The 57,171-nt window shown below is 65.7% G+C and carries 50 protein-coding genes, 1 pseudogene and 1 CRISPR repeat array (2 of these 52 only partly in view); of the genes and pseudogenes, 32 read left to right on the forward strand and 19 right to left on the reverse strand.

Annotation, left to right across the window (positions count from 1 at the left end; genetic code table 11):
- Positions 1–977, forward strand: the 3' portion of a protein-coding gene (locus tag ACQR1B_RS12230; RefSeq protein ID WP_434831860.1) for a DUF2865 domain-containing protein. 190 nt of this gene lie to the left of the window's left edge; only the last 977 of its 1,167 coding nucleotides appear in the window; its start codon lies off the left edge, out of view; the stop codon is at positions 975–977.
- 23 nt (positions 978–1,000) lie between these two features.
- On the opposite strand, the gene ACQR1B_RS12235 is transcribed toward ACQR1B_RS12230, so the two are convergent.
- From ACQR1B_RS12235 to ACQR1B_RS12245, 3 genes are read right to left on the reverse strand one after another with little or no spacing between them, the layout of a single operon-like run.
- Complete coding sequence (locus tag ACQR1B_RS12235) at positions 1,001–2,416, reverse strand: nitrilase-related carbon-nitrogen hydrolase (protein WP_434831859.1); 1,416 nt, start codon at positions 2,414–2,416, stop codon at positions 1,001–1,003.
- 25 nt (positions 2,417–2,441) lie between these two features.
- A complete protein-coding gene (locus ACQR1B_RS12240) occupies positions 2,442–2,795 on the reverse strand; it encodes a diacylglycerol kinase (RefSeq protein WP_434831858.1) in 354 nt (117 codons plus the stop codon).
- Positions 2,795–4,183: a class II 3-deoxy-7-phosphoheptulonate synthase gene (locus ACQR1B_RS12245; RefSeq protein ID WP_434831857.1), complete on the reverse strand. Its 1,389-nt coding sequence runs from the start codon at positions 4,181–4,183 to the stop codon at positions 2,795–2,797. The genes ACQR1B_RS12240 and ACQR1B_RS12245 overlap by 1 nt, the downstream gene beginning before the upstream one ends.
- Before the next feature lie 1,369 nt (positions 4,184–5,552).
- On the opposite strand from ACQR1B_RS12245, the gene cas9 reads away from it, so the two are divergent.
- From cas9 to cas2, 3 genes are read left to right on the forward strand one after another with little or no spacing between them, the layout of a single operon-like run.
- Positions 5,553–8,783, forward strand: coding sequence for a type II CRISPR RNA-guided endonuclease Cas9 (cas9, locus tag ACQR1B_RS12250; RefSeq protein WP_434831856.1), 3,231 nt, complete (start codon positions 5,553–5,555; stop codon positions 8,781–8,783).
- Positions 8,783–9,706 carry a type II CRISPR-associated endonuclease Cas1 gene (cas1, locus tag ACQR1B_RS12255; RefSeq protein WP_434831855.1) on the forward strand — a complete coding sequence of 308 codons (924 nt, stop codon included), beginning with the start codon at positions 8,783–8,785 and terminating at the stop codon, positions 9,704–9,706. The genes cas9 and cas1 overlap by 1 nt, the downstream gene beginning before the upstream one ends.
- Positions 9,703–10,041: a CRISPR-associated endonuclease Cas2 gene (gene cas2 / locus ACQR1B_RS12260; RefSeq protein ID WP_434831854.1), complete on the forward strand. Its 339-nt coding sequence runs from the start codon at positions 9,703–9,705 to the stop codon at positions 10,039–10,041. The genes cas1 and cas2 overlap by 4 nt, the downstream gene beginning before the upstream one ends.
- 72 nt (positions 10,042–10,113) lie before the next feature.
- Positions 10,114–11,398: a CRISPR direct-repeat array (repeat unit 36 nt; unit sequence AGAATAGCGGTTCAGAGATCGTGGTCCAGCGGCAAC).
- Positions 11,399–11,567: 169 nt separating this feature from the next.
- Here cas2 and ACQR1B_RS12265 read toward each other — a convergent pair.
- The 7 genes from ACQR1B_RS12265 to rpiA all read right to left on the reverse strand — a co-directional run bounded on the left by ACQR1B_RS12265 (position 11,568) and on the right by rpiA (position 19,321).
- Positions 11,568–12,512 carry a hypothetical protein gene (locus tag ACQR1B_RS12265; RefSeq protein ID WP_434831853.1) on the reverse strand — a complete coding sequence of 315 codons (945 nt, stop codon included), beginning with the start codon at positions 12,510–12,512 and terminating at the stop codon, positions 11,568–11,570.
- Positions 12,513–12,688: 176 nt separating this feature from the next.
- The gene (locus tag ACQR1B_RS12270) at positions 12,689–13,417 is read right to left on the reverse strand and encodes a sulfite exporter TauE/SafE family protein (RefSeq protein WP_434831852.1); all 729 of its coding nucleotides are present in this window, start codon (positions 13,415–13,417) and stop codon (positions 12,689–12,691) included.
- A 39-nt stretch (positions 13,418–13,456) separates the two neighbouring features.
- Positions 13,457–13,639, reverse strand: coding sequence for a hypothetical protein (locus ACQR1B_RS12275; RefSeq protein WP_434831851.1), 183 nt, complete (start codon positions 13,637–13,639; stop codon positions 13,457–13,459).
- Positions 13,640–13,826: 187 nt separating this feature from the next.
- Entirely contained in the window at positions 13,827–16,298 is a 2,472-nt protein-coding gene (locus tag ACQR1B_RS12280; protein ID WP_434831850.1) for an EAL domain-containing protein, read from the reverse strand.
- Between the two features lie 322 nt (positions 16,299–16,620).
- Positions 16,621–18,006 (reverse strand): glutathione-disulfide reductase, encoded by a 1,386-nt coding sequence (gene gor, locus ACQR1B_RS12285; RefSeq protein ID WP_434831849.1) that lies wholly within the window; start codon positions 18,004–18,006, stop codon positions 16,621–16,623.
- Positions 18,007–18,040: 34 nt separating this feature from the next.
- On the reverse strand, positions 18,041–18,568 hold the full coding sequence (locus ACQR1B_RS12290) for a DUF2059 domain-containing protein (protein ID WP_434831848.1): 528 nt from the start codon (positions 18,566–18,568) through the stop codon (positions 18,041–18,043).
- A gap of 48 nt (positions 18,569–18,616) precedes the next feature.
- A complete protein-coding gene (gene rpiA, locus ACQR1B_RS12295; protein ID WP_434831847.1) occupies positions 18,617–19,321 on the reverse strand; it encodes a ribose-5-phosphate isomerase RpiA in 705 nt (234 codons plus the stop codon).
- Positions 19,322–19,489: 168 nt separating this feature from the next.
- On the opposite strand from rpiA, the gene ACQR1B_RS12300 reads away from it, so the two are divergent.
- From ACQR1B_RS12300 to moaA, 3 genes are all read left to right on the forward strand, one after another.
- Positions 19,490–20,179, forward strand: a complete 690-nt coding sequence (locus ACQR1B_RS12300) for an HAD family hydrolase (RefSeq protein WP_434831846.1) — start codon at positions 19,490–19,492, stop codon at positions 20,177–20,179.
- Between the two features lie 351 nt (positions 20,180–20,530).
- A complete protein-coding gene (locus ACQR1B_RS12305) occupies positions 20,531–20,932 on the forward strand; it encodes a hypothetical protein (protein WP_434831977.1) in 402 nt (133 codons plus the stop codon).
- A gap of 138 nt (positions 20,933–21,070) precedes the next feature.
- Positions 21,071–22,102 (forward strand): GTP 3',8-cyclase MoaA, encoded by a 1,032-nt coding sequence (moaA, locus tag ACQR1B_RS12310; protein WP_434831845.1) that lies wholly within the window; start codon positions 21,071–21,073, stop codon positions 22,100–22,102.
- 46 nt (positions 22,103–22,148) lie between these two features.
- On the opposite strand, the gene ACQR1B_RS12315 is transcribed toward moaA, so the two are convergent.
- Positions 22,149–22,376 (reverse strand): hypothetical protein, encoded by a 228-nt coding sequence (locus ACQR1B_RS12315; protein ID WP_434831844.1) that lies wholly within the window; start codon positions 22,374–22,376, stop codon positions 22,149–22,151.
- 136 nt (positions 22,377–22,512) lie between these two features.
- Here ACQR1B_RS12315 and ACQR1B_RS12320 point away from each other — a divergent pair, with 136 nt between their 5' ends.
- The 3 genes from ACQR1B_RS12320 to ACQR1B_RS12330 are packed head-to-tail and all read left to right on the forward strand — an operon-like array spanning position 22,513 to position 24,954.
- On the forward strand, positions 22,513–23,637 hold the full coding sequence (locus ACQR1B_RS12320; RefSeq protein WP_434831976.1) for an acyl-CoA dehydrogenase family protein: 1,125 nt from the start codon (positions 22,513–22,515) through the stop codon (positions 23,635–23,637).
- A 1-nt stretch (position 23,638) separates the two neighbouring features.
- The gene (locus tag ACQR1B_RS12325; RefSeq protein WP_434831843.1) at positions 23,639–24,379 is read left to right on the forward strand and encodes a PIG-L deacetylase family protein; all 741 of its coding nucleotides are present in this window, start codon (positions 23,639–23,641) and stop codon (positions 24,377–24,379) included.
- Positions 24,376–24,954, forward strand: a complete 579-nt coding sequence (locus ACQR1B_RS12330; RefSeq protein ID WP_434831842.1) for a class I SAM-dependent methyltransferase — start codon at positions 24,376–24,378, stop codon at positions 24,952–24,954. Before ACQR1B_RS12325 ends, ACQR1B_RS12330 begins: the two co-directional genes overlap by 4 nt.
- On the opposite strand, the gene ACQR1B_RS12335 is transcribed toward ACQR1B_RS12330, so the two are convergent.
- Positions 24,881–26,065: a glycosyltransferase gene (locus tag ACQR1B_RS12335; protein WP_434831841.1), complete on the reverse strand. Its 1,185-nt coding sequence runs from the start codon at positions 26,063–26,065 to the stop codon at positions 24,881–24,883. The genes ACQR1B_RS12330 and ACQR1B_RS12335 overlap by 74 nt on opposite strands.
- A gap of 227 nt (positions 26,066–26,292) precedes the next feature.
- On the opposite strand from ACQR1B_RS12335, the gene ACQR1B_RS12340 reads away from it, so the two are divergent.
- Positions 26,293–26,973: a spermidine synthase gene (locus tag ACQR1B_RS12340; protein ID WP_434831840.1), complete on the forward strand. Its 681-nt coding sequence runs from the start codon at positions 26,293–26,295 to the stop codon at positions 26,971–26,973.
- Positions 26,974–27,042: 69 nt separating this feature from the next.
- Here ACQR1B_RS12340 and ACQR1B_RS12345 read toward each other — a convergent pair whose 3' ends face one another.
- Complete coding sequence (locus tag ACQR1B_RS12345; RefSeq protein WP_434831839.1) at positions 27,043–28,806, reverse strand: tannase/feruloyl esterase family alpha/beta hydrolase; 1,764 nt, start codon at positions 28,804–28,806, stop codon at positions 27,043–27,045.
- A 240-nt stretch (positions 28,807–29,046) separates the two neighbouring features.
- Between ACQR1B_RS12345 and ACQR1B_RS12350 the strand changes: the two are divergent.
- The 4 genes and pseudogenes from ACQR1B_RS12350 to ACQR1B_RS12365 all read left to right on the forward strand — a co-directional run.
- Positions 29,047–29,261: pseudogene (locus tag ACQR1B_RS12350) on the forward strand (nuclear transport factor 2 family protein); the annotation flags it as partial.
- Positions 29,262–29,398: 137 nt separating this feature from the next.
- Positions 29,399–30,289 (forward strand): cation diffusion facilitator family transporter, encoded by an 891-nt coding sequence (locus ACQR1B_RS12355; protein ID WP_434831838.1) that lies wholly within the window; start codon positions 29,399–29,401, stop codon positions 30,287–30,289.
- 305 nt (positions 30,290–30,594) lie between these two features.
- Positions 30,595–31,176 carry a TRAP transporter small permease subunit gene (locus ACQR1B_RS12360; RefSeq protein WP_434831837.1) on the forward strand — a complete coding sequence of 194 codons (582 nt, stop codon included), beginning with the start codon at positions 30,595–30,597 and terminating at the stop codon, positions 31,174–31,176.
- 24 nt (positions 31,177–31,200) lie between these two features.
- Complete coding sequence (locus tag ACQR1B_RS12365) at positions 31,201–32,877, forward strand: TRAP transporter large permease (protein WP_434831836.1); 1,677 nt, start codon at positions 31,201–31,203, stop codon at positions 32,875–32,877.
- Positions 32,878–32,983: 106 nt separating this feature from the next.
- On the opposite strand, the gene ACQR1B_RS12370 is transcribed toward ACQR1B_RS12365, so the two are convergent.
- The 4 genes from ACQR1B_RS12370 to ACQR1B_RS12385 form a co-directional block, all read right to left on the reverse strand.
- Positions 32,984–34,072 (reverse strand): TRAP transporter substrate-binding protein, encoded by a 1,089-nt coding sequence (locus ACQR1B_RS12370; RefSeq protein WP_434831835.1) that lies wholly within the window; start codon positions 34,070–34,072, stop codon positions 32,984–32,986.
- A 175-nt stretch (positions 34,073–34,247) separates the two neighbouring features.
- Positions 34,248–35,342 (reverse strand): TRAP transporter substrate-binding protein, encoded by a 1,095-nt coding sequence (locus ACQR1B_RS12375; RefSeq protein ID WP_434831834.1) that lies wholly within the window; start codon positions 35,340–35,342, stop codon positions 34,248–34,250.
- A 176-nt stretch (positions 35,343–35,518) separates the two neighbouring features.
- Positions 35,519–36,649 carry an Mrp/NBP35 family ATP-binding protein gene (locus ACQR1B_RS12380; RefSeq protein ID WP_434831833.1) on the reverse strand — a complete coding sequence of 377 codons (1,131 nt, stop codon included), beginning with the start codon at positions 36,647–36,649 and terminating at the stop codon, positions 35,519–35,521.
- Between the two features lie 132 nt (positions 36,650–36,781).
- On the reverse strand, positions 36,782–37,228 hold the full coding sequence (locus ACQR1B_RS12385; RefSeq protein WP_434831832.1) for a VOC family protein: 447 nt from the start codon (positions 37,226–37,228) through the stop codon (positions 36,782–36,784).
- 258 nt (positions 37,229–37,486) lie between these two features.
- Between ACQR1B_RS12385 and ACQR1B_RS12390 the strand changes: the two genes are divergently transcribed.
- The 7 genes from ACQR1B_RS12390 to ACQR1B_RS12420 all read left to right on the forward strand — a co-directional run bounded on the left by ACQR1B_RS12390 (position 37,487) and on the right by ACQR1B_RS12420 (position 46,333).
- Positions 37,487–38,356: an NAD(P)-dependent oxidoreductase gene (locus ACQR1B_RS12390; RefSeq protein ID WP_434831831.1), complete on the forward strand. Its 870-nt coding sequence runs from the start codon at positions 37,487–37,489 to the stop codon at positions 38,354–38,356.
- A 374-nt stretch (positions 38,357–38,730) separates the two neighbouring features.
- Positions 38,731–41,130: a TonB-dependent receptor gene (locus tag ACQR1B_RS12395; protein WP_434831830.1), complete on the forward strand. Its 2,400-nt coding sequence runs from the start codon at positions 38,731–38,733 to the stop codon at positions 41,128–41,130.
- Positions 41,131–41,136: 6 nt separating this feature from the next.
- Complete coding sequence (locus ACQR1B_RS12400; protein ID WP_434831829.1) at positions 41,137–42,588, forward strand: PepSY domain-containing protein; 1,452 nt, start codon at positions 41,137–41,139, stop codon at positions 42,586–42,588.
- 118 nt (positions 42,589–42,706) lie between these two features.
- Positions 42,707–44,305 carry a sensor histidine kinase gene (locus ACQR1B_RS12405; protein WP_434831828.1) on the forward strand — a complete coding sequence of 533 codons (1,599 nt, stop codon included), beginning with the start codon at positions 42,707–42,709 and terminating at the stop codon, positions 44,303–44,305.
- A gap of 47 nt (positions 44,306–44,352) precedes the next feature.
- Positions 44,353–44,550 (forward strand): DUF1289 domain-containing protein, encoded by a 198-nt coding sequence (locus ACQR1B_RS12410; RefSeq protein ID WP_434831827.1) that lies wholly within the window; start codon positions 44,353–44,355, stop codon positions 44,548–44,550.
- A 28-nt stretch (positions 44,551–44,578) separates the two neighbouring features.
- Complete coding sequence (locus tag ACQR1B_RS12415) at positions 44,579–45,115, forward strand: TIGR02281 family clan AA aspartic protease (protein ID WP_434831826.1); 537 nt, start codon at positions 44,579–44,581, stop codon at positions 45,113–45,115.
- Positions 45,116–45,235: 120 nt separating this feature from the next.
- Complete coding sequence (locus tag ACQR1B_RS12420) at positions 45,236–46,333, forward strand: pyridoxal phosphate-dependent aminotransferase (protein ID WP_434831825.1); 1,098 nt, start codon at positions 45,236–45,238, stop codon at positions 46,331–46,333.
- A 5-nt stretch (positions 46,334–46,338) separates the two neighbouring features.
- Here the strand turns inward: ACQR1B_RS12420 and dusA are convergent, their stop codons facing one another.
- On the reverse strand, positions 46,339–47,358 hold the full coding sequence (gene dusA, locus ACQR1B_RS12425) for a tRNA dihydrouridine(20/20a) synthase DusA (RefSeq protein WP_434831824.1): 1,020 nt from the start codon (positions 47,356–47,358) through the stop codon (positions 46,339–46,341).
- Between the two features lie 265 nt (positions 47,359–47,623).
- Positions 47,624–48,544: a LysR family transcriptional regulator gene (locus ACQR1B_RS12430; RefSeq protein ID WP_434831823.1), complete on the reverse strand. Its 921-nt coding sequence runs from the start codon at positions 48,542–48,544 to the stop codon at positions 47,624–47,626.
- Positions 48,545–48,642: 98 nt separating this feature from the next.
- Between ACQR1B_RS12430 and ACQR1B_RS12435 the strand changes: the two genes are divergently transcribed.
- The 10 genes from ACQR1B_RS12435 to ACQR1B_RS12480 all read left to right on the forward strand — a co-directional run.
- A complete protein-coding gene (locus tag ACQR1B_RS12435) occupies positions 48,643–49,416 on the forward strand; it encodes an ABC transporter ATP-binding protein (RefSeq protein WP_434831822.1) in 774 nt (257 codons plus the stop codon).
- Entirely contained in the window at positions 49,416–50,138 is a 723-nt protein-coding gene (locus ACQR1B_RS12440) for an ABC transporter ATP-binding protein (RefSeq protein WP_434831821.1), read from the forward strand. Before ACQR1B_RS12435 ends, ACQR1B_RS12440 begins: the two co-directional genes overlap by 1 nt.
- Positions 50,139–51,053, forward strand: a complete 915-nt coding sequence (locus tag ACQR1B_RS12445; protein WP_434831820.1) for a branched-chain amino acid ABC transporter permease — start codon at positions 50,139–50,141, stop codon at positions 51,051–51,053.
- A gap of 2 nt (positions 51,054–51,055) precedes the next feature.
- Complete coding sequence (locus ACQR1B_RS12450) at positions 51,056–52,129, forward strand: branched-chain amino acid ABC transporter permease (RefSeq protein WP_434831819.1); 1,074 nt, start codon at positions 51,056–51,058, stop codon at positions 52,127–52,129.
- Between the two features lie 32 nt (positions 52,130–52,161).
- On the forward strand, positions 52,162–53,349 hold the full coding sequence (locus tag ACQR1B_RS12455; protein WP_434831818.1) for an ABC transporter substrate-binding protein: 1,188 nt from the start codon (positions 52,162–52,164) through the stop codon (positions 53,347–53,349).
- 84 nt (positions 53,350–53,433) lie between these two features.
- Complete coding sequence (locus ACQR1B_RS12460) at positions 53,434–54,162, forward strand: LamB/YcsF family protein (RefSeq protein WP_434831817.1); 729 nt, start codon at positions 53,434–53,436, stop codon at positions 54,160–54,162.
- A 33-nt stretch (positions 54,163–54,195) separates the two neighbouring features.
- Positions 54,196–54,438 (forward strand): acetyl-CoA carboxylase, encoded by a 243-nt coding sequence (locus ACQR1B_RS12465; protein ID WP_434831816.1) that lies wholly within the window; start codon positions 54,196–54,198, stop codon positions 54,436–54,438.
- A 15-nt stretch (positions 54,439–54,453) separates the two neighbouring features.
- Complete coding sequence (locus tag ACQR1B_RS12470; RefSeq protein ID WP_434831815.1) at positions 54,454–55,851, forward strand: acetyl-CoA carboxylase biotin carboxylase subunit; 1,398 nt, start codon at positions 54,454–54,456, stop codon at positions 55,849–55,851.
- 3 nt (positions 55,852–55,854) lie between these two features.
- Positions 55,855–56,730, forward strand: coding sequence for a 5-oxoprolinase subunit B family protein (locus tag ACQR1B_RS12475; RefSeq protein ID WP_434831814.1), 876 nt, complete (start codon positions 55,855–55,857; stop codon positions 56,728–56,730).
- A protein-coding gene (locus tag ACQR1B_RS12480; protein ID WP_434831813.1) for a biotin-dependent carboxyltransferase family protein crosses the window boundary here: on the forward strand, positions 56,720–57,171 show its start. The gene runs 526 nt beyond the window's last position; only the first 452 of its 978 coding nucleotides appear in the window; it begins with the start codon at positions 56,720–56,722; its stop codon lies beyond the right edge, outside the window. The genes ACQR1B_RS12475 and ACQR1B_RS12480 overlap by 11 nt, the downstream gene beginning before the upstream one ends.

A 57,171-nucleotide genomic window follows, 5' to 3' on the forward strand; every position in this document is an offset into this window, starting at 1 on the left:
GCGGCGGCGGCGGTGATCCGGCGCGCGAAGACCAGATCCGGCGCTATCAGGATGCCGCCGCCAAGCAGCAGGGCGAGCTCGACCGCGTCAGCATGCAGGCCAAGCGGATGGGCTGCGACAGCACAGGCTTCTTCTCGCTGTTCAACGGCCGCTCGGCCGAATGCGCCCCCGTGAACAACCAGATCCAGCAGATGCGCGCCAATCTGGACCAGATCACCAGCAATCTCGAGCGGCTGCGCGGCGGCTTCGGCGGCGAGCGCGACAACCAGCGCCGTTCCGTGCTGGCGGCGCTGGGCCAGAACAGTTGCGGGCCGCAGTACCAGCAATACGCCAATGCGAATCGCGGCGGTGGCGGCGGCGGCAATTTCCTGACCAGCCTGTTCGGCGGCGGTGCCGACAGCAATCCCGCCGCATCGCTGCCCCCGCCGAGCGCCGATCTCGCCGCGCCCCAGGGCACCTATCGCACCGTCTGCGTGCGCAGCTGCGACGGCGCCTATTTCCCGATCTCGTTCGCCACCGTGCCCGGCCGCTTCGCCGATGACGAGCGCGCCTGCAAGGCGCAATGCCCCGCCGCCGATGCGTCGCTGTTCACCTATCGCAACCCCGGCGAGGACATGAACCAGGCGGTCTCGGTCAACGGCCAGCCCTACACCGCGCTGCCGAACGCCTTCAAGTATCGCACCGAGTTCAACCCGAGCTGCTCGTGCAAGGCGGCGGGACAGACCTGGGCCGAGGCGCTGAAATCGATCGACGACAAGGCCTCCGCCGCCGAACAGGGCGACATCATCGTCACCGAAGAGAGCGCCAGGCGGATGCAGCAGCGCCAGACCGGCAAGCCGCCGGCGACCGCCGCCAAGAAGGGCGGCGCACCCGCCGACACGACGGCCACTGCCCCGGCCGCTGCCGATGCCACGACCGGTGCCGGCGGCGACAAGCAGATCCGCACGGTCGGACCGACCTTCATTCCGGCGCGCTGAGGAGATCAGCCGGGACATCGGCGTCATCCTTCGCGCGCGCCTGACGACGCACGGCCGGCGCGATCGACCGGGCTCTGACCGTCGCCGGGCGGGCGCGTGATCAGGCCAGGCGGTATGACCTCGCCCGCCGGTCCCAGCGCGTCCGCGGGCTTCCAGCGATTCCGCAACAGGGCCAGACGAATCACCTGCGCCGCGGTGACGTCTTCGAGCGGCGCGATCGCGTCGGCCTCGCCTTCACGCCCGCCCCACTGCTCCGCCCGGCTGCGTGTCGCGACGGCCAGCGCGCCGGACGTGCTCGCGAGTGCAATCAGCAGCGTGGCGCGCACCCGTGCCAACAGCTCGTGACGGGCGCCGCCGGCAAGCGGGCCAGGCAGCAGCTGCTCGAAGCCCGCAACGGCCGCCGCGATTGGTACCATCTCGGAGGCGACGCCGAGCCGCGCCGCGAGCGCCGTGGCCTCATCCCGCGACGCCTGCGCGGTGTCGGGCCCGGACAGCACCACAGCGCGGACCTTGCCGGGTCCGAGCGCATCGACCGCCATCGCCAGGGTCAGCGCCGACGCGACGTCCCCGCTCAGGCCGAGCAAGACACCGGTGAAGCCGGATTTGGCGACGCGGTCGCGCAGGCCGAGCACGCAGGCGGCGTAGTCCGCTTCGTCACCATCCACTGGCGCGCTGACCGGCCCCCTGCACTCCCAGCCGTCATCGCCCCTGCGCCATGCCAGCGTGGTGATGTCGGCAACGAAGCCCGGCAGTTGCGCTGATATCGACAGGTCGGCATTCAGTGCGAAGGACGCGCCGTCGAACACCTGATCGCCGTGGCCGCCGGTCTGATTGAGCCAGAGCAGCGGCAGGTCGCTCTCGGTGACGCGCGCGACGGCGGCCGAGAGCCGCCGGTCGCTGCTGCCGCGGATGTAGGGCGCGGCAGCGGGCACCACGATCAGCTCGGCGCCGGTCTCGGCCAGGGTCTCGACGACGTTGTCGTCGTCGGCCTCTTCGACCCGGATGTCCTCGCCGATGGCCACGCCGATGCGAACGCAGCGCACGCTGACCGGACCCGCCGCCGGGCCGCGCGCGAACGCGCCTGCGCGCGGCAGATTGGTCTTGAAGCGCGTTGCGGCGATGCGGCCGGCGTCGAGCAGTGCGCAGGCATTGTAGAGCTTGCCGCCCTCGGCCCAGGGCGTGCCGATCAGCACGGCCGGCCCGCCATCGGCCGTCTCGCCCGCCAGTGCCTCGACCGCGGCGCGGCAGGCGGACTGGACCTCGGGAGTCAGATCGTCCGGCCCGCCGCCGGCCATGAACAGCTCCGGCAGCACCACCAGATCGGCACCGTCGGCCGCGGCCTTGGCGCGCGCGTCGCGTGCCTTCGCGGCGTTGCCGGCGATGTCGCCGGCGGTCGGGTCGAGCTGGGCCAGCGTGATCCTGAAGATGTCAGCGGCCATGTCTCAACTCACTGGCTCGCCCTGATCACAACAGCCCGAGCCGCTCGGCGATCGCGAACAGCCAGAAGCCGCCGGACATCAGCAGCGCGACGCCGACCGCGGCCGAGCCGAGATCCTTGACGCGGCCGATCTGCAGATCGTGCTCGGTGGTGAGGCGATCGGCGAGCTTCTCGATTGCGGTGTTGAGCAGCTCGACGACCAGCACCAGCATGACCGCGCAGACCAGCTCGACGCTGCGCATCGGCGTCGTCCCGATCACATAGGCGAGCGGCAGCGCCAGGAGCAGCGCGATGACCTCTTCGCGCACCGCCTGCTCGGAGCGAAGAGCGAAGGCCAGACCATTGCGCGAGTTGAGCGTCGCGCGCCAGATGCGCAGCATCAGAAACCCGCGACTGCCGGCATCGGCGCGGACTTGCCGCCGCGCTGCTGCTTGAGCAGTTCGGCGATCAGGAACGCCATGTCGATCGACTGCTCGGCATTGAGCCTGGGATCGCACACCGTGTGATAGCGGTCGTTGAGATCCTCGTCGGTGATCGCGCGCGCGCCGCCGATGCATTCGGTAACGTCCTGGCCGGTCATCTCCAGATGGATGCCGCCGGCATGGGTGCCCTCCGCGGCATGGACCGCGAAGAACGCCCGCACCTCGGAAATGATGCGGTCGAACGGCCGGGTCTTGTAGCCCGAATTCGAGGTGATGGTGTTGCCGTGCATCGGATCGCACGACCACACCACCTTGCGCCCTTCCCGCTGCACCGCGCGGATCAAGCCCGGCAGGTGATCGCCGACCTTGTCGGCGCCGAAGCGGTTGATCAGGGTCAGCCGGCCCGGCTCGTTGTCGGGGTTGAGGATGTCGATCAGCTTCAGCAGCTCGTCCGGCTTCAGCGACGGGCCGCATTTCAGGCCGATCGGATTCCTGATGCCGCGGAAATATTCGACATGGCCGTGGTCGAGCTGGCGGGTACGGTCGCCGATCCAGATGAAATGGCCAGAGGTCGCGTACCAGTCGCCCGTCGTCGAATCGACGCGGGTGAAGGCCTGCTCGTAGCCGAGCAGCAGCGCCTCGTGGCTGGTGTAGAAATCGGTGGCGCGCAGCTCCGGATGGCTCTCGAGGTCGAGGCCGCAGGCGCGCATGAAGTTGAGCGCCTCGGAGATGCGGTCGGCGAGCTCCTTGTAGCGGCGCGACTGCGGAGAGTCCTTGACGAAGCCGAGCATCCATTGATGCACGCTGCCGAGATTGGCGAAGCCGCCGGTGGCGAACGCACGCAGCAGGTTCAACGTCGCCGCCGACTGCCGGTAGGCATCGAGTTGGCGCTGCGGATTGGGGATGCGCGCCTCGGGCGTGAAGGCGGTGTCGTTGACGATGTCGCCGCGATAGCTCGGCAGCTCGACGCCGTCGATCTTCTCGGTCGGCGAGGAGCGCGGCTTGGCGAACTGGCCGGCGATGCGCCCGACCTTCACCACCGGCACCGCGCCGGCATAGGTCATGACCACCGCCATCTGCAGCAGCACGCGGAAGAAATCGCGGATATTGTTGGCGCCGTGCTCGGCGAAGCTCTCGGCGCAGTCGCCGCCCTGCAGCAGGAACGCCTCGCCGGCCGCCACCCGCGCCAGCGATTTCTTGAGGTTGCGCGCCTCGCCGGCGAACACCAGCGGCGGGAAGGTCGCAAGCTGCGCCTCGACCTCGGCCAGCGCCTTGTGGTCGGGATAGTCAGGCACCTGCTGCACCGGCTTGGAACGCCAGCTCTCCGGGCTCCAGCGCTCGGTCATGGCTTTCGACTCCCTTCGCGAAACGCCGCGCGCTCGGTCCCCCGCCGCGGCGCGGGCGTTATACACAGCCTGCCTGCGAACCGCCATCCGGAATTTAAGTCGTCCGGCCAAGCCGTTGCGGCTGCGAACGGATTTCGGCTCGCGCTGAGACTCCAGATCGAGTGGCCTTGCCTTGCCCTCCTCACCGCTCCGCTCGGCGCCTCCACAACCACCGCCGTCATCCCGGCGAACGCCGGGATCCATAACCACCGGCCGACGGGACGGCGCAAGATGGATCGCCTTGCGCGCAGCAACAAACGCCGCGGAGTATCGGTCCCGGGTCGGCGCCCTCGCCGCCGCTTCGCGCCGTCGGGACTTGCCCGGGACGACGGCAGAGTTTGACGCGACGGCCGGAAAAACATGCAACGGCTTCCCGCGACGCGGCTGCGTCCGAGGTTTGCTCTTCTCGTTCGCCCTCGGACAAAGTCGAAGGGCGCAGGGAATGCCGGGTGAAGGCCCCACCCATGGCCCGCCTGCTCAAGAAAATGCAGGCGGCAGGTACCACAGGCAAAGCCGATCATCCGGCATTCCCTGCGCGACGGGCTTACGGCTGCTTCGCGATCTCCCCGGTGCGCCGGGCTTGTTGGCCACCGTCATCAGCGGGATGCATCACCATCCTCGCGAACTTGACCTCAGCGTCGGGAGGCCAGGACCACGCGACTTGACCGTCCGCGTCAGATCGTTCGTCCGCGCCCTCGCAAGAAGACGCTGCGATCTCTCGCGGCCATCGCATCCCCGCCTCGCGTGTCGTGACGATCGCGCGCAACGCCCCTCCGAGTGAGGCGGGATGCGCACAATAGAGCATGATTTCTGATATTCGTAAAGCAAAATCTTTGGGCGCGAATGACGTATCCTGGAACGCGTCCCCTGACGCGGCGCGACATTTCAATCGCATTGACGTCAGCGCGCACGGTGGTCGGTACGTCCGACAACTAAGACAACAAAAAAGGCGGCGCCGGAGCACCGCCCTTATCTGTTGCAGACTGACTGCTTGTTAACCGCCAGACCACGATCTCTGAAGATGAAAGAGTTCCCCATTCTGAAGATCAGGTCAAGCGGCAACTAGGCATGATTGCGTGGCAAGAGTATTCTTCCCGCGTGAATTGCTTAGCGGCAGACGATCAGGTCGCGACCTGCCGAGTCGAAGTGTGGACCTCCAACTTTCAGAACGAGTGTGGACCTCGCCCCATCGTCTCACAGGCCTTCTACGCTGATTCGATCATGCTTGCCAAGATGCCCTAGGCATGATTAAGATCAAAATGCTCGCGCTAATTGCCTTTAGCTTCCTACTCTCTTTAGCATCACGGTTGCCATTCATCGGAATTCATAGATGCCCTCAAGATTTTCTTTTGATCTCGGTACGAACTCGCTCGGATGGGCCGTCATCGAACTGGACGAACGCAACGCGCCATGCCGCATCGTCGCGGCCGGCTCGCGCATCTTCAGCGATGGGCGCGATCCGAAATCCAAAGCGTCTCTCGCGGTCGAACGGCGAGCGGCACGGGCCATGCGCCGTCGCCGCGACCGCTTCAAGCGGAGACAAGCCGGCCTCCTCAAGCACCTGACCCTGGCCGGGCTGTTTCCGGCCAATGACGACGAACGCGCCGCCTTGGTGGATCTCGATCCCTTTGCCTTGCGCGCCCGTGCCCTTCGTGAGGCCTTGCCCCTCCATCATCTCGGCCGCGCGCTATTCCATCTCAACCAGCGCCGCGGCTTCAAATCCAACCGCAAGGCCGACCGCGGCAAGAACGACGAGGACGGCAAGATCAGGCTCGGCGTGATCCGGCTCCATGAGGCGATGCGGGATGCCGGCGCGGTCACGCTGGGCGAATATCTGCACGGGCGCAGATCGTCCGCGACGGACGCCAATGCGATTCCCAGCGTGCGCACGCGGCTGCGTCCCGAAAGCGGTGACGGTGCGAAGGGCGACGGCTACGACTTCTACCCCGACCGGCAGATGCTGGAGGAGGAGTTCGACTCCATATGGTCGGCGCAGACGGCCTACCACCCCGATGCGTTGACCGAGGAGATCAGGGACCGCCTGTTCGAGGTGATCTTCCATCAGCGTCCGCTGAGGGCGCCGACCGTCGGCACCTGCACGCTGGTGCCCGGCGAGCAGCGCCTTTCGAAGGCTCATCCCCTGTTCCAGCAACGACGACTTCTGGAGGAATTGAACGCGCTGAAGATCGTGCGGGCCGGAGAGGCCGCGGTCCCGCTGACGCGCGAGCAGCGGGACGTGCTGTATCTGAAACTCAAGGACAAGCGCACCGTCACCTTCGAGAGCCTGCGGAAGGTGCTGAAGCTCGACACCGAGGCACGCTTCAACAAGGAAAGCGACAATCGCAAGGACCTCAAAGGGGACGAGGTCGCGGCGGAGCTGGGCAGCAAGACACGGTTCGGCAACCGGTGGCCTCATCTCGACGCCGAAACGCAGTGGGACATCATCTCCCGCGTCCGCGAGCAGGAAAGCGACGACGACGAAGACGCCCTGCTCGACTGGCTGCAGAGCACGCACGGCCTCACGATGGATCAAGCCAAAGCGACGGTGACCGCCCGGTTGCCCGAGGGCTATGGCCGGTTCGGTCTGACGGCCACGACGCGCCTGATCGAAGCGCTGCGCGCCGACGTCGTCGTCTATAGCGATGCGGTCAAGAATGCGGGTCTGGGTCACCATTCCGATTTCCGCGACGGCGAAGTGCTCGACGAACTGCCCTACTACGGCGTGGCGCTCGAACGGCACATCATGCCCGGCACCGGTGATGAGTCGGATCCCGAGGAGATGCGCATCGGACGGCTGACCAATCCCACCGTCCACATCGGGCTCAACCAGTTGCGCCGCGTGGTCAACCGCTTGATCAAGCGTTACGGGCGGCCCGAGCAGATCGCGATCGAGCTGGCGCGCGAGCTCAAGCTCGACGACGAGCGCAAGCGCGAGATCAACACCCGCAACCGCCAGAACCGCGAGGCGGCCGAACGGCGATCGAAGAAGCTCACGGAAATAGGATTTCCCGACAAAGGCGGCAACCGGGCGCTGCTGAAGCTCTGGGAAGAATTGAATCCCGACAACGTGCTCGATCGGCGCTGTATCTATACCGGCCAACAGATCTCCATCGAGATGCTGTTTTCCGGCGCCGTCGAGGTGGACCACATCCTCCCCTTCAGCGAAACACTCGACGATTCCGGCGACAACCGCCTGCTCTGCATGCGCGAGGCCAATCGCGACAAGCGCAAGCGTTCGCCGTTCGACGCCTTCGGTCATCGGCCCGATTGGCCCGAGATCGCGACACGCGCCGCCCGGCTGCCACGCGGAAAACGCTGGCGCTTCGAGCCCGACGCGATGTCGCGCTTCGACAAGGACGGCGGCTTCCTCGCCAGGCAACTCACGGACACGCAGTATCTGTCTCGGCTCGCGCGCGAGTACCTCAGCGCGCTCTATCCCGATCGCGGCGAGAGCAGCAGCCACGTCTGGGCCTCGCCCGGCCGGCTGACGGAAATGCTGCGACGCAGCTGGGGCCTGAACTGGCTGCTCCCGGATCATAACTTCGCCGGCGGGGCCGACCAGCCGAAGAACCGCAGGGATCACCGTCACCACGCGATCGATGCGGTGGTGACCGGCGTCGTCGATCGCAGCCTGCTGCAACGGATTGCGCGCGAGGCCGGTCAGCGCGGCCACGAGTCAGCCCACCGGATGACGGCCGATCTGCCCGAGCCCTGGCCCGGCTTTCGCGATCAGCTCAAGGAGGTCGTCAATGGCATCCAGGTCAGTCACCGCTCCGACCATGGCACGGTCTCCAAAGCCGGATTGGCAACGGGCCGCGATGCCACGGCCGCGCGGCTGCACAACGACACCGCCTATGGTCTCACCGGCGAGAAGGACGCCAAGGGCAACGAGCTGGTCGTGCACCGCGTCCCACTGACCGCGCTGACGAAGCGGGAAGACCTCGACGGCGTGCGCGATCCCGACCTGCGCGCCGCCCTGCTCGACTGGACCAAGGGACTCGAAGGCAAGGCCTTCGAAGCCAGGATTCTGAAATTCCCGGAGCTTGGTCCCGGGCAATTTCGCGGCATCAGGCGCCTTCGCATCATCGAGCCGCTGTCGGTGATCGCCGTTCGTGATGCGAAGGGCCGCGCCTACAAGGGCTACAAGGGCGACTCCAATCATCGCTACGACGTCTGGGAGATGAAGGACGGCAAATGGATTGCCGAGGTCGTGTCGATGTTCGACGCGCATCAGCCGGAATGGGTCTCGGCCGTCCGGCAGGGCAATCCCACGGCCAGGAAGATGATGCGCCTGCATCAAGACGACGTGCTTGCGGTCGAGCGGGCGGGATCGACCGAACTGGTCCGTGTCGTCAAATTCTCCGAAAGGCAGCTTGCGCTCGCCGCGCTGCACGAAGGTGGCCCGCTCAAGGCCCGGGCGGCGGACAAGGACGATCCGTTCAACTATCTCTATCCGTCGCCGAACACGCTGAAGGCCTGGAAGGCGCGTCAGGTCAGGATCGACGAGCTCGGCCGGGTGCTCGATCCCGGTCCGCGCGATCAGCCACGGGCGGTGACGTGATGGAGCGCATCGTCGACATCGCCACCGACAATCAGCATCTGTCGGCCCATCGCGGCTTCCTGGTCGTGACACGCGATCGCGAGGAAGCCGGGCGCGTTCCGCTGGATGACGTCGCCGCCGTCATCGTGCATGCCCACGGCGTGACATGGAGCACCAACCTCGTCGTGGCGCTGGCCGAGCGCGGCGCGCTGATGGTGCTGTGCGGCCCAAACCATGCGCCGACGGCGGTTTGCATGCCGCTCGATGGGCATCACGGACAGAATGCACGGATGCGCGCGCAATGGGATGCCGGGAAACCGCTCGCCAAGCAACTCTGGCGCGACGTCGTCGTGGCCAAGATTCGTTGGCAAGGCGCGGTCCTGGAGTCACGCGGCACCCCGGCCGACGCGTTCGACATGCTGGCACGGCGGGTCCGCTCCGGCGACCCCGACAATGTGGAGGCTCAAGCCGCCCGCCGCTACTGGCCGCTGTTGATGGGCGAGGATTTTCGCCGCGACCGCGCCGCGGGCGGCATCAACGGGCTCCTCAACTACGGCTACACGATCCTGCGCTCCCTGCTCGCCCGCTCGATCGTCGCAGCTGGGCTGCATCCCTCGATCGGCATCCACCATGCCAATCGCGGCAACGCCTTCGCGCTGGCCGACGACCTGATCGAGCCGTTCAGGCCGCTGGTGGACGCCATCGCCGCGCAACTCAAGTCGCGCGGCTGCCTGGAGGTGACACCGGAGACGAAACGACTGTTTGCCGGGTTGATCGCCATCGACCTGCCGGGCGAGGCGGGCGTCACGACGGTTTCCGGAGCAGCGGTTCGGCTCGCTCAGTCGCTGAGCCGATGCTTCGAAACCGGAAAATCGTCCGATCTCGCCCTGCCCCGACCACCCTCGTCACTCGAACTGAGCAGCCTGGGCCATCCATCCCCATGACCGTCACGCAGCTCACGGGGTATCGTCTGATGTGGATATTCGTGATGTTCGACCTGCCGGTCACGACGAAAGCCCAAGCCAAGGCGGCGAACCGCTTTCGTGAATTTCTGCTCGATGAAGGGTTCGAAAAGAGCCAGTTTTCAGTCTATGCTCGCTTCTGCAACGGCAAGGAGCAGTTCGAAACCTACCTGCGCCGCGTCGAGGGAAATCTGCCCGACCGGGGGGACGTTCACATCCTGACCTTCACGGACAAGCAGTATGAAAACATCGTTCGCTTTTCCGGCCAACGCCGCCGCAAGCAGAAGAAAAATCCCGATCAGCTTGCCCTGTTCTAACGACATCACCCATTTCGTCCGCCGCCGGACGGCACGTATCCCGATTGTTTCCAAAGGGATACGTGCACATCCAGAATAGCGGTTCAGAGATCGTGGTCCAGCGGCAACACATTCGTGACGGTCGCACTCGCTCCCGCCAGAATAGCGGTTCAGAGATCGTGGTCCAGCGGCAACACTCACGGTTCAAAGCGTCCAATCCGCGCAGAATAGCGGTTCAGAGATCGTGGTCCAGCGGCAACTGGGGGCTTCTACGCGCTCAAATCCGACGAGAATAGCGGTTCAGAGATCGTGGTCCAGCGGCAACCGCCCCAGCCGGTCGGAGCGGCCGGGCCGGAGAATAGCGGTTCAGAGATCGTGGTCCAGCGGCAACGATCGAGCATCCCGCGAATCTTGCCGGCGTAGAATAGCGGTTCAGAGATCGTGGTCCAGCGGCAACCAACAGCCGCGGCGCCAGTCGTGCCGGACAGAATAGCGGTTCAGAGATCGTGGTCCAGCGGCAACCCGCGATGTCGCGCAACGCCTGGCGCTCCTAGAATAGCGGTTCAGAGATCGTGGTCCAGCGGCAACACGTCAGACCAATATCCATCGGAGACCGGGAGAATAGCGGTTCAGAGATCGTGGTCCAGCGGCAACTCGGCCAGGCCCTCAAGGCAGAGTTGTTTCTAGAATAGCGGTTCAGAGATCGTGGTCCAGCGGCAACTCGAAACTGATGACGAACGAAATCCGCGAGAAGAATAGCGGTTCAGAGATCGTGGTCCAGCGGCAACTGAGTTCAAGGCGGACTACGAAGCGGGCAAAGAATAGCGGTTCAGAGATCGTGGTCCAGCGGCAACCGGTCGGTAGTTGTCGTTCATGTGGCGCTTAGAATAGCGGTTCAGAGATCGTGGTCCAGCGGCAACTTTCCGGTTCGGTGCTGAGCATCCGGACGGAGAATAGCGGTTCAGAGATCGTGGTCCAGCGGCAACGAAACTCGCTCGTGCCTTCCTCCGTCCTGAAGAATAGCGGTTCAGAGATCGTGGTCCAGCGGCAACCGCCGCTCGCCGGCGCCTTCAGTGTCGATAGAATAGCGGTTCAGAGATCGTGGTCCAGCGGCAATCGCAGGCCGTAGCCCATGTCGTGCACGACAGAATAGCGGTTCAGAGATCGTGGTCCAGCGGCAACAGATCGCGGTTCGATCAACGCGCACGGGAAGAATAGCGGTTCAGAGATCGTGGTCCAGCGGCAACGCGCCGAACACCGCAGCACCCGCCCAGGGAGAATAGCGGTTCAGAGATCGTGGTCCAGCGGCAACCCGATCTGCGATTGCGTGTCGGCTTCCAAGAGAATAGCGTTTCAGAGATCGTGGTCCAGCGGCAGCCGTGGCGCGGTGCTGGAGAATAGCGGTTCAGAGATCGCGGTCCAGCGGCAACTGGGGCGTGGCAGTCAAGGACGGCCAGTTCGTGCCGGCCGATAGCATGGATGTCGCTGATATCGACATCCATCACGCCAAGACGCGCCCCGGGGCGCACCAAGGGCTAGTCGCAAATTCATGTGCTCGGCGCAGAATGGCGCTGCGATGACGGTGTCAGGACGGCGCGGCGCAGCAGCCGGTACCCCTGCCGCAGCGGGGCCATGGTGCGCCACAGTCGGGAGTTGATGACGTCGTTCAGCTGGGTCTGAAGGCTGTCGATCCGATCTTGCAGCTGAGCTGCATCGCTGTAACGCGCGCGCATCCGCTCGTTGACCGGGCTGTGACTTGTCGCGATCTCGAGAGACGGGCGGAAGCTTTCATCGGTGGTCTTTTTGAGTACCACGTGCACGTTGAGCTGGGGAACGCGGTTGTTCTCGTTGAGATGCGCCGGTTCGCGCAACACCGTGTCGCCTTCGAGGGATGTGAGGCCGAGGGCGTCGATCCGGTTTTCCCCCGCGTAGGTCACGGCGAGGAACTCGATGCTGTACCCGTTGGCATGGGCCAGCTCACGAAAAAACAGCGGCGTGTAGCAGAAGTAACCGTGATCGAGATAACCGCTCGCCGGCAGCTGATGATAGATGACGCCGCCGACCTTGGCCGCATCGTGCATCACCTCGAAGCAATTCCACTGGTTCAGGATGTGCTCGGTGGTGCCGAAGTTGAGGACGACATCGCTCGCTCCGCGCAGCGCCTCGGGAATGGCATCGAAGTTGAGATCGATGATGTTGGTGTTTTTCAATCCCGGGCAGACGTCGATCGCCTCGTATTCGATCGCGGCGAGATCGGCGATCTCGGACAGCATCGTAGTCCGTTCGCCTGGCCTTGGCGTCGAAAAATGGACCAATCGCTCGACCGCCGCAGCACCGGCAGCGGGTTGGCCCTGCCGCTCCACGATCTCCCTGATCTGCTCGGCGCGCGCGAAATAGATCGTCTGCGGGCCAATGTCCAACAGGCGATTGTTGGACTGCGTCAAGTAACCGTGTCGTTGCAAATAGATGATGGCATCCAAGTTCATGCCCATACCGCTTTTCCCCTGAAAAACGTGTAACGTTAGCACTTCAACCGACGCGCGATCAATCTATGGAATCAACTGCAGAACACCGCAACCATAGCGGGTCGCAATCCAGAGGCGAGGAAGTTCCTGCGAACCGCCTGATCCAGGCTTCCGGAGGGCAGCGGCGCAGCCTTGGGGACCGATCAAACCACCAGCAGCAGCCCGGACAGCAGCAGGATGCCCAGGATGATCTTCCTGAACAGCACGTCGTTCACCCGGCGGAAGGCGACGATGCCGAGCGCGGTGCCGGCGAGCAGCGCCGGCAGGCTCACCGCCAAATCGATGATCACCCTGGACGACAGGTCCTGCCGCGCCAGCATCATGGCGAGCGAGGCAATCTGCATCACGGCGATGAACGGCTGCACCAGGCCGCGCTGCTCGGTCTTCGGCAGGCCGTGCATCTCGCACCAGATGGTCGGCAGCGCGCCGGGCATCGCGGTGAGGCCGCCGATGAGCCCGCCGCCGAAGCCGACGATGGCGGTGCGGCCTCGGTTCATGGGCTGAAGGCTGGCGAGGGCGGGCTTGAACAGCATGATGCCGGCGTAGATCGCGATCGTCAGTCCGAACATCTGCTGAAAGAGACGCGCGTCCGCATTGTGCAGCAGCCACAGCGCGAGCGGCACGCCGAGCAGCCCGCCCACGATCAGCACGAGGCTGTCCTTCCATCTGATGCTGTTGCGCAGCGCCCAGAGATTGGTCGCCTGCACGCCGACGCTGCACGCCATCATCAGCGGCACGGCCTCCAGCGGCTGCAGACTATGCAGGAGGATGGCGCCGGCGACGGCGGAAAAGGCAAATCCGGCCAGGCCGGAGACGAAGGCGCCGAAGAAAACGGCGGCGCTGAGCAGCAAAAATGATCCGAGCCCGGTCATGAAAACTCTCCGGCTGATGGGACTGAAAATGCGTGATCGTCAATCGGTGGGTTGGAGCGTCGAAACAGGCGTCGCCTGCGCTCCATTCGGCGTGGCATCGCCTTGCAGGATCACGCCGGCGACGACGTGCAGCAGCAGGAACATGACGAGGACGCCCGCAGCCAGCACCGCCTGCGGCGTGATCGATGGCCTGCGCCGCGGCGGAACTTGATGGATCTGCATGTTCGTCATCTCCGGCAACCATGCCGGATTGCTAGCAGCTCGGCGTCCCCTCAGCGTCCCCCGAACGGAGTATGGCGAAGCATGTCGCGTCCGATGTCAGCGCTCGGGATCTGGAGTTTGCGGTCGACGCCGTCACGGCCGGCCGCTGCGAACACGTGAGGCGCTCGTTCGATTCAGTCCGTTCTCGCTAGGCGACGTTGCGCGCGCGACCGACGGCGTCCATCGCGCCCGACTGCATGATCGCGGATATCTGATGCAGCACCTTCTTCCAGGCCCGCAGCGTCGCCGCATCCAGCTCCCGATCGAGGCATCGTTCCAGCATCCACAGCGCCGCATCGTTCACCAAAGCATAGTGCTCCGACCTTGCCCCGTAGCCGGCGTGACGCGCGCCGAGCTCCTTCAGCATCGGCGTCAGCCCCGGCAGGTCGTGCAGTTTTCCGACACCGGTGGCCAGGGTTGCCATCAGCTTGCTCTTCTGCGCCTCGAGATCGGCGGGGAACAATCGCCGCAGCTCCGGCGCCATGGCGAACAGCCGTTCGTAGAAGGCGTTGGCGGCCAGATCCTGCCGTGCAGCCAGTTTCGAGAAACTCGCGCGCACCAGCATGAGATCGGTGGCGGTGAGATCTTCCAGCACCTCTGCGGATCGTGCCAGGACCGCTCTGCCGAAATCCACGTCGCGCAGCGGCACCGGCCGTCCGAACAGATAGCCCTGCGCCAGGTTGCAGCCGGCCGCCTTGACCAACGCGAGCTGCTCCTCGGTCTCCACGCCTTCCGCCGTCGTATTGATCGACAATGAGCGTCCGAGATTGGCGATCGCGCAGACGATGGCCGCACATTCGTCACTGTCCGACATGTCGCTGACGAACGACCTGTCGATCTTGATCTTGTCGACGGGGAACGCGCGAAGATAGCTCAAGGACGCGTAGCCGGTGCCGAAATCGTCCAGGGCAATCCGTATTCCCGCCTGCTGCAGCTGGCGCAGCAGCGCCAGATTTTCCTCCTTGCGATGCAGCAGGACGGATTCGGTGATCTCCAGTTCGAGCCGCTCGGGCGCCAGACCGGTTTCGGCGAGGATCTGAATCGTTCTCTGCGCCAGATCGGCGTCCCGGAATTGAACCGGCGACAGGTTCACCGCGACCTTCACCGAGGCCGGCCAGAGCACGGCATCCGCGCAGGCGCGGCGCAACACCATCAGCCCCAGTTCGCGGATGAGGCCGGTCTCTTCGGCGATCGGGATGAACCGGTCGGGCGTGATCAGACCACGTGACGGATGGCGCCAACGAACAAGCGCCTCCATGGCGTATTTTTCGCCGCTGTCGATCTTCACCACCGGTTGATAGTAGAGCTCGAACTCATCGTTGCGCACGGCCTGGCGAAGCTCCGACTGCAGGGCATGCCGTTGCTGGGCCTTGGTGCGCCGCTCCGTTTCGAAGAACCGGTGGGTCGCGCGGCCCTCGTTCTTGGCCCAATAGAGCGCGAGGTCCGCATTGCATGTGAGCTCCTCGGCCAGCATCCCGTCGGCCGGCGCGGTGGCGATGCCGACCGTTGCGCCGACGAACACCGACACGCCCTCGATGTCGAACGGCTTGTTGAACTCGTCGACGATCCGGGAGGCGAGCGCCGCCGCCTCGGCCGGCCCCGTCAGGTCCGGCTGCACGATGGCAAACTCGTCTCCGCCCATCCGCGCCACCGTGTCGGCCGGCTTCACGAGCTGGGTCAAACGATGCGCCGCCGCCTTCAACAGCTGGTCGCCGGCCTGGTGTCCGAGGCTGTCATTGACGTCCTTGAACCTGTCGAGATCGATGAGATGCAGCGCCGCAGACCGTCCATCCGAAATCCCGGCCAGCGCTGCGTCCAGACATCGCGCGAGAACCGTGCGGTTGGCGAGCTTGGTCAGGGGATCATGCGACGCCTGCCAGGCGAGCCGCCCCGTCTCCGCGTTCAGCGCCGTCTCGAACGCCTCCCTCTGGGCGAGCAGCCGCCGCGTGTGCCACACGACCAGCACCAGCAGCAACGACGCGGCGCCGACGTTCAACAGCAGCAGGATCGACTTGATCGCCCGCGAGCCTTCGCCGAGAACCGTCGAAAACGCGTTGGCCCGGACACTGAGCCGGTCGTCGAGGTCGTTGAGCACCGCAGAGAGAAACTGGATGCGCGGAGGATCGTTCATGAGACCGCCGCGGACTTCCGACTGCACCGCTTCGCCGAACACCGCGAGCTGCAGCAAGGTGAAGTCGGTCGCTTCCCATTGCTCGATCGCCGCGCGCAAATAGCTGATCCGATTGAAATAGCGGAACAGCCATATCAGGCCGGGAACGTCCTCGGGATCGTTGCGGCCCTGCAGGAAGCCGGTTTTCGCCCGTTCCAGGTCGGGCGACGGCTGCTGCAATGCGACGCGCGCCATCTGGTCGCCGAGCGGCACCGCCATGGCGTTCCGGTATCGCTCGTAGAACGACTGATCCCCCGATTGCAGATAGAGCGTCAGCGCGTAGACCGCATCCTTCTGCGCCCGCGACCAGATCGACTCGCCGGCGACATAGGCTCGTACCGAGGACATCACCTCCACGCTCAGTGTGGCAATCGACGCCTGAAGCGCCAGGACGGCGATGAACGGCGCGACGAGGCCGAACGGTCGTTTGGAGGACCAGCGCACCGGCATGATTTCCCTTTCGCGAGTGACGCAATACCGACGGAGACTTGTCGGCGAGCATGGCGACGGACAACTGATGCCGGCTTAGCTGCGCGAGGTTTCATCCTGCAGCGTTAGCGCCAAATGAACTGGCTCGCGGATGCGCTCACGCGATGCCGTGGAACTACGGGAAATCCGCCTGCAAAGGCTGTGGTGAGAGGTGGTCGGACGTGGGGACGGCGGCTGCCCGGCGACGACGCAGGCGCAAGTTCCACGCCCGCGCGCGATCGCGACGGAGTTTAGTGCACTGTCACCGAATTACAGGCCGGTGGCGCTGCTTCCGGCTCCAGCCCTACTCCGCCGCCTGCCGCACGTGGCGCTCGGTGACGGTGCGCATCGTCACCAGTTCCTCGGCGGCCGAGGGATGCAGCGCGATGGTGGCGTCGAAATCGGCCTTGGTGGCCTTCATCTTGATGGCGATGGCCACGGCCTGGGTGACCTCGGCGGCCATGTCGCCGACGATGTGGCAGCCGAGCACGCGGTCGCTCGAGCCGTCGACGACGAGCTTCATCAGCACGCGGGTGTCGCGGCCGGACATCGTCGCCTTGATCGGGCGGAACGTGGTCTTGTAGATGTCGACGCGGTCGTGGAGCTCGCGCGCCTGGGTCTCGGTGAGGCCGACGGTGCCGACTTCGGGCTGGCAGAACACGGCGGTCGGAATGTCGGCGTGGTCGACGCGCACGGTCTTGCCGCCGAACACGGTGTCGGCGAAGGCATGGCCCTCGCGGATCGCGACCGGGGTCAGGTTGAAGCGGTGGGTGACGTCGCCGATCGCATAGATGCTCGGCACCGAGCTCTGCGAGAACGCGTCGACCGCGATGCCACCGTTGCGCGGATTGATGGCGACGCCGGCCTTCTCCAGGCCGAGATTGGCGACCGCCGGATGGCGGCCGATCGCGAACATCACCTTGTCCGAGGCGATGCTGGAGCCGTTCGACAGATGCGTCGTGTAGTCACGGCCGTGCTTGTCGACGCTCGCCACCGTGCAGCCGGTCAGGATGGTGATGCCTTCCTTCTCCATCTCGGCGCGAACATGCTTGCGGACGTCCTCGTCGAAGCCGCGCAGGATGTTGTCGCCGCGATAGACGACGGTGACGTCGGAGCCGAAATTGGCGAAGATGCAGGCGAATTCGAGCGCGATGTAGCCGCCGCCCTGGATCACGATCCGGCGCGGCAGCTCGTCGAGATGGAACGCCTCGTTGGAGGAGATGACGTGCTCGATCCCGGGAATCGGCGTGCCGTGGTTGGGCGCGCCGCCGGTCGCGATCAGGATGTGTTTCGCGCGGACGGTCTCGCCGGTCATCAGCCGCACCGTGTGCGCATCCTCGATCACGGCCCGGGTCTTGACGATTTTGGCGCCGGACTTCTCGACATTGGCGGTGTAGGCCGCCTCGAGCCGCGCGATCTCCTTGTCCTTGTTCCGGATCAAGGTCGGCCAGTCGAAGGTGGCCTCCGGGATGGTCCAGCCGAAGCCGGCGGCGTCAGTGATCTCCTGGCGGACATGCGAGCCGATCACGAACAGCTTCTTGGGCACGCAGCCGCGGATCACGCAGGTGCCGCCCATGCGATATTCCTCGGCGACCGTCACGCGGGCGCCATAACCGGCCGCGATGCGGGCGGCGCGCACGCCTCCCGAACCGCCACCGATCACGAACAGGTCGACGTCGAATTCAGCCATCTCTCCCCCGACCCGGCCTTTCCCGCAACCCGCCTCAGATCGGCTTGTTGCGCTTGCGCATCTCGGCGCGGAACTGCGCGGTGACGGTGTCGGAGAATTCCGCCGCCCACTGATTCATCGCGCCCATGCTCATCTGGATCGCCTTGGGCTCGGCCGCAAGCAGCTTCTGGCCGATCGTCGATTTGTAGAAGGTGACGAGGTTCGCGATCTCGGCATCGGTGAACTCGTTGCAGTAGATCTGCGCCATCTTCTCGCCGATCTCCTTCTCCTTGCCGGCATAGGTCTGGGCGACCAGCACGGCGACCTCGTCGAGGTCCTTCTGGTAGTTGAGGTTGGACTGCAGCAGCGTCTGCTTGGTCTGCTGCACGATGCCCGGAACGGCATTGGCGTACATGGCGGACGCGTTCTTCATCGTCAGAATCTCGCGCGCGCCGGCCATGCAGGCGGGCGACGCCGGCTTCAGGGCCGACGGCTGGCCCTGCGCCTGCGCGGCAGCGGGGCCCGCCGAGGCCAGGGCCAGCAAAACGCCGGCGGCCGGCAAGATTCTGAACACGCTCTTCATTCCAAGTCTCCTGTGAGATGGCGGCCCAAAGCGCAGATCGTGCTGCGCTCAAGGCCGCTGGATAACGCGAATCCCCTGTGCGCCCGCCAGGATGGCCGTGCTGCCGAGGCCGATGAACAGCCCGTGCTCGACCACGCCCGGAATTGCGCTCAAAAAGCCCGCCAGACGCGGGGGATGCTCGATCTCCCCCAGGCGGACGTCGATAATCCAGTGGCCGCCATCGGTGACGAAAACGTGGCCATCCGCGGACTTGCGCAAGCTCATCGGCCCGGCGACGCCGGGCTTCAAACCGGCCTTGGCGAAGGCCTCGCCGATCTCGCGCTGCGTGGCGGCGAGACCGAACGGGATGACCTCGATCGGCAGCGGAAAGCGGCCGAGCCGATCGACCCATTTGCTGTCGTCGGCGATCACGATCATGCGATCCGAGGCGCTGGCGACGATCTTCTCGCGCAGCAGCGCCCCGCCGCCGCCCTTGATCAGGTCGAGCGCCGGATTGATCTCGTCGGCGCCGTCGATGGTGATGTCGAGCCGGTCGATCTCGTCGAGCGTGGTCAGCGGCACGCCGCAGGCTTCCGCCTGCGCCCGTGTCGCTTCCGAGGTCGGCACGCCCACGATCTTGAGCCCGGCGCGCACCTTCTCGCCGAGCAGATCGACGAAATGCTTGGCCGTCGATCCGGTGCCGAGGCCGAGGCGCATGCCGCTTTCGACCTCCTCCAGCGCACGCGCCGCCGCCTTCCGCTTCAATGCGTCCATGTCGACCAAGAAACCCGCCCTCTTTCGGATGGCCCCCGTGGGTGCCGAAAACCGGCGCATATCTAGCGGTGTTTTGCCGCGCGGCCTAGCTCCCGTCCGTCACGAAGTCCGACAAAAAGCTTGAGGCTGGCCCTTGCAAGGCCGTGGCGCGACCGGTAGCGGATAGCGATGCGCATCTCCAGCACTATCGTCTTCGATCTCGACGGCACCCTGGTCGACACGGCGCCGGACCTCATCAGCGCGCTCAATCACATATTGCAGCGCGAAGGCCTGCGGCCGCTGCCACTGGCCTCGGCCCGCAAGATGATCGGGCACGGCGCACGCAAGCTGCTCGAGCGCGGGCTCGAGGCGGAGGGCCGCTTCGCCAGCCCCGCCGAGATGGAGCAGCTGACGGTCGATTTCATCGATTTCTACGCCGAGAACATCGCGGTCGAATCGCGCCCCTTCGAGGGATTGGAGGCGGCGCTCGACGAGCTGGCCTCCCGCGGCTGCCAGTTCGCGGTGTGCACCAACAAGCTGGAGTGGCTGTCGAAGCGGCTGCTCGACCAGCTCGGCCTGTCCTCCCGCTTCGCCGCGATCTGCGGGGCCGACACGTTCGGCGTCGCCAAGCCGGATCCGGCGATCCTGCGCCAGACCATCGCGCAGGCCGGCGGCGAGATCGGCGCTGCGATCATGGTCGGCGATGCCGGCACCGACGTCGGCGCCGCCCGCCGGGCCGGCGTGCCGGTGATCGGCTGCACCTTCGGCTATACGGATGTGCCGATCGCCGAGCTGAACCCGGACCACCTGATCGACCACATGCGCGAGCTGCCGGCCGCGGTCGCAGCGCTCGGCCCGACGCTCAAGAACGGCGGCTGATCCTCGCGACTGGTCGAACGGGAGCACAGAGTCGCGCCGCTCTCAGGAGCAGATGTGTCGCCTTGCTGCAACTTGCGACAGCTGCCCGTCGCTTGCGGCCCGACTGCCACATCGCCTTCTAACCCTCTGCCCTGGCAAGAGAAAGCCGACCTCGCCGGACATTAACGTTCTGTTGAGAATACGGTTGACCACAGTTGCGCCGCTGTTCTGACGCCCTTATGGTCGCGATGGGATTGCGGCCGATGGCCGCAGGTTTGTGGGGCGGACATCATGATGCGGCGTGTCATCGCAATTGCGGTTGCGGGAGCCGGCTTGGCCGGTTGCTCGTCCTTCTCCATGGACAGCTTCAAGTTGGCCGCGCCCGAGGTTCCCGTGCAGCTCGACTCGGTGCCGCCGGGCGCGGAGGCGAAGACGTCGCTCGGACCGGGCTGCCGAACGCCCTGCACCGTTCAGGTGCCGGCGCCCGATGGCGGCTTCAGCGTCACCTTCACGATGGACAAATACCTGCCGGCGACGGTCCCGGTGCAGGTGATCCGCAACACTGGCGACTTCAACAATTCGCCGCCCGTCGTGATGGATCCGAGCCCCGTCGTGGCCGAGCTGCAGCCGGCGCCGGCGGTGCCGAAGGCGGTCAAGCACATGCGGCCGAAAAAGCCGAAGCCGCCGAAATCCGCGACAGCGCCGGCGGCCGCCGCACCCGCCACGACCGGGTCGGCGTTCCCCGCCCCGGTGCCCGGCGCCGCGCGGCAGTAGGCGCGTTTGCGGCGCAGCAACGATGGGGCAGCCTGCGCGATTGTGAGGCGGGCCGATTGTGACTACATTGCCTCTTAACCACCCGGCCGCGTCACATGCGGCTGCCTCGTGGCGTCGCAGCCACCTGCAAGGCCTTCCATGACCGCTGAAACGTCTGATGACACCGCCCTGACGCGCCCGATGACCGACCCGTTCGGCCGTCGCATCAGCTATCTGCGCGTTTCAGTCACCGATCGCTGCGACCTGCGCTGCTTCTATTGCATGTCGGAGGACATGACCTTCCTTCCGAAGGCCGACCTGCTGACGCTCGAAGAGCTCGACCGTCTGTGCTCGGCCTTCGTCCACAGGGGCGTGAAGAAGCTGCGGCTGACCGGCGGCGAGCCGCTGGTCCGGCGCAACGTCATGAGCCTGGTGCGCTCGCTGTCGCGGCATCTCAAGAGCGGCGCGCTCAGCGAGCTGACGATGACCACCAACGCGACTCAGCTTGCCAAATATGCGACGGAGCTCGCCGATTGCGGCGTCCGCCGCATCAACGTCTCGCTCGACACGCTCGATCCCGACAAGTTCCGCACCGTCACCCGCTGGGGCGATCTCGACCGTGTGCTGGCCGGCATCGAGGCGGCGCGGGCCGCCGGGCTCGCCGTGAAGATCAACGCGGTCGCGCTCAAGAACATGAACGAGGACGAGATTCCCGAACTGATCGGCTGGGCGCACGGCAAGGGCATGGCGCTGACCCTGATCGAGGTGATGCCGATGGGCGAGATCGGCGAAGGCCGCATCGACCAGTATCTGCCGCTGTCGCTGCTGCGCAGCCGGCTGGCGCAGAAATACACGATGACCGATCTCGACGAGACCACCGGCGGCCCTGCCCGCTACGTCCGCGTCGCCGAGACCGGCGGCACGATCGGCTTCATCACGCCGATGACGCATAATTTCTGCGAGAGCTGCAACCGCGTGCGCATCACCTGCACCGGCACCCTGCACACCTGCCTCGGCCACGAGGACGCCTCCGACCTGCGCAAGCCGTTGCGCGCTTCGGTGACCGACGAACAGCTGAACCAGGCGATCGACCGCGCCATCGGCCTGAAGCCGAAGGGCCACGACTTCATCATCGACCGCCGCCACAACCGCCCGAGCGTCAGCCGGCACATGAGCGTGACCGGCGGCTAGCTGCGCGCTCTTTGACTTCTGCCTGTGCGGCCGGCGGCCCTCGAACTCAGCGGCCGCGAAAATAGAGCTGCACCTCGGCCAGGGCCTTTTCCGGGCTGTCGAATGACGAGCCGGCAAAGCTCTTCATCGGGCTCCAATGCGGCCCCTCGGGGGCGATCTCGCAGCGGCCGCTGAAATTGCGAATGATGCGGCCGATGATCTGATCCCGCTCCACCCATTTCAGCCACCGGATGTGACCGTGAACGTTGTCCGGGTCGAGTTGAATCGTCGCCATGCCCTGCCCGATCCTGTTCGCGCGAACCGCCATCGTCAATGACATGACAGGGGCAATGTTCCTCGCAATCCGGGAACGATCGGCTGTTCGCTGACTTCACAGAGTCGTCGTCAGTCCAAGTCCCGGAGAGCAGGCCATTTTAGCCCGTAACGAACCAGCGCGTCATCGCGGCCAGACTCTCCTCGACCGGGCGCAGCAGTTCGCGGCGCTGATGTTCGATGCCGCCGCCGACACCGACGAGCGGGCTGTCATCGGTGACCATCTATGGGCCGAGTTTCGCCGCTGTGGGTTGGCGATGTCGCCATTTCCCGCAGATCTCGGCGGCGACGGCCTCTGCAGACCTGAGCGCTCCGGCGAGCTGTGCGCCGTCCTGCGTCGTCTCGGATCGGCGGATCTGTCGATTGCCCGGCTATTCGAAGGGCACGTCAACGCGGTTTCGCTGGTCGACCGCTACGGCGACCGCGATCAGTTGCGGGCGCTCGCGGAACGCATTGCCGCCGGCGGTCTGTCGGCGGTGTGGGGCGCGAACGATGCCAAGGGTCTGCACGTCGACGGCGAACGCGGTGGGACGCTGCAGGGCAGAAAGATCCTGTGCTCGGGCGCCGGCTTCGTGACCGATCCCCTGGTCACCGCGACGGCCCCGGACGGCCAGGTGCTCTGCCTGTTGCGCCTGACGATGGACGAGACGACCGATCTGTCGGGTTGGCGAGCGCAGGGAATGCGGTCGACGGCGACGGGCGCCATCGACCTCTCCGGCATCGTCGTCACGTTGGCGAACATGATCGGCCGGCCCGGCGACTTCATGCGACAGCCGTTCTTCTCGGGCGGCGCGTGGCGGTTCTGCGCGGCCCATGTCGGCGCGACCGAACGTCTCGTCGAGCTGTTCAGGACCCATCTCCTGACGATGAAGCGCGGCGAGGATCCGTTCCAGCTGCAGCGCCTCGCGCAAGCCGTTGCGTCCGCCAAGACCGCACGCTACTGGGTCGAGGAGGCGGCGCGGCGGCTGGCGATCGACGAGATCGATGCCGCCCGCGTCGTCGGATATGCCAATTTGACGCGCATGGTCACCGAGCGCTGCGCGCTCGACGTGATGGAGATCGTGCAGCGCGGCGTCGGCCTGACGTCCTTCATTCGCCCGCATCCGATCGAACGCGTCTCGCGCGACCTCGCGACCTATCTGCGCCAACCCGTGCCCGACCTCGCGATGAGCGACGGCGCCCGGGCGTTCCTGACCTCGCCCCATGCCGTCGGAGATTTCTGAGGTGCGCGCCGACCGCTATTTCGAAGCGCTGCGGAGCTGTCCGGTGGTCACCGTCGATGAGCTCGTCCAGGGACGTCCGTTCGTCGTGCTCTCTCCGCATCCGGACGACGAGACGCTCGGCGCGGGCGGCCTGATCGCGGAATCATGTGCCGCGGGCGGTGAGGTCGACATCATCGTCGTGACCGACGGCTCGGGCTCGCATCCGCGATCGCAGCAATATCCGCGCGAGAAACTGGTCGCGCTCAGATATGCCGAGGTCCACGCCGCCGGCCGTGCGCTCGGGCTGCACGAGGACAGGGTCACGTTCCTCGGACTGCGCGATACGATGGCGCCGATGTCGGGCCCGGACTTCGACGAGGCGGTGCAGACGACGCTGGACGTCGTCAGACGTTCCGGAGCGGGTGCGTTGTTCGTCACGTGGGAGGGCGATCCGCATTGCGATCACCAGGCGTCGGCAGCGCTGGCGAAGGCGGTGCGCCGATCGAGCCCCGGGCTGAAGCTGTGGGCATATCCGGTCTGGGGATGGCACCTCGTCGCCGATACCGAAATGCAGCAGCCGCCGCCGACCGCCGTCCGGATCGACATCTCGTCCCATCGCGACCGCAAGCGCGCGGCGATCGACGCCCACGCGTCGCAGATGACCGGTCTGATCGGCGACGACCCGGATGGATTTCGATTCAACGACACGTCACTGGCGCCGTTTCTGGGACAGTTCGAATATTTCATCGAGGTGCCGTCGTGACCCGAAAAGCTGCAACCCTTCCGCCGGACTATTTCGAGGACAAGTACAAGGCCGACATCGATCCCTGGCGGTTCAGGAGCAGCGCGTATGAGCAGGAGAAGTACCAGGCAACGCTGTCGTCTCTCTCCAGGCGGCGCTACGCGAATGCGCTCGAAGTCGGCTGCTCGATCGGTGTCCTGACCCGGCTTCTCAGTGCGCGTTGCGCTCACCTGCTGGCCATCGACACGTCGGTGACGGCACTCGAGGCCGCCCGATCGGTCAATGATTCGAACGTCAGCTTTCGCCGCGCGACCCTGCCTGCCGACTTTCCGGACGGGCCATTCGATCTGATCGTTCTTTCGGAGGTGCTGTATTATTTCGCCAAGCCGGACCTGCAGCTCATCGCGCAGTCCTGCCGCGCGCAGATCGCGCCGGACGGCGAGATCGTGCTGTGCCATTGGCTCGGCGAGACCGACTATCCGCTGACAGGGATCGACGCCAGCGAGCTGTTTGCCGAGTTCATCAAACCGGCACTGCCCGTTCGCGCGATCCTTCATGATGAGACCTATCGCCTGGAACGCTTTTCGGCTGCGTGACGCTCGGCCTCAAATGCCGCACGATCATCCTGGCGATGGCGATCTGTCGCGGCAGATCCGACGGACGCAGCGGAGTGCCGCGTTTCAACGCCGGGCTGAGGTCGCACACCGCCTCCCAGGCATCCTCGAACGTCCGCGTCGCCAAACGGTCGAAGGTGCGGATGATCTCGCGCGACGTTCCCAAGCCGGCGGAGCGGCGGCCTGCGGACGGGCCACGACTCCATCGCTCCCGCAAAATCCCTTTGCAAAGGGCGCGGCGCGTGGCCTGTAGCGCCGGCTCGAGATCGTCGTCGCAGGGCGCGTCGGGATGGCCGTGGCGATGGCGCATCGTGTCGGCCGCGCCGCCGCTGGCCCGCCCGTCGAAGCGGCACGAGGTGGCGACGGACACATCCATCGCGTGGCGCACCTTCAAGCCGGCCCGCTCGAGCGCCACCGTCAGCGCCGCGTCTTCCCCGACGGGACGCGGCGGCAGGCCGCCGATTGCGGCGTAGGCGGCCGCGGTCACCGCCAGGCTGGCCCCGGAGGAGACGCGGTGGGTCGGCCAGGGATCGTGCGGCCGCGGATCGCAACGCGCATCGATTTCGGCGATGTAGCGCAGATACGTATCTTCCAGCCGCCCGCGGGCCAGAAATCGGTCGCCGAGAGCGACATACTCGGCCGGAATCGCATCGATGTAGCCGGCGACGCAGTCGACACCCTTGTCGAACGCGCGCAACGTGGCTGCAAACCACGTCGGTGACACCCGGCTGTCGGCATCGGTGGTCAGAATCAGGCCGTGGAGCGGCGCCACCTCGGCAAGCCTGATCGCGGCCAGATCCATCGCGCGCTTGCGCGCCCACCCCGCATTTCGCCGGGCCGCGGGCATGTCCTCCTCGGCGACTACGACCGGGTGCGGAATAGACCGCGCCGCCTGCCGCGCAACGGCGGCGGTGTCGTCGGTGCAGCTATTGGCGAAGACGAGAATCTCCAGGCTGCCCCGCGCGATCGGAGCGCCGGCTTCGTCCCGCTGCATGGCCAGGGCCGCAAGACAGCCGGCGATGTCGGATGCCTCGTTCTGAGCAGGGATGGCAACGACGGCCAGCCGCGATTGCGAAAGAATGCCTAATTTCATGGGTATTCTGCTATCTTCCTCGATGCTGCGCCCCTTGCTCAATCACCGGGGGACTGCTGGGTTCCTCTCAGGACACGGCGCTGCGACCGGCCGCACGATCGGGCAGAACGTCCCCCCGCATTGTGGTAGTCAGGCGAATCCCCTCCCGGCAGACCGCGGCGACGACGGACCGTCGGCGTCGCCGGAGGCCTGCCGAGGCTCCACAGATAAACCGATGTGAGACGCGTGTGATTCCCTGGAAACTGATCGACACCGCAGACGTGCCCGGCGGCGGCGAGCCGCTGCGCCTGATGCAGCGCGGCAAGGAGTTCACCATCAAGCTCGGCCAGAACGAGCTGATGAGCAGCCGGCTGTACGGATCGGAAGAAGCGCTGGCGACGTTGAGCTGCGCCCGGCTCAAGGCGCGCCCTGCCCCACATCTGCTGATCGGCGGCCTCGGCATGGGCTTCACCTTGCGCGCGGCGCTGAAGGTGCTGGGGCAGCAAGCGCGCATCACCGTCGCCGAGCTGGTGCCGGCGGTGATCGCCTGGGCCCGCGGGCCGATGGCCGAATTGTCCGGCGAGAGCCTCGCGGATGCACGCGTCGACATTCGCGAGACCGACGTCGTCAAGCTGATCGCCGCGGCCCGCAGCGCCTATGATGCGATCCTGCTCGACGTCGACAATGGCCCGCAGGGACTGACCCGGCAATCCAATGACGCATTGTACGATCCCGCAGGCCTGCGCGCCGCATTCACGGCGCTGCGCCCAGGCGGTGTGCTGGCGGTGTGGTCGTCACACCCGGACGAGCGCTTCGCCCCGCGCCTGCACAAGGCCGGCTTCGCCGCCGAGGAGATCAAGATCCGTGCTACCGGTAAAGGTGGCGGCGGCGCGCGTCACGTGATCTGGATCGCGACGAGGCCGGCCTGATGGCGATCCGGCACACCGCGGAGACTGGCGCGGACCCGTAGCCGCTTCACGCCGCTGGAGCGCCTGCCATTACCGCCCGTCATTCGGGTCATGGTCATGGTGCCCTTCATGCCCGACGCAGGTGAAGTTCGCCGCGTCGTCGGTGCTGCCGCTGCCATTGTACTTTGCGATTTTGGGGAAGACGCAGAGCGGACGCGTCATCTGCACATTGGGCGCGGTGTCGTCGACGTATTTGGTCGCTACGACGGACCTGGGCGGCGTGCCGTTCTCGACCCAATCCTGCAGCGCGGGAAGGAAAGCGAACGAATTGGGGCCGGGTCCGCCGTTGCAGTGATACATGCCCGGCACCATGTAGAGGCGGGCGTAGCTCTGGGTCCGCCGGAGCGCAGGATGGCTCTCGTCGCCGCCGAAGCGCGCCTCCTCGACACGGGTGTCGCCGTGTCGAGGGGACTTGAATTGAGAACCGTCGAAGGTCACCAGCGCGTTGAAATAGTCGATCGTGTTCTGCGGCATCACCAACTCATCGGCCCAGCCCTGATACATGATGAGCCTGCCGCCGCGCGCCCGGAAGGCACTGAGATCGGCGCTCGTGGCGTTCAGCGGCTCGGCCAGCATCGCTTCCACGGTCGGCAAGTCGCGATGAATGTCGAAATTGGTGTGGTTGATGGTGCTGCCGGGCTGGCCAAAGGTCGGGCCATACACCCAATATAGCGGGCCATCGAACAGCGGCTCCGGAAGCTGCTCCTTGAGCAGGAGACCTTTCGCGGACAGATCTTCGGTCTCGCTGCCCGGCGCAAAGCCCGGAACGATTCTCTCGCCGGTCACGGAGTCGACCGTGCCGGCATAGTAGTTCTGCATCGTCGTGACCTGCTCGGCGGTCAGGCATGCCGGTGGAACATCGCCGCCCGTGCATTGCAGGACCTCCGGATCGAACCGGCAGTGGCGCGGGTCCGTCAGGAACTGGTCGCTTTGAACGCCGCCATCCCGCCCCGCGCATTTTGCCAGGACGGCCTTGTTGATCAGCGCCATCTGACCGGCCTGGATCATTCGGCCCGGGGTCGCATGTGTGTTGCGCCACCCGAGCGGCGTCGTCGCGTAAAGGTGAGTGCGATTGTAGGCGGGCGCGCCGACCAGGATGCCGTCATAGTCGTCCGGATAGCGCTGGGCCTCCATCAGTCCGCTCTGCCCCCCGGTCGAGCAGCCGAAGAAATAGGCCTTGGTCGGACTCTGCTGATAGAATGCCTGAATGATCTCCTTGGACCGCAGGGTCATCAGGTGAACCGCCCGGTGACCGAAATCCGCGATGCGCTCCGGATGTCCGTACAACCCGAGGCTCGGAGTGGCCGTATCCCCCAGAGCGATGGCGAGCGCGTTGCCCTTGTTGCCGTCCGATCCGCAGTAGTGCACGGTGCATCCGGAAGTTCCGGTTCCGAGCCCCGTATAGGCAACCGCATATCCGGCCTTCAGGCGGTAGGCGAGCCCGCTGTAATCGTAATAGCCGCCGAAGCCACCACTGCCGAGACCAAGGAATCGCCCGTTCCACATGGTGGCCGGCAGCCAAACCTCGACCTTGATCGATGAATCCAAAGTCGGCGCGATCGTCGCGGCCACGCGGCAGAAGGCCGGCAGGCCCGTGATGGATTGGGCCGGATTCGTCCCCGGAATGGTGAAGATTCCGCCCGTGACGTCGGTGGCCAACGTGATGGTGGTCTGCTCGAGCGCGAGCGTCTGCAGATTGGCGCACGGTGTTGCCGCAGCCGGCGTCGCGATCGCCGCGACTAAAGCCAGGATGCCCAAGATCAGGCCGACGAGACGCCCTCGAAGCATGTCCATTGTCCCCCACCTCGCAGTTTCGGCTGACCGTGCAGATCTGCCATTCCACAACATAAGGTCGCATGGGATTATGAAGCTTAGAAGTCGGCGATGCTGGTCTCACAACAATTCTGCAAACGATTTTAAACTGTATCAACATGTACGTCGGTCGAGCGAGGTGCCCGTCGCAAGCGAACACGCTGCGCCGGCGGTTGCAGAGCCTGCGGATGTCTGCCTCGAACGCGATGCACGCGGCTCAATAAGCGCTTCACGGTGCGGCGGATCATCGGTGGCGGCGATCTCTGGGTGACCGAACTGGTCCTGACCTATGACGGGATCCCCTCTCACGTCGTGAGCATCATGGAGTTCCGAGACGGCGGAGTGGCGCACGAGACGCAATATTTCGGCGCCCGTTCGATGCAGCGGCCTCGCGCGCGCAACTCGTCGAGCACGTCGGCGCTGCCACCTCAATCTGACGGGTGATGAGCCGCCGGCGATGACGTGATCGACGGTGTCCTTCGATCACATGTCCACTGCACCGGACCGTCGGCGACGAGGACATCATTGCGTTCTTCCGCCGCCTTGAGTACCCGGAGGTTCGGGTGAGGACACCATGCATTCGCAGTCGCTCAAGCTCGCCATCGGCAGCCTCGTGGTTGGGACGCTCGTCCTCGGCCTGAAGTTTTTCGCGTATTGGATCACCGGCTCGGTCGCGCTCTACTCCGATGCGCTCGAGAGCATCGTCAACGTCGTCACAGCCGGCGTGGCGCTGTTGGCCGTGCGGATTGCGGCCAAGCCGGCCGACGCCAACCATCCGTTCGGCCACCACAAGGTGGAGTATTTCAGCGCGGTGATCGAAGGCGTCATGATCATCGTCGCGGCGTTGCTGATCGTCCACGAGGCCTACGGCAACTTCTTCAATCCGCAACTGCTGTCGGCGCCGGTCGAGGGCCTCGCCGTCAACGGGCTGGCCAGCGTGGTCAACGCCGTGTGGTGCTGGCTGCTGATCACGCGCGGCAAGCGGCTGCGCTCTCCGGCGCTGGTGGCGGACGGCCGGCATCTGCTGACCGATGTCGTCTCCTCGGGCGGCGTCGTCATCGGCCTCGGCCTTGCGGTCGTGCTGCAGCTGCCGATCCTCGACCCGGCCCTGGCCGTGCTGGTCGCCGTCAACATCCTGTGGTCGGGATGGCATGTCCTGAAGGAATCGACCGGCGGGCTGATGGACGAAGCGGTCCCCGATGCCACGCTGGCGCGCATCCGCCAGATCATCAGCCAGCACGCGGACGGCGCGCTGGAGGCGCACGACGTACGGACACGGCATGCCGGCAAGATGACCTTCATCGAGTTTCACCTCGTCGTTCCCGGCCAGATGTCGGTTCGCGAGGCGCACGACATCTGCGACCGCATCGAGGCGGCCCTGCGCGAGGACGACGAGCACAGCTCGATCACCATTCACGTCGAGCCCGAAAGCAAGGCCAAGCGCTCCGGCGTGGTGGTCCTCTAGCTCGGCTAGACCGCAGGCCAAGGTGCTGGGCGGCGCTGCGGCCCGAGGCTCGGCCGTCTCACGCGCCGCGTGTCACGCCCCGGGGACGGTGCTGCGGCCTGCGACAGGCTGTGGCGCAGCGTCGCCACTGGCGCAACATGTTGCAGCAGCGGCTGTTTTTGCCCATTTTTCCGATTGACGGCAACACGACGCGCTGAAATGGTGCGCCGGTTTTCAGAGCCTGCCGGGCCGGATAGGCCGTTGCGCCGCGTGCTGCGCAGCCAGAACGGGCCGTCGGACGTCGTAGACATTGGGGGAGGATTGCGTTGCAAGCGCTGCTGAAATTGAGCCGTGGGATCGATGCGTTCACAACCTGGACCGGCAAGCGGTTGGCGTGGCTGATCCTGCTCGCGGTCATCATCTCGACGATCAACGCCATCGTCCGCAAGACGCTCGACACCTCGTCGAATTCCTGGCTCGAATTGCAATGGGTGCTGTTTTCGGCCGTGTTCCTGCTGTGCTCGCCCTGGACGCTGCTCGACAACGAGCACATCCGCATCGACATCGTCAACGCCATGATGCCGAAATGGCTGCGCGACACCATCGACATCGTCGGCCACGTGCTGTTCCTGATGCCGCTTTGCATCGTGATGATCATCACCAGCGTACCGTTCTTCCTGCGCTCCATTGAAATCAACGAGCAGTCGAGCAACGCCGGCGGCTTGCCGCAATGGCCGGCAAAGTCGCTGATCATGCTCGGCTTCGTGTTCCTGCTGGTGCAGGGCGTGTCCGAGCTGATCAAGCGCATCGCGGTGATGCGCGGACTGATACCAGATCCCCACGCTTCGAAGCCTCACAGCATCGAGGCCGAGGTCGAGCACCTCGTCGAAGCGATCGAGAAGAAATAAGCGTCGGGCTGGGGGGATTATTTCATGGAAGCGTTTCTGATCGCCAATCTGGCGCCCATCATGTTCGGGTCGCTGGTCGTCATGCTGCTGCTCGGCTATCCGGCAGCCTTCTCGCTCGGCGCCGTCGGCCTGTTCTACGCGCTGTTCGGCATCGGGCTCGGCGAATTCCGCCCCGACTTCCTGCAGGCGCTACCCGAACGCGTCTACGGCGTGATGAACAACGACACCCTGCTGGCGATTCCGTTCTTCACCTTCATGGGTCTGGTGCTCGAACGCTCGGGCATGGCGGAAGACCTGCTCGACACCATCGGGCAGCTGTTCGGCACCATCCGCGGCGGCCTCGCTTACGCGGTCGTGTTCGTCGGCGCGCTGCTCGCGGCCACCACCGGCGTCGTCGCCGCATCGGTGATCTCGATGGGCCTGATCTCGCTGCCGATCATGCTGCGCTACGGCTACGATCGCCGGCTCGCCAGCGGCATCATCGCCGCTTCGGGCACCCTGGCCCAGATCATCCCGCCGTCGCTGGTGCTGATCGTGATGGCCGACCAGCTCGGCAAGTCCGTCGGCGACATGTATGAGGGCGCCTTCATCCCCGGCCTCGTGCTGTCGGCGATCTATGCCGGCTACGCCTTCCTCGTCAGCATGATCTTCCCGAAATCCGCGCCCGGCCTGCCGGCGGAGGCGATCGGATTTCGTGAGGACTCCGGCGACCGCGGGCTGAAGTCGCTCGGCGTGCTCTTCCTGGCGGCTTGCGTGTTCGGCTGGTTCATGATGCGCGGCTCCGAATATCATGGCGCCGACTTCGTCGTGCTCAGCATGTTCTACGGCATCGTGTTCGCCTTCGTCGTCGCCATCGTGAATTGGGTGCTGCATCGCACCACCGGCTTCCGCTTCCTGTCGCGGATGGCGCAGCAGACCACCTTCGTGATGGTGCCACCGCTGTTCCTGATCTTCCTGGTGCTCGGCACCATCTTCATCGGGCTCGCGACGCCGACCGAAGGCGGCGCCATGGGCGCGGCCGGTGCGCTGATCCTCGGGGCGGTCAAGCGCCGGCTCAGCTTCGATCTGGTCCGGCAGGCGGTCGAATCCACCGCCAAACTGTCGGCCTTCGTGGTCTTCATCCTGGTCGGCGCGCGCGTGTTCTCGCTGACCTTCTACGGCGTCAACGGCCACGTGTGGGTCGAGCACCTGCTCACCTCGCTGCCCGGCGGCCAGATCGGCTTCCTGATCTTCGTCAACGCCTTCGTGTTCGTACTGGCGTTCTTCCTCGACTTCTTCGAGCTCGCCTTCATCATCATCCCGCTGCTGGGGCCCGCGGCCGAAAAGCTCGGCATCGACCTGATCTGGTTCGGCGTCATCCTCGGCGTCAACATGCAGACCTCGTTCATGCATCCGCCGTTCGGTTTCGCGCTGTTCTATCTGCGCTCGGTGGCGCCGAAGGCGTCCTATCTCGACCGCGTCACCGGCAAGAAGATGGAGCCGGTCACCACGGGCCAGATCTACTGGGGCGCCGTGCCGTTCGTGGTGATCCAGCTGGTCATGGTGATGCTTGTGATCCTGTTCCCGTCGATGGTCATGCACTACAAGGGCTCGGCATCGACCGTCGATCCCAATTCGATCAAGATCGACATCCCGCAGATCGACGCGCCGCCGCTCGATTTCGGCCCGCCGCAGATCGATCTCGGCCCGCCGAAGCAGTGACGAGCGGGCGCGGCATCATCGCTCCGATAACGAGAAACCCCGGCGCCGTGCGCCGGGGTTTTGTCTTGCGTTTGCGCCGCGACCGACGCGGCGCTGCAGGCCGGCCTCAGGCCAGCGGATTGCGCGCCATGAAGGCGTCGTAGCCGATCTCGGCCACCTGGAACCAGGAATAGCCGTTGCCGGCGAAGGCGGACAGCGACTCGTAGGTCTTCTTGAAGTCGGGGTTGGTGGCCGCGACCTCGCTGTGCAGCTCGCGCGCCGCCTTCAGGCAGGCCTGCATGATCTCCGGCGAGAAGGCATGCAGCTTGGCGCCCGCGGCGAGCAGCCGGCGCAGCGCCGGCGGATTGCCCTGGTCGTATTTCGCCATCATCCAGTTGTTGGCGTAGTGGCCGGCGTGCTCCAGGATCTTCTGGTAGTGCTTGGGCAGCGCATTCCACTTGTCCTGGTTGACGAAGGCGAGCAGCATCGGCCCGCCTTCCCACCAGCCCGGATAGTAGTAGTGCGGCGCGACCTTGACGAAGCCGAGCTTCTCGTCGTCATAGGGACCGACCCATTCGGCGGCATCGATCGTGCCCTTCTCCAGCGCCGGATAGATGTCGCCGCCGGCGATCTGCTGCGGCACTGCGCCGAGCTTCTGCAGCACCCGGCCGGCAAAGCCGCCGACGCGGAATTTGAGGCCCTTGAGATCGTTGACGCTGGTGAGCTCCTTGCGAAACCAGCCGCCCATCTGGCAGCCGGTGTTGCCCGCGAGCAGCGAGACCACATTGTACTTCTTGTAGAAGTCGTTGAGGATCTCCCTGCCCCCGCCCATCATGTACCAGGCCTGGTTGATGCGCATGTTCGGCCCGAACGGCACCGATGAGCCGAAGGTGAAGGTCGGGTCCTTGCCGAAATAATAATAGGATGCGGTGTGGCCGATCTCGACGGTGCCGTTCTGCACGGCATCGACGACCTGCAGGCCGGGCACGATCTCGCCGGCGGCGAACGGCTGAATCTGGAATTTGTTGTCGGTGGCCTCACCGACCACCTTGGCCATGATCTCGGCGCCGCCATACAGCGTGTCGAGCGATTTCGGCCAGCTCGTCGGCATGCGCCATTTCAGCTCCGGCATCGATTGCGCAATCGCCGGTGCCGCGATCGCGGCGGCCCCGGCAGCGCCGAGCCCCGTGACCTTGATGAAGTCTCTCCGCTTCATGTGTCTTTCCTCCCTCGTGGTGTTTCGTCCGTTCCTGGGCAGCCTTCTTGCGAGGCCTCGGTTCCAGTGTGGATCAAACAAGTCGAGAGTGCCATTGCGAAACGATGTCGCAACGCAAGAGCCCGGCCTCTCGCGAGGCCGGGCTCCAATCGAACAGCTGGATGAAAGCGTCGGATCAGCCGCGGGTGCGCGAGCGGATCATGAAGCTGTCATAGGTATATTCGGCGACCTGCCACCACAGATACTCGTCCGAGCGGTAGGCCTGCATCGCGTCGATGACCTTCTTGAAGTCGGCGTTCTTGGCCGAGATTTCGCCCCACAGCTCGTTGGTCGCCTTGAGGCAGGCTTCGAGCACCTCGTTGGTGAAGGGACGAAGCTGCGTGCCGCCGGCGACCAGGCGCTTCAGCGCCGCCGGATTCTGCAGGTCGTAGCGCGCAGCCATCCAGGTGTTGGCGTTGACCGTCGCGTTGGCAAGGATGCTCTGATAGTGCTTCGGCAGCTCGTTCCACTTGTCGAGGTTGGCGAAGGCATGGACGGTCGGGCCGCCTTCCCAGAAGCCCGGATAGTAGTAGTATTTGGCAACCTTCTGGAAGCCGAGCTTTTCGTCGTCGTAGGGGCCGACCCATTCGGCGGCGTCGATGGTGCCCTTTTCCAGCGACGGATAGATGTCGCCGCCCGCGAGCTGCTGCGGCACGACGCCGAGCTTCTGCAACACCTGGCCGGCGATGCCGCCGATGCGGAATTTGAGGCCTGAAAGGTCGGCGACCGTCTTGATCTCCTTGCGGAACCAGCCGCCCATCTGGGTGCCGGTGTTGCCGCAGGGAAAGCCGATGACGTTGGCGGCCTTCTTGTAGAACTCGTTGGCGAGCTCGTTGCCGCCGCCCTGGAACAGCCAGGAATTCTGCTGGCGGGCGTTGAGGCCGAACGGCACCGAGGCGAAGATCGCGAAGGTCGGGTCCTTGCCGACGTAGTAGTAAGACACCGTGTGGCACATCTCGACGGTGTTCTTCGACGTCGCGTCGAGCGCCTGCAGACCGGGAACGAGCTCGCCGGCCTGGAAGACCTGAATCTGGAACTTGTTGTCGGTCATCTCGGCGACCTGCTTCGCCATGTACTCGGCGCCGCCATAGATCGTGTCGAGCGACTTCGGGAAGCTCGAGGTCAGCCGCCACTTGATCTCGGGCATCGACTGCGCGATGGCCGGAGCGGCCACGGCAGCCGACGCCGCGGCGCCCGCGGCCGAAACCTTCAGAAAATCACGACGCTTCATATTAAGGCATCTCCTTGTTGGGGGGCGTTTCCCGTTTGAAATTGCGTTTATCCGCCGATGCGATTGGCCACATCGAGTCGAAGACGATCCGGCGCGGCTTTAGCACGGAACCGGTTCAGCGAAAACGCGACGATGGAATGACGAGCCGGCCAATAGTCGCACTTCGCTGCACCGCATCAAGCAGCAGCGATGGTGTCCTTGAGCTGATCGCGGACGGCACCGGCGATGGTCCGGTAGATCGCCGCGTGCGGTCCACTGGGCTCGCTCTCGACCACCGGATTGCCGGCATCGGACGTGGCGCGGATGTCCATGTGCAGCGGGATTTCACCGAGGAACGGCACGCCGAGCCGCTCGGCCTCGTGACGCGCCCCGCCATGGCCGAAGATGTCCGAGCGGGTGCCGCACTCCGGGCACTGGAAGTAGCTCATGTTCTCGATGATCCCCAGCACGGGCACGTTGACCTTCCTGAACATCGCAAGCCCGCGCCGTGCGTCGATCAGCGACAGGTCCTGCGGCGTCGACACGATCACCGCGCCCTTCAGCGGCACGTTCTGGGCAAGCGTCAGCTGGGCGTCGCCGGTGCCCGGCGGCATGTCGACGACGAGCACGTCGAGCGTGCCCCAGGCGACGTCGCGCAGCATCTGGTTGATCGCCGACATCACCATCGGGCCACGCCACACCAGCGCGCTGTCCTCTTCGACCAGGAAGCCGATCGACATGATCGCAAGCCCGAAGCGCGACAGCGGGATCATCTTCTTGTCTTCGGTCAGCTTCGGCTTCTCCTGCAGGCCGGTCAGCCGCGGCACCGACGGGCCGTAGATGTCGGCATCGAGCAGCCCGACCTTGAGGCCGAGATCGCGCAGGCCCAGCGCGAGATTGATCGCGGTGGTCGATTTGCCGACGCCGCCCTTGCCCGAGGCGACCGCGATGACCGCGGCGATGCCGGGGATCGCGGCCTGCCGGGACATCGGCGAGTCGGCCGGATGCTGGTGCTGATGCGGACGATGCGCCGCGACCGGCTGCACGCCGCCCTGGCGCGGCGGCGGGGCCGCAGCACCGGCCTTGCGCTCGGCGGTCAGCGCAATCATGGCCATGGTCACGCCGGGGATGGCGCGCACGGCGGCCTCGGCCTGGCCCCTCGTATCCTCCCAGGCCCGGGCCTCGCTGGCCTCGACATTGATGGAGAAGAACACCTTGCCGTCATTGGCCGTGATCGGCGACAGCACGCCGGCGTCCGGCAGCGCCACGCCGCGCGGCGAGCGGACCCGCTTGAGTGCCTCGATGACCTGTTGCTGCGTCACGCTCACGGCGCGTCTCCTGAGAAAGTTCGGAACGCGCCACATCACCGCGCTCTATCATGTTGGCCGGACATCATCTTCCGTCGCTGCCGACGGGGTCGGTCCGGCCCTGCGTTGCGCAGTGTCATAATGCCGGTCGGCTCAAAATGCCACCTTGGTTCCGATGTCGGCGGCGGTCTCCACCGGGGCATCCTCGGCCTGCTCCTTGGCTGCCTCGTAATTGAGCTCGATCATCACGCCGTTGGGGTCGCGCACGAAGATCTGCCACAACTCCCCGCCCGGCACCTGCCGCGCGTCGAACGGCATGCCCTTGGCGGCGAGCCGCGCCTTCATGCCGGCAAAGCCGCGGCTGACGAAGGCGACGTGGTGGACGACGCCGGAGTCCGGCTTCTGAGCTTCCGCGGTCGACGAGATGTCGACCAGATGCACCACCGCCCGCCCCTCGCTGTACATCCAGGCGCCCGGGAATGCGAAATTCGGCCGGTCGCCGTTCTCGAGGCCGAGCACGTCCTCATAGAAGCCGACCGTCGCGGCGAGATTGCGGGTCCGGATGTTGAAATGATCGAGCACGCCGACGCTGACGCCCATGCGAGACACTCCCTGAATGAGTCATTGGTAGAATTTCGTTGTCGAATGACGGGTTTGCAAGCCGTCCTGATGATCCTTCTTTAGCACGACGGAGCGTTTTCGCATCCGTCACGAAGCCGTTGCCCCTGCCTCGCAAGCGGCTATGGTGCGGCGTCCAGCGGACCGCCGGAATCCTGGCCGGCTGCTGATGTTTTCCGTCAAGAACGGCCCGGCCCTTTTCGAGGCCGCAGGCAGAACCCCAAGGTCAAGGTAGCGCATATGGCGAAAGTCGCTTTCATCGGTCTCGGCGTCATGGGTTTCCCCATGGCGGGACATCTCGTGAAGAAGGGCGGCCACGAGGTCACGGTCTACAACCGCACCGCGGCCAAGGCGAAGGAATGGGCCGACAAATTCGGCGGCAAGACTGCCGCCACGCCGAAGCAGGCCGCCGAAGGCCAGGACTTCGTGATGTGCTGCGTCGGCAACGACAACGATCTGCGCGCGGTCACGATCGGTCCCGACGGCGCCTTCGCTGGCATGGCCAAGGGCGCGACCTTCGTCGACCACACCACGGCCTCGGCTGAAGTGGCACGTGAACTCGATGCCGCAGCCACCAAGGCCGGCTTCAAATTCATCGACGCCCCCGTCTCGGGCGGCCAGGCCGGCGCCGAGAACGGCGTGCTGACCGTGATGTGCGGCGGCACCGAGGCCGCCTATGCCGGCGCCGAGCCGGTCATCGCCGCCTACGCCCGGATGTGCAAGCTGCTCGGACCGGCCGGCAGCGGCCAGCTCACGAAGATGGTCAACCAGATCTGCATCGCCGGCCTCGTGCAGGGCCTGTCCGAGGGCATCCATTTCGCGAAGAAGTCGGGCCTCGACGTCTCGGCCGTGATCGAAACCATCTCCAAGGGCGCCGCGCAGTCCTGGCAGATGGAGAACCGCTACAAGACCATGAACGACGGCAAATATGACTTTGGTTTTGCAGTGGAATGGATGCGCAAGGACCTGTCGATCTGCCTCAATGAGGCCCGCCGCAACGGCGCTCATCTGCCGGTGACCGCGCTGGTCGATCAGTTCTACTCCGAGGTCGAGAAGCTCGGCGGCAAGCGCTGGGACACGTCGAGCCTCTTGGCCCGGCTGGAGAAGTAACACCGATCTCGCGACCACCGACCTGCCGTCGCTCGGCCCTAGCGGCGGCAGGCTCATCAACGCGGGACAAGCCCGCGCCCTCCCCTTCGGTCCGGCCGCTGAGTTCGTTGCGCCCAGACGCGAGGCTGCTCCCGTCAGCCCGCTGCTCGCGAGTCCCCCATTCGGGCGTCATTGCACGCCTCGCGACTCGCTGATACCCATTGCTATCGCTAATCGTTCGCATGTGTTGCTGGATCGAGACACACCTTATCGGAATACGCTGATCGTAACGTTATAACATTACACATACTCCGATTTGGACTAGCTCTCTTCCTGATCATCACGAACGGAGGCGCGGGCGCCGGCACGGGCGGCCTGCCGCGATGGGGATTGGAATGAGAGTGCGGGACTTCTGCGGTTCGATCTCGCTGGTGGGGCTGCTGGCGGCAGGCTGGCAGGCCGGGACTGCCCACGCGCAACAGGCCTCCGCCCCCGCTGGCCGGGCGGCGGCCGCCGGCACGCTGCTGCCGGACGTCACGGTGGATGCGCCGCGCCAGCGGCAGCCCGCCGGCCGGGCGCCATCGCCGACGCGGGCGGCCAACCGGACCACGCGGCCGGCGCCTCGACGCGCAGCCGCGCCATCGCCGGCAACCGGGCCCTCTGTGCCCTCCACCAACATGTCGGCGGCGACGCCGCTCAACGGCAACGCCATGCCCGCAATCGGCAGCCGCCTTGGTCTCACCTCGCGCGAGGTGCCGGCCGCGATCGAGGTCGTCGGCGCCGACACCCTGCGCGAACAGGGCTACCACACCACCGTCGACACGGTGAAAGGCGCCACCGGCGTCAGCGCCGGCGACGCGCCGAACGACGTCGGCTTCGCGATGCGCGGCTTTCAGGGCAACCAGGTCAACGTGCTCTACAACGGCATCAACATCGGGCCGACCGGCTTCACCGCGCTGACGATGGAGACCTTCAACCTCGACCGCGTCGAGTTTCTGAAAGGCCCCTCCTCGCTGAGCTCCGGCCAGGGCGCGGTCGGCGGCACCATCAACTTCGTCACCAAGGCGCCGCACACGGGCCCCGTCCAGAACGAGGCGTTTGTCGGCTTCGACCAGCGCGGCAGCTTCCGCAGCGGCTTCGGCTCGGGCGGCAGCACCACGATAAAGGGCCTCGACTATCGCTTCGACATCAGCCGGACCAAGGAGACCGGCTTCATCGACGACACCGATTTCAAGAACGTCCACGTCTCCGGCCAGTTCGACGACCGCCTGTCCGACAGCTTCAAGACCTTCGTCGCGGCCGAGTTCAAGGACTACAAGGCCAGGCCCTATGAGGGCACGCCGCTGGTGCCGGCGACGTTCAGCGGCGCGAACGCCACGAGCGGCATCGTCTCCGGCACCAAGGTGTCGGCCTACAATGGCAGCGATCTCGGCGCCGTGACCATCGACGGACGGACGCTGTCGACCAACTACAACGTGGTCGATGGTCACAAGACCATCAAGGAATCCTGGGTGCGCAGCGGCTTCGAATGGGACCTGAACAACGCCGTCAAGCTGCGGAGCCAGATTTACAACTACAACGCCAGCCGCGACTGGTACAACAACGAGGTCTCGGCGTTCAATGCCAACACCAACCTGGTCGATCGCGAGCGGTTCTTCGTCCACCACAACCACAACATGGTCGGCAACACCACCGACCTCACCTGGAACGGCAGCATCTTCGGTCTCGCCAACCGCCTGGTCGGCTCGGTCGAGAGTTTCCATACCGACTTCACGCGGCCGGGCGCAGCGAACTTTCCCGGCGACTCGGTCGCTCTGATCGGCTTCGATCGCGGTGTTTATGGCCAGCTCGGAACGCAGTTGCAGAGCGCCACCATCGACAGCGTCGCGCTCAACCTCGAAGACCGGCTGAAGCTCACGGATACGTTCGCGCTGGTCGGCGGCCTGCGCTACAACCCGTTCACGCTCGACCGCAACTCCATCGACAAGAACGGCATCGTCAAGAGCGGTTTCCCCTATTCGAAAAGCTGGCAGCCGGTCACGGGGCGCATCGGCTATACGTGGGAGGCGCTGCCCGGCACCACGTTCTACAGCCAGTACGCGACCGCCGCGGACATTTCGGCGGACAGCATCTTCCTGCTCAGCCCGACGCAAAATCTCGCACTATCGGACTCCCGCAGCGTTGAGACCGGGGTCAAGCAGTTGTTCTGGAACGGCCGCGCCGAATGGACCTTCTCGGCTTTCGACATCGAACGCAACAATGTCTACAGCGCACAGGCCGGCCAGCAGCTCAACCTCGCCGGCAAGGTCAAGTCGCAAGGCATCGAGGTCGCGGCTGCGGTGCGGCCGACGCCGGAGAGCAAGCTCTGGGGCAATGTCGCCTATGTCCGCGCACGCTACGCCGACTACGACCTCGCAGACGGCAGCGGCTCGTTCTCCGGCAACACGCCGCCCAACATCCCGGCTGTCATCGTCAATGGCGGCGGCTCCTACCGCTTCCTCAATCCCGGCTGGTGGCCGGTCGAGCTCGGCTTCTCGGTGCGCCATGTCGGCGACCGCTGGAGTACCGATGCCAACACCGTAAAGCTGAACGCCTACACCACCGCGGACCTGTTCGCCTTCATCGATCTGCCGAAGGTGCCGCTGTTCGCCACAGCGACCAGCACGCGGCTGACCTTCCGCGTCCGCAACGTCACCGACAAGCGCTACGCGGCCTGGAACGACCCGTTCTACCCCGACCAGATCTTTCTCGGCGCGCCCCGCACCTACGAGGTCGAAGCCTCGTTCAAGTTCTGAGGACAGATGATCCGGGCGCTGATCCTCGCGCATCGCTGGTTGAGCATCCCGCTCGGTCCGCTGTTCGTGCTGTGGTTCGCGACCGGAATCGTGATGCACTACGTGCCGTTCCCCGCGCAGACGGAGAGCGAGCGCTTCGCCCGGCTGGCGCCGCTCGACCTCGCCGCCGGGCTGCGCAGCCCCGCGGAGGCGCTGGCCGCCGTCGGCATCGACCACCCCGGCCGCATCCGGCTGTTGCAACGGGTGGACGGCCCCGTCTACGTGATCACGGACGCCGATCTGAGCGTCGCCGTACATGCCGACACGCTTGCCGCAGCCGACGTGACTGACGCGGAGCTTGCTCTATCGATCGCACGCGTCAACGCCCAGCGCCGCGGGATCGGCGGCAATGGCGCTGCGGCCGCCGCGCTCGACGGCTACGATCAATGGACCGTCCCCAACCGCTTCGATCCGCATCGCCCGCTGTTCCGGATCGCGCTGAACGATGGTGATGGCACCGAGCTCTACGTCTCCTCCCGGACCGGCGAGGTCGTGCTGGACACGACCCGTTTCGAGCGCGGCTGGAACTACGCCGGCAGTGTCGTGCACTGGATCTATCCGACCATCCTGCGCAAGGACTGGGGCGCCTGGAACGTCTCGGTGTGGTGGCTGTCGCTCGCGGCCGTCGTTGCGGCCGTGACGGGCGCCCTGCTCGGCCCCGTCAGACTGCGGATCGCCAACAAGCGGCGGCTGTCCTCGCGCTACCGCGGCTGGCACCGTTGGCATCACTGGGCCGGCCTCGTCTGCACGTCGTTCGTATTGAACTGGATCGTCAGCGGCTGGCTGTCGATGGACCATGGCCGGCTGTTTGCGACCGGCCATCTCACGACCTCCGAACAGGCGGTGCTGATCGGCGCGCCGGACTGGAGTATGCTCGGCACCTCCGCGCTCGCCGCCACGCATGGCGAGGTCCGCGAGATCGAATGGTTCGCCTTCGGCGGCCGCATCCATCAGCGCGGCCGGCGGGGGCTGATCCAGCAGCAGATATCGGTGCTCGACGGTGCTGCGCCAAAGATCCTCGGACGCTTCCTGCAGCCGGCCGACGTCAATGCCGTGACCCTCCGGCTTCGCAGCGATTGCGCGCGAGCCGTCGAGGTCGAGTCCGGCGACGACTATCCCTTTGCCTCCGACGTGCCGGGGGCGCCGGTCTATCGCACGGTCTGCGGCGACGACTGGTATCATTTCGATGCCGCCTCGGGCGCCGCGCTCGAAAAACTCGATCCATCCCGGCGCGCCTATCGCTGGCTCTATCAGGCGCTGCACACGCTCGACTTCCCGATCCTGCTCGCCCATGCGACGCTGCGCACGCTGATCATCGTCGGCCTGTGCGCATTCGGCCTGGCTTTCAGCATCACAGGCATGGTGATCGGCTGGCGACGGCTGCGCGCGCTCGGCCCCGCGCCGCGCCACAAAGGTTAATTTAACGCGCGGTTAACGCAAATTTTTGGTTGTCTATAATCCGTCTTAAGGATTTGGGGCCAGTTATACACAATGCAGAAAGCAGCCCGCGCGCCCCGGGCAGGAATTTGTGTGTTTGATGAGTAACCCCGCTGAAAAGCCCGAGGTCGTCGAGCTTCCGGTCGATGCGCCGGCGCTTGCACCGGCAAGTCAGCGCCGGGCCGCGCAGCAGCGGGTGCGCGAGGCGCGCGACCGGCTGACGTCGACATCGGGGACGCGGCCGGCCTTCGATCGCGAACTGCTGCGCCAATACGCGCAGACCCGCATCTCTGCGTCCTACATCGTCATCTTGCTGGTCGTGGCGACCGGCCTGATGCTCAGCGTCTGGCTGCATGCCATTGCAGCCGGCGCCTGGACGCTCGGCGTGCTCTGCATCCACGCCGCCATCGTCCGCAACTGCCTGAACTTCCTGGCCGACCAGCCGTCGCTGGCGGCGACGCGGCGCTGGCGCACGCGCTTCGTGCTGCTCGACCTGCTCTACGGCGTGTGCTGGATGGCGATCCTGATCCATCCCGCGCTGGCGGAGGTGTCGGGCACGCTGATGATGTTCCTGATGCTGCTGGTGATCGCCGTCTCCAGCATGCTCGCCGCCAACCTGCCCATCGCGGCGGTCGCGGTCACCGCGCCGGTGACGGTCGCGATCACGCTCAGCCTCGCCCTCTCCGGCACGTTCGACAACTACCTGCTCGCAGGATTTGCCGTCGCCGCCGAGGGCTATTTCGTGCTGCTTGCGCACCAACTGCACTCGACGACGCTCGCGACCCTGGAGGCACGCGCCGAAAAGGACGCGCTGATCGGCGAGCTCGAGCAGGCCAAGGCGATCTCCGACGAGGCGCGCTACCGCGCCGAGGCCGCCAACGTTGCGAAGTCGCGTTTCCTCGCCCAGATGAGCCACGAACTGCGGACGCCGCTGAACGCCATACTCGGCTTCTCCGAGGTGATGAAGAGCGAGATCTTCGGCGGGCATGCGGTGCCGGTCTACAAGGAATATTCCGCCGACATCCACAATTCCGGCGTCCATCTGCTCAACCTGATCAACGAAATCCTCGACCTCTCGCGCATCGAGGCCGGCCGCTACGAGCTGAACGAGGAAGCCGTTGCGCTGGTGCATGTGATCGCCGACTGCCATCATCTGCTCAAGCTGCGGGCCTCCAGCCGCGGTCTCACCATTCACGAAGTGTTCGAACAGAACATGCCGCGTCTGTGGGCCGACGAGCGCGCGATCCGCCAGGTCGTGCTCAACCTGCTCTCCAACGCGATCAAGTTCACGCCGCAGGGCGGCGAGATCTGGCTGAAGGCGGGCTGGACGGCGTCCGGCGGACAATATCTCAGCGTCAGGGACACCGGATCCGGCATTCCGGAGAACGAGATCCCGATCGTGCTCGCCTCGTTCGGCCAGGGCTCGAACTCGATCAAGTCGGCGGAACAGGGCGCAGGCCTCGGCCTGCCGATCGCCAAGAACCTGATCGAGATGCATGGCGGCACGTTCACGCTGAAATCCAAGGTCCGCATCGGCACCGAGGTGATCGTGACCTTCCCGCCGGAGCGGGTGATGTCGGCGCTGGCGCCGCTGTCGGACGAAGCGCCGCCGCTGCAACCTGATCTTGCCGCCGCGCCCGTTCAGGAGAAGCGGCGGCTGTTGCGCAAACCCATCATGAATGCCGGAACGGGACTGTGAGATGATGGCACTTGCAAAGCCGGAGCAGAACCTTTTCTACTCGCACGATGAGCCAGGATACGCCGTGCATCGCCGTCTGCATGATCGACCCGAAGACGAAGCTGTGCTTCGGCTGCGGCCGCACGCTGCCGGAGATCGCGCGCTGGGGACGCATGTCGCGCGACGAGCGGCTGGCGCTGATGGACGGGCTGCCCACGCGGATGCACGACGCCGGCCTGCCCGCGATGACGCGCAAGCGCGGCTGAGCGCATCCGCATCCGTCGGAGGCCGGGCATGAACAAGGTCGTCTTGGTGCTCGTCACCATGGTGGTCACCGCGAGCGCCGTGATCGTCTACAAGGATCCTGAGCAGGCCGCGCTGGCCAGCGACACCGTCTCGGAGATGCTGCGCAGCCGGGCCTTCAGGGCCAAGGCGAGTGCGCCGACCAATGCGGTCGAGATCGAACGCACGCGCGGCGGCGAGTTTGCGTTGCGCGCCAAGATCAACGGCGTCGCCGCACCGATGGTGGTCGACACCGGCGCGACCTCGGTGGTGCTGACCTACGAGACTGCCAAGGCCGCGGGCCTGCCGCTCGAACTGCTCGAATATGACGTCGACGTCGAGACTGCCGGCGGCCATACCAAGGCGGCGCGGCTGACGCTGGACCGGCTCGCGATCGGCAAGCTGGTGGAGCGCTCGGTGCCGGCGCTGGTGGTGCGGACCGGCCAGATGAAGACCAACCTGCTCGGCATGAGCTTCCTCGATCGGCTCGAACGCTTCGAGGTGCGCTCCGACCGGCTGATGCTGCACGGCTATCCCGACCGCAGCTGAGGCGATCAGCGCCGGCCGCATCAACCCGAGTTGAAGGCGCGCCGGAAATGTCGACTTGCCCCGCGCCGCTGGCGGCTGGATGATCTCCTATCCGCCTCTTCCAGCCGCGAGGAGCGCTCCTTGGTCCTGCTCGATCGCCGCACATGGCTGTCGCTGGCCGGGGCCGCAACCCTGAGCCGGTCCTATCCCGCGATGTCCGACGCCCCACCCTCGCCACCGATCCGCCTCGCCCTCAACGAGAACCCGTTCGGGCCCTCGCCTGCGGCGATCGAAGCCATCAAGGCCGATCTCGCCGGCCTCGCCCGCTACACCGGACGCGAGGTCGACGATCTCACGGCGGCGATCGCCGCCCGCGAAGACATTGCCTCCGATCAGATCGTGCTCGGCGAGAATCTCAACGTGCTCGGGCTCCATCTCTCCGCGCATGGCGGGCCCGGCGGTACGTTCGTCTATTCCGAGCCGGGCTACACGGCGCTGGTCGATGCGGTGGCGCCGGCGGGCGGCCGCGTGATCAGCGTGCCGCTGAATGCGGCGCTCGAGAACGACCTTCCCGCGATTGCGGCGGCCATCGACGGCACGACGCGCGCGGTCTATCTGGTCAATCCGCACAATCCCTCGGGCACGGTGAGCGACGCCACGCGCTTCAGCGAGGCGGTCCGCGAATTGTCGGCGCGCACGCTGGTCATCGTCGACGAAGCCTATCTCGAATTCCTGCCGGATTTCGCCGCGCGCACCGTCGCGCCGCTGGTCCGCGAGGGCGCCAACGTCGCGGTGTTCCGGACGTTCTCCAAGATCTACGGGCTCGCAAGTCTCGCGATCGGCTACACGCTGGCGCCGAAGCCGCTCGCGGCCTCGCTGAAGCAGATGGGCATCGGCGCCTTCTTCGGGCTCAGCCGGCTCAGCCTCGTCGCCGCGACGGCGAGCCTGCGCGATCGCGACTACGTGGGCTCGGTCCGCACCAAGGTCGCGGCCGAGCGCGAGGCCTGGCATGCGCTGCTGCGCGAGCGGAAGCGCCGCTTCAGCGCGTCGCAGGCGAATTTCGTGTTCTTCGATGCCGGCCGTCCGCATGCGGAGGCTGCGGCCGTGTTGGCGGCGCGCGGCATCATCATCGGTCGGGCCCAGCCGCATTTCGACACTTGGCTGCGCATTTCGATCGGCCTGCCGGACGAGAACGCGATCGCGCGGCAGGCCGTGGCGGAGTTGCTCCCGCCGGGCTGAGCCGTTCAGGCGAGCGCGGCAGCCGGCGCGCGCTCCTCGACCATCGCGACCGCCTCGCGCAGCACCGCGATGCCGGCATCGGGCTTGCCCCCGCGCTCGGCGAGATGGCGGCGGAAGGCGCGCGCGCCGGGCACGCCGTGATAGGCGCCGACGAGATGCCGCGTGATGGCGTGCAGCCGCGAGCCCTGCCCGAGCTGGCGCGCGATGTAAGGCTCGAGCGCTGCCAGCGCGTCTTTCATGGTCCGATGCGGCGCAGCCTCGCCGAACAGCACGGGATCGACGTCGAGCAGCCGCCACGGCTCCTGATAGGCTGCGCGTCCCAGCATCACGCCGTCGACATGCGCGAGATGCCGTCGTGCCGCATCGATGCTGGCGATGCCGCCATTGATGATGATCGGCACGTGCGGCAGCTTGGCCTTCAGCCGATACACCCGGTCATAGTCGAGCGGCGGAACGTCGCGGTTCTCCTTCGGCGACAGGCCGTTGAGCCAGGCCTTGCGCGCATGCACGATCAGCGCGTCGGCGCCGCTCTCGACGACCGCAAACGCCAGTGCATCGAGCGCGATCTCCGGATCCTGGTCGTCGATGCCGATGCGGCATTTCACCGTCACGGGGATCTTCACCACGCGCTTCATCGCCGCGACGCAGTCCGCAACGAGCACAGGCTCCGCCATCAGGCAGGCGCCGAAGCGGCCGTCCTTCACCCGGTCCGACGGGCAGCCGACGTTGAGGTTGATCTCGTCATAGCCGAAATCCTCACCGATCCTGGCCGAGGTGGCGAGATCGGCCGGATCCGAGCCGCCGAGCTGCAGCGCGACCGGATGCTCACTGGCATCGAAGCCGAGCAGCCGCTGGCGATCACCGTGGATCACCGCTCCGGTCGTGACCATCTCGGTATAGAGCAACGCCCGGCGCGACAGCAGCCGATGGAACACCCGGCAATGCCTGTCGGTCCAATCCATCATCGGCGCCACGGAGAAGCGGCAAGCTTCTGATTTTTCTGCCTTATTTGAGTTTTCAGTCATTTCGAACTATACCAGAGAAAGCCGATCACCGGCCATTTACGCCAATTCCGGCCAATTTTCCTCCACAGTAGAACAATTGTCGGACTGCGATGTCGTAGTCGCATCGGCAGCCGGGCGCGATCGCCGCCGCGCCGACCGCCGCGTTGCCGCGGGGATGCTCGATATTCCTGAAACCGTACCCGCCAACAGCTTCGACGGATCGTTCACCGTACGCGGCGCCGCACGGATCGACGCGATGAGTCTGCTCTGGCCGCCGTTCGTGGACCTAGTCGAAACGGTCCGGCTCGGATCCCGGATAGGCCAGCGCGACGAATTCGCAGAAGGCGCGCGCCGCCGGCGACAGCGGCGCGCCGCTCTTCCAGGCCAGGCCGACATCCATGGTGTGGATGTCGTCATCGAGCGTCTTGAGATCGATGCGGTGTCCTTCGAGCGACCACGGCCGGTACACCATGTCGGACAGGATGGTGATACCCATGCCCGTCGCCACCATGCTCCGCACCGCTTCCGTGGATAGCGTCCGAAAGATCACGTTCGGGACGTGCGGAGTACACTGCCAGTATCGCATCGCCGAGCGCTCGGCCTCGTCGACGGTCAGCATCAGATAGGGTTGCGCGGCGAGATCGGCCAGGCGGACGCTGGGCTGGCGCAGCAGCGGGTGGTTGGCGCAGGTCCATAGCCGGCGCGGCGAGCGCATCAGCAGCCGCGAGCGGATCGCGCTGCGGTCGTGCAGGTTCGACACCAACATCACCGCGACATCCACCCGTCCCTTGACCAGGCTGAACTCGATCGCATCGCGCTCGTATTCGTGGAGCCGCACGGTGATGCCCGGGAATGCGCGCCAGAACCGTGACAGCAGGGCCGGCATGAAATATCCGGCGACCGTGTAGCTGACGGCAACGTCGACCGTTCCGTCGACCTGCGTTCCCCAGCGATGCGGGCCGCGCAGCGCATCGGCGACGCTCGCCTCGATCACCCGGGCTCGCTCCAGAAATTGCTGGCCATCGACCGTCAGCGTGACGCCGTTCGAATGTCGCTCGAACAGCTTCTTGCCGAGCTCGGTTTCGAGCGACTTGATCGACGCGGTCACCGCCGACTGCGTCACATTGAGCGTCGCGGCAGCTGCCGAGAGCTTGCCGGTCTCAGCCGTTGCGATGAAGTGCCGGACCTGACGAAAGGTCAGAGGCATCAAAATTTCCGATACCAGCGAACATTTTTTCGAGTTTTACAATTGCTGTGCACGATGCGGAAATCAAGCGATCTGCTCGCGGTATTAGAGGCGTCACGATGGCTTCGGCTGAGTTGGGTCTGGTTGCTCAAGATATCAGCGTACAATTCGACGGACTGAAAGCTCTCTCCAACGTCTCGCTCACGGTGCCACGCGGGCGTATCACCGGACTGATCGGACCGAACGGCGCTGGAAAGACCACGCTGATCAACGTCTTGACGGGCTTTCAGCAGGTCGGCTCCGGCACCATCGAACTCGAACAGCAGACAATCAACGGTATCGCGGCTCACAAGTTGCGCCGTATGGGCGTGGCGCGCACATTTCAGTCAGGCCGACTGTTTCGTGAGCTGACCGTCGTCGACAATCTCGAAGTGACCGGCGTTGGCCTCGGTCACAGCCGCCGCCACGCGATCGCCGAGGCCGAGCGCGTGATGGAATGGCTGGGCATTGCGCATCTCGGCGGTACAATCGCAGGCACCCTGCCCTATACCGATGAACGCCGCGTCGCCATCGGCCGCGCCATCATGTGCACGCCGCGCTATCTGCTGCTGGACGAGCCCGCCGCCGGCATGTCGGAGCAGGAAAGCCACGAACTCGCGACGATCATCCGGCGCATCGCGACTGAACTCGGCATTGGCGTGCTGCTGATCGAGCACAATATCGGGCTCGTGCTGGAATTGTGCGAGCGCGTCTTCGTGCTCGATTCCGGCGAGATCATCGAGGTTGGACCGCCGCAGCAGATCCGCGACAGCGACGCGGTCCGCCATGCCTATATGGGAACGCAGCACGACGAGCTCATTCCTGCGCTCGCCGCCGACGGAGCCGCCGCCTGATGACGCTGCTCGCCGTCGACGACCTCACCGTCCGCTATGGCCGACTGACGGCGCTGCGCGGCGTCAGCCTCGCCATCGCAGAAGGCGAGATCCTGTTCGTCACCGGACCCAACGGCGCCGGCAAGTCGACGCTGCTGAATGCGATCGCCGGCGTCGTGCCGCCGGTATCCGGCCGCATCATGCTCGACGGCAGCGAGATCACGGCCGCAGCGCCGGAGCAGATCGCGCGCAGCGGCTTCTCGATGGTCCCCGAGGGCCGCCACGTGTTCGGCGCGCTGACCATCGAGGAAAATCTCAAGGTCGGCGCCGGCATGCGGGCCGACAAGCACAGCGTCGCAGCGGACCTCGAGCAGGTCTACCGCGAGTTCCCCATCCTTGCCGAACGCCGTCACGCGGTCGCCGGCATGTTGTCCGGCGGCCAACAGCAGATGCTGGTGATCGGGCGCGCGCTGATGACCTCGCCGCGCCTGATCGCGATCGACGAGCCGTCGCTTGGCCTCGCGCCGAAGATCATCGACCAGGTCTACGAGATCCTGATGCGGCTGCGCGCGCAGCGCAAGCTGACCCTGCTGATCGTCGAGCAGAGCTCGACCCGCGCCTTGATGACCGGAGGACGGATGATCCTGATGCGCGGCGGCCGCATCGTGCTGGAGGGACCGGCCAGCGAGATGGTCAAGGACGAGCGCCTGAAGCAGGCCTATTTCGGGTTCGGAGACCATTAGATGACAGGACTGCTGCAGATCGTCTTCGATGCGCTCAGCCTTGGCAGCCTCTATGCGCTGGGAGCGCTGGGGATCGCGCTCATCTTCGGCGTGATGCGGCTGGTCAACTTCGCCCACGGCGATTTCATCGCCTTCTGCGTCTTTGCCATGCTGTGGCCGTCGACCAATGCCGCCGCCATCGTGTTCGCCGGCAATCTGCCGTCCTGGCTGCTGGTGCCGCTCCTGCTGCTCGTCGGCGCCGGGCTCTCGGTGCTGTCCGAGATCATCGTGTTCCGGCGCTTTCGCAACGCAAACCCGGCGACGATGATGATCGCCTCCTTTGCGCTCGGCTTTGCGATGCGCAATTTCCTGTTGATGCTGTTCTCGAGCCGTCCGAAGTCGATCACGCTGTGGCCGACGCTCGGCCTGCCGGTCGATATCCTCGGCGCCCGCATCCCGATGCTGCAGGTGGTCACCATCGTCATCACGCTGGTCGTGCTGGCCGCGCTGACCTTGTTCCTCAAGCGCACCCGCTACGGCCTGGAGATGCGCGCGGCGGCCGAGAACTTCACCATGGCGCGGATGCTCGGCGTGCGCGCCAACGCCGTCATCCTGTTCGCCTTCGCCATCTCCGGCATGCTGGCGGCGGCGATCGGGCTGATCCTCGCCACCAATTCGGGGACCGCCGACATCAACATGGGCGCGAACGTGATGCTGATCGCGTTCATCGCGACCGTGATCGGCGGGCTCGGCAGCGTGCCCGGCGCCGTGGCGGCCGGCTTCCTGATCGGCGCGGCCAGCGTCGTGTTCCAGGCCACGCTGCCGAACGAGGCCCGCGTGTTCCGCGACTCCTTCGTCTATGGCGCCGTCATCATCGTCCTGCTGGTGCGCCCGCAGGGCCTGTTCGCGCCCAAATCCGCCAAGCAGAGGGTCTGATCATGTCGAACCGACCTTCGGTGCTCTGGCGGACCATCGCGACGCCGCTCATCCTCACCGTGCTGCTGCTCGTCATCGCCGCCCTGACCTGGCAGTTCGGCAGCCGTGGCTTCAACCGCACCGTGGTCGAGATGTTCATCAACATCATGGTGGTCGTCGGCCTCTACGTCTTCATCGGCAATTCCGGCCTGCTGTCGTTCGGTCATATCAGCTTCATGTGCCTCGGCGCCTACATGACCGCGTGGCTGACCATCCCGCCGATGATGAAGTCGATGACGCTGAAGGGCCTGCCGGTCTGGCTGCTGCAGACCAAGTTGCCGATGTGGATCGCCACGCCTCTATCTGGCTTCTTCGTGGCCGTGATCGCACTGATCGTCGGCCGCATCATCATGCGGCTGTCCGGCATCGCGGCGTCGATCGCGACCTTTGGTCTGCTCGGCGTTGTCAACAACGTCTATTCGAACTGGGACTCGGTCACCGGCGGCCAGGGCTCGGTGGTAGGCATCCCGCCGACGATGACCGTCTGGAACGGCTGGCTCGGCGCCGCCGTCGCGATCGCGATCGCCTATCTCTATGCGATCTCCCGTTCCGGCCTTGCGCTGCGCGCGACCCGCGACGAGGCGGTGGCCGCCAACGCCTCGGGCATCGACATCGTGCGCGAGCGGCTGGTCGCCTTCGTCGTCTCCGCCTTCATCATCGGGCTGGCCGGCGCGCTCTATGCGCACTTCCTCAGCATCGTCAATCCCGGCGCGTTCTATCTGCGGACCACCTTCGTCACGCTGTCGATGCTCGTCGTTGGCGGCATGTACAGCCTCAGCGGCGCGGTGATCGGCGTGGTCGCGATATCCGTGCTGATCGAACTGTTCCGCAACCTCGAGAAGGGCGTCAGCCTCGATGGCCTGACGCTCGGTCTGCCGAACGGCTTTCAGGAGGTCGCGATCGGCGTCATCACCATCGTCATCCTGATCTATCTGCCGAGCGGCCTGACGCGCAACCGCGAACTATCCTGGCCGAGCTGGCGGAAACGACAGGTCGTCCCAAGTCCGGCCCAGCCTGCTCTCGAAGAGTCGAACTGACACCGAAGCCTGTGAACCGAGGAGAAAGTCTGATGCGTATCACGAAGTTGGCGGGGGGGCTCGCCGGATTGGTCGCGCTGTGGTGCACGCCGTCCCAGGCGGCCAACGAAATCGTCGTCGGGTTTGCGACCGCGGCGTCCGGCTTCATGCAGGCCTATGACAAGCCGGCGCAGGATGCGGCGATGATCCGCATCGACGAGATCAACAAAGCCGGCGGCCTGCTCGGCAAGAAGATCAAGGTCGTGACCGCGGACACCAAGACCGACCAGGCCGAAGGCGCCAAGGCTGGCCTCGCCGTACTCGACCAGGGCGCGGACCTCGTGGTGGTCTCCTGCGACTACGATTTCGGCGCGCCGGCCGCGCTGCAGGCTCAGGCCGCCGGCAAGGTCTCGTTCTTCCTGTGCGCCGAATCGGTCAAGGCCGGCATCCAGGGCGTCGGCCCGTTCTCCTTCTCGGCCTCGGTGCTTGCCGCCGTGCAGGGCGCCAGCATGTCCGAATGGGCCTACAACAAGAAGGGCGCCCGCACCTTCTACCGGCTGCTCGACAGCTGGACCGTCTACAACAAAGGCATCTGTGACGGCTTCGACTGGCAGATGCCGAATCTGAAAGAGGCCAAGCTCGTCGGCAGCGACACCTTCAAGAACGACGACGCCTCGATCGCCTCCCAGATCACGCGCATCAAGAACCTGCCGAAGGAACCCGACGCCATCATGCTCTGCACGATGATGCCGGGCGCGGTCTCGGCCGTGAAGCAGATCCGCGCCGCAGGCATCAAGTCGATGATCCTCAACGGCTCCAGCATGGACGGCAGCTACTGGCTGAACGCCATTCCCGACCTGTCGAACTTCTACGTCCCGGTGCAGGGCTCGATCTACGGCGACGATCCCAATCCGAAGGTCAACGAGTTCAACAAGAAGTACAAGGAGAGCACCGGCGGCGATCCGTCCAGCCAGTACGTCTATCCCGGCTATGTCATGATCGACGTCTGGGCCAAGGCGGTCGAGCGCGCCAAGACGACGGATGCTGAAAAGGTGGTCGCCGAGCTCGAAAAGATGACCAACGAACCCACTCTGTTCGGGCCGCGTACCTTCACCAAGGAGCTGCACCACCAGAACCAGGGTCGCTATCTCATCATCGGCACCGACAACGGCAAGCCGAAGGTGGTCGACGAGTGGACGATCTCCGCCAAGATTCCGGTCGATTATCTCGTCTCGAAGTAATCCAGACGGCCGCCGCGACCACCTGTTGCGGCGGCCACTCTCCACAAAACTCAGCAAGCCGAATACCGGGAGGACGAAGGGGCCATGGTCACCATCAATTGCGACATGGGCGAAGCCTTCAGCATCTACAAGCTCGGAGATGATGAGCGCCTGATGCCGCTCATCGACGTTGCCAATGTCGCCTGCGGCTTCCATGGCTCGGATTTCAATCACATGCGCAGGACTGTCCGTCTCGCCAAGCAGCACGGCGTCAAGGTCGGCGCCCATCCGTCGCTGCCCGACCTGCAGGGTTTCGGACGGCGCGAGATGAAGATCGGCCGCGAGGAGATGACAAACTGCATCCTGTACCAGATCGGCGCGCTCAAGGCGTTCCTGGACGCGGAGGGCCTGCCGCTCAACCACATCAAGCCGCACGGCTCCCTGTACGGCATGGCCTCGCGGATCGAGGAGATCGCCGAAGCCGTCGCCGACGCCGCCGACGTCTACAAGGTGCCGCTGTTCGGCATGAAGGGCACCCTGCACGAGACCATCTACCCGCGCCGCGGCCACACCTTCGTCGCTGAATTTTACGCCGATCTCGACTACAATCCGGACGGCTCGCTGATCGTCACCCGCGAGCACGACGCCAAGGACGCGACCGAGGCGGCATCGCGCTGTCTGCGCGCCATCACCGACGGGATCACCCGGACGGTCGCCGGCAACGACGTCCCGACCGGCGCCGATTCCATCTGCGTGCATTCCGACACGCCGAACGCCGTCGAGATCACGCAGGCCGTGCGCAAGGCGGCTCATTCCTATCTGCCGGCGCGCTGACGCGACCGCAAGACCATCATTCACGAGGACCTCATGGCCATCCAGCAGATCTTTTCGCCGCTGCCCGGCATCTTCTACCGCAAGCCCGCCCCCGACCAGCCGGTCTACAAGGACGACGGCGACACCGTCGCGGAGAACGACACGATCGGGCTGATCGAGGTCATGAAGTCGTTCAACGAGGTGAAGGCCGGTGCGGCCGGCAAGATCGTGCGCTTCCTCGCCGACAACGAGGATGCCGTCATGGCCGGTCAACCGATCGCCGAGATCGAGGTCTGAGGCGCACCGGATTCCATGACCATCAAGAAGCTCCTCATTGCCAATCGCGGCGAGATCGCGGTCCGCATCATTCGTGCGGCCCGCGAGCTCGGCATCCCGACCGTGCAGGTCTATAGCAAGGCCGACGCGGAGTCGCTCGCCGTGCGGCTTGCCGACGAAGGCGTCGAGATCGGCCCGGCGCAGGCGTCGAAGTCCTATCTCAAGCAGGAGGCCATTCTCGACGCCGCCAGGTCGACCGGCGCGAACGCCATCCATCCCGGCTACGGCTTTCTGGCGGAGAACGCGGAGTTTGCGGGCGCGGTCGAGGCTGCGGGCCTGATCTTCGTCGGCCCGACGGCGCATTCCATCCGCCTGATGGGCGACAAGGTGGCGGCGCGCGCGGAAGCCGCCGCGGCCGGCGTACCGACGGTTCCCGGCAGCAACGGCCGGCTGGACGGTGTCGACGCCGCCTTCGCGCTGGTCGAGCAGACCGGCTTTCCGGTGATGATCAAGGCAGCCGCCGGCGGTGGCGGCCGCGGCATCCGCGTCGCGCGCTCGGCCGAAGAGTTCGCCCATCTGATGCCGCAGGCCCAGGCCGAGGCGCTCGCCGCGTTCGGCGATGGCGGCCTGTATGTCGAGAAGCTGATCGAGGGCGCCCGCCACATCGAGGTGCAGGTGCTCGGCGACGGTCACGACGTCATCCACTGCTTCGAGCGCGAATGCTCGCTGCAGCGCCGCCGCCAGAAGGTCTGGGAGGAAGCGCCCTCGCCGTCCCTGACGCCCGCGGTGCGCGAGAAGCTGTGCGCCTCGGCCGTCGCGCTCGCCAAGGCGGTGCACTATCGCGGCGCCGGTACGCTGGAATATCTGTATGACGATCGCAGTGGCGATTTCTACTTCCTGGAGATGAACACCCGGATCCAGGTCGAGCACCCCGTCACGGAGATGGTGACCGGCATCGACCTGGTGCGCGAGATGATCCGCATCGCCGGCGGCGAGCGGCTGCGCATCCGGCAGGACGACGTCAAACTCAGCGGCCATTCGATCGAGGTCCGCATCAATGCCGAGGACCCGGCGAAAGGCTTCGCGCCCAATCCCGGCACCGTAACCGCCCTCGGCATTCCCGGCGGCAATGGCGTGCGCTTCGACAGCATGCTCTATCCCGGCTACACGATCCCGCCATTCTACGACAGCCTGCTCGGCAAGCTGATCGTGCATGACGAGGACCGCCCGAGCGCGATCCGCAGGCTTGCCCGTGCGCTCGGCGAGCTGACCGTCGAGGGCGTGCTCACGACCAAGCCGCTGCATCAGGCGCTCGCGCAGGATGCCGACGTGCAGGCGGCGCGCTTCCATACCGCCTGGCTCGAGCCATGGCTCGAAGCGAACGCGGCCCGTCTCAGCCCCACATCCGCCCCGCCCGCAACAGGAGGCCAGTAGCCCATGCAGACCAGATTTTCCTTTGGTGGCGACGAGCACATCTTCGCCGAGGTCGACGAGGCGATGTCGCTGGAGGCGTTCTTCAAGAGCCTCTTCATCACCAACGCCGTGCGCGAGGCCAAGATCAAGGGCGTCACCGAAATCTGTCCGGCCAATGCGTCCTATCAGGTGAAGTTCGATCCGGACGTCATCAAGCCCGACGATCTGCTCGCCGAGCTGAAGCGGATGGATGCGGCCGCCGACAAGTCCGAGCCGGTGATCGCCACGCGGATCATCGAGATCCCCGTGCTCTACAACGATCCGTGGACGCATGAGACCCTGATGCGGTTCAGGGAGCGACACCAGGACCCGACCGCGACCGATCTCGAATATTCGGCGCGCATCAACAATCTCGACGGCGTCGACGCCTTCATCAAGGCGCATTCCAGCGCGCCGTGGTTCGTCTCGATGGTCGGCTTCGTCGCCGGCCTGCCCTTCCTCTATCAGATGGTCGAGCGGCAGCGGCAGATCCAGGCGCCGAAATATCTGCGACCGCGCACCGATACGCCGAAGCTGACGATCGGCCATGGCGGCTGCTTCAGCTGCATCTACTCGGTGCGCGGCGCCGGCGGCTATCAGATGTACGGCGTCACGCCGATGCCGATCTACGATCCCAACCAGACCATCAGCTATCTCCGGGACTTCATGTGCCTGTTCAAGCCCGGCGACATCGTGAAATGGAAGCCGATCGATCGCGATGCCTATGACACCGCGGTGGCGGACGTCGATGCCGGACGCTTCGCGCCCATCATTCGCGACGTGTCGTTCTCGCTGGCCGAATTCAATCGCGACATCGACGGCTACAACCGCAAGCTCGAGGGGGTTCTGCATGGTCATTAAGGTTCTGAAGCCTGGCCTGGCGACGACGGTCCAGGACCTCGGACGGCCGGGCTACTATCACATCGGCATCCCCCTGTCGGGCGGCATGGACCGGCACGCGCTGATCGCCGCGAACCTGCTCGTCGGCAACGCGGAAGGCGCCGCCGTGCTCGAAGCCGTGTTCATGGGACCCGAGCTCGAATTCGGCGACGACGCGCTGGTAGCTGTCACCGGCGCGGAGCTGCCGCCGAAAGTCGACGGCGTGCCGCAGGAGACGTGGTCGTCCTTCAAGGTGAAGGCCGGACAGAAGCTCTCCTTCGACTTCCTCAAGAAGGGCGCGCGCGCCTATATCGCCGTGGCCGGCGGCATCGACGTGCCCGTCGTGCTCGGCTCGCGCTCGACCTACGCGCTCGGCGCGCTCGGCGGCTTCAAGGGCCGCAAGCTGGAGGCCGGCGACGAGCT

Source organism: Bradyrhizobium oligotrophicum (assembly GCF_051168495.1).
Lineage (GTDB): Bacteria > Pseudomonadota > Alphaproteobacteria > Rhizobiales > Xanthobacteraceae > Bradyrhizobium > Bradyrhizobium oligotrophicum_A.

Coding starts and splice junctions, on each gene's coding strand:
- ACQR1B_RS12315 (WP_434831844.1), bottom strand. CDS start 22,376: ATGGCGACGATTCAACTCGACCCGGACAACGTTCACGGTCACATCCGG.
- ACQR1B_RS12375 (WP_434831834.1), bottom strand. CDS start 35,342: ATGAAGCGTCGTGATTTTCTGAAGGTTTCGGCCGCGGGCGCCGCGGCG.
- ACQR1B_RS12435 (WP_434831822.1), top strand. CDS start 48,643: ATGGCTTCGGCTGAGTTGGGTCTGGTTGCTCAAGATATCAGCGTACAA.
- ACQR1B_RS12300 (WP_434831846.1), top strand. CDS start 19,490: ATGCGCATCTCCAGCACTATCGTCTTCGATCTCGACGGCACCCTGGTC.
- ACQR1B_RS12440 (WP_434831821.1), top strand. CDS start 49,416: ATGACGCTGCTCGCCGTCGACGACCTCACCGTCCGCTATGGCCGACTG.
- ACQR1B_RS12385 (WP_434831832.1), bottom strand. CDS start 37,228: ATGGGCGTCAGCGTCGGCGTGCTCGATCATTTCAACATCCGGACCCGC.
- ACQR1B_RS12345 (WP_434831839.1), bottom strand. CDS start 28,806: ATGGACATGCTTCGAGGGCGTCTCGTCGGCCTGATCTTGGGCATCCTG.
- ACQR1B_RS12365 (WP_434831836.1), top strand. CDS start 31,201: ATGGAAGCGTTTCTGATCGCCAATCTGGCGCCCATCATGTTCGGGTCG.
- ACQR1B_RS12455 (WP_434831818.1), top strand. CDS start 52,162: ATGCGTATCACGAAGTTGGCGGGGGGGCTCGCCGGATTGGTCGCGCTG.
- rpiA (WP_434831847.1), bottom strand. CDS start 19,321: ATGGACGCATTGAAGCGGAAGGCGGCGGCGCGTGCGCTGGAGGAGGTC.
- moaA (WP_434831845.1), top strand. CDS start 21,071: ATGACCGCTGAAACGTCTGATGACACCGCCCTGACGCGCCCGATGACC.
- ACQR1B_RS12430 (WP_434831823.1), bottom strand. CDS start 48,544: ATGCCTCTGACCTTTCGTCAGGTCCGGCACTTCATCGCAACGGCTGAG.
- ACQR1B_RS12450 (WP_434831819.1), top strand. CDS start 51,056: ATGTCGAACCGACCTTCGGTGCTCTGGCGGACCATCGCGACGCCGCTC.
- gor (WP_434831849.1), bottom strand. CDS start 18,006: ATGGCTGAATTCGACGTCGACCTGTTCGTGATCGGTGGCGGTTCGGGA.
- cas1 (WP_434831855.1), top strand. CDS start 8,783: ATGGAGCGCATCGTCGACATCGCCACCGACAATCAGCATCTGTCGGCC.
- ACQR1B_RS12370 (WP_434831835.1), bottom strand. CDS start 34,072: ATGAAGCGGAGAGACTTCATCAAGGTCACGGGGCTCGGCGCTGCCGGG.
- ACQR1B_RS12400 (WP_434831829.1), top strand. CDS start 41,137: ATGATCCGGGCGCTGATCCTCGCGCATCGCTGGTTGAGCATCCCGCTC.
- ACQR1B_RS12395 (WP_434831830.1), top strand. CDS start 38,731: ATGAGAGTGCGGGACTTCTGCGGTTCGATCTCGCTGGTGGGGCTGCTG.
- ACQR1B_RS12390 (WP_434831831.1), top strand. CDS start 37,487: ATGGCGAAAGTCGCTTTCATCGGTCTCGGCGTCATGGGTTTCCCCATG.
- ACQR1B_RS12235 (WP_434831859.1), bottom strand. CDS start 2,416: ATGGCCGCTGACATCTTCAGGATCACGCTGGCCCAGCTCGACCCGACC.
- ACQR1B_RS12240 (WP_434831858.1), bottom strand. CDS start 2,795: ATGCTGCGCATCTGGCGCGCGACGCTCAACTCGCGCAATGGTCTGGCC.
- ACQR1B_RS12270 (WP_434831852.1), bottom strand. CDS start 13,417: ATGACCGGGCTCGGATCATTTTTGCTGCTCAGCGCCGCCGTTTTCTTC.
- ACQR1B_RS12355 (WP_434831838.1), top strand. CDS start 29,399: ATGCATTCGCAGTCGCTCAAGCTCGCCATCGGCAGCCTCGTGGTTGGG.
- ACQR1B_RS12290 (WP_434831848.1), bottom strand. CDS start 18,568: ATGAAGAGCGTGTTCAGAATCTTGCCGGCCGCCGGCGTTTTGCTGGCC.
- ACQR1B_RS12415 (WP_434831826.1), top strand. CDS start 44,579: ATGAACAAGGTCGTCTTGGTGCTCGTCACCATGGTGGTCACCGCGAGC.
- ACQR1B_RS12475 (WP_434831814.1), top strand. CDS start 55,855: ATGCAGACCAGATTTTCCTTTGGTGGCGACGAGCACATCTTCGCCGAG.
- ACQR1B_RS12465 (WP_434831816.1), top strand. CDS start 54,196: ATGGCCATCCAGCAGATCTTTTCGCCGCTGCCCGGCATCTTCTACCGC.
- ACQR1B_RS12410 (WP_434831827.1), top strand. CDS start 44,353: ATGAGCCAGGATACGCCGTGCATCGCCGTCTGCATGATCGACCCGAAG.
- cas9 (WP_434831856.1), top strand. CDS start 5,553: ATGCCCTCAAGATTTTCTTTTGATCTCGGTACGAACTCGCTCGGATGG.
- ACQR1B_RS12335 (WP_434831841.1), bottom strand. CDS start 26,065: ATGAAATTAGGCATTCTTTCGCAATCGCGGCTGGCCGTCGTTGCCATC.
- dusA (WP_434831824.1), bottom strand. CDS start 47,358: ATGACTGAAAACTCAAATAAGGCAGAAAAATCAGAAGCTTGCCGCTTC.
- ACQR1B_RS12470 (WP_434831815.1), top strand. CDS start 54,454: ATGACCATCAAGAAGCTCCTCATTGCCAATCGCGGCGAGATCGCGGTC.
- ACQR1B_RS12245 (WP_434831857.1), bottom strand. CDS start 4,183: ATGACCGAGCGCTGGAGCCCGGAGAGCTGGCGTTCCAAGCCGGTGCAG.
- ACQR1B_RS12460 (WP_434831817.1), top strand. CDS start 53,434: ATGGTCACCATCAATTGCGACATGGGCGAAGCCTTCAGCATCTACAAG.
- ACQR1B_RS12265 (WP_434831853.1), bottom strand. CDS start 12,512: ATGGGCATGAACTTGGATGCCATCATCTATTTGCAACGACACGGTTAC.
- ACQR1B_RS12275 (WP_434831851.1), bottom strand. CDS start 13,639: ATGCAGATCCATCAAGTTCCGCCGCGGCGCAGGCCATCGATCACGCCG.
- cas2 (WP_434831854.1), top strand. CDS start 9,703: ATGACCGTCACGCAGCTCACGGGGTATCGTCTGATGTGGATATTCGTG.
- ACQR1B_RS12280 (WP_434831850.1), bottom strand. CDS start 16,298: ATGCCGGTGCGCTGGTCCTCCAAACGACCGTTCGGCCTCGTCGCGCCG.
- ACQR1B_RS12405 (WP_434831828.1), top strand. CDS start 42,707: ATGAGTAACCCCGCTGAAAAGCCCGAGGTCGTCGAGCTTCCGGTCGAT.
- ACQR1B_RS12445 (WP_434831820.1), top strand. CDS start 50,139: ATGACAGGACTGCTGCAGATCGTCTTCGATGCGCTCAGCCTTGGCAGC.